The organism is Citrobacter sp. Colony219, assembly GCF_019382635.1.
Lineage (GTDB): Bacteria > Pseudomonadota > Gammaproteobacteria > Enterobacterales > Enterobacteriaceae > Citrobacter > Citrobacter youngae.
The window spans coordinates 2,628,460-2,686,130 of the sequence record NZ_CP080033.1 but is presented as its reverse complement, the minus strand read 5'-3'; the positions used below and the strand labels follow the sequence as shown (position 1 = coordinate 2,686,130).

50 protein-coding genes and 1 pseudogene (1 of these 51 running past the window's edge) are annotated in these 57,671 nt (G+C 52.3%); 24 read left to right on the top strand and 27 right to left on the bottom strand.

What is annotated here, in order from left to right:
- Positions 1 to 1,336, top strand: the 3' portion of a protein-coding gene (gene patD / locus JTI85_RS11970) for an aminobutyraldehyde dehydrogenase (RefSeq protein ID WP_219351546.1). Its footprint begins 92 nt before the window's first position; 1,336 of the gene's 1,428 nt are visible here — the last part of the coding sequence; the start codon falls outside the window, past its left edge; the stop codon is at positions 1,334 to 1,336.
- A 189-nt stretch (positions 1,337 to 1,525) separates the two neighbouring features.
- On the opposite strand, the gene JTI85_RS11965 is transcribed toward patD, so the two are convergent.
- Complete coding sequence (locus JTI85_RS11965) at positions 1,526 to 2,653, bottom strand: multidrug effflux MFS transporter (RefSeq protein ID WP_219351544.1); 1,128 nt, start codon at positions 2,651 to 2,653, stop codon at positions 1,526 to 1,528.
- Between the two features lie 100 nt (positions 2,654 to 2,753).
- Here JTI85_RS11965 and JTI85_RS11960 point away from each other — a divergent pair, with 100 nt between their 5' ends.
- The gene (locus JTI85_RS11960) at positions 2,754 to 3,536 is read left to right on the top strand and encodes a helix-turn-helix domain-containing protein (protein WP_219352580.1); all 783 of its coding nucleotides are present in this window, start codon (positions 2,754 to 2,756) and stop codon (positions 3,534 to 3,536) included.
- A gap of 121 nt (positions 3,537 to 3,657) precedes the next feature.
- Here the strand turns inward: JTI85_RS11960 and yncL are convergent, their stop codons facing one another.
- Complete coding sequence (gene yncL, locus JTI85_RS11955) at positions 3,658 to 3,753, bottom strand: stress response membrane protein YncL (protein ID WP_071828932.1); 96 nt, start codon at positions 3,751 to 3,753, stop codon at positions 3,658 to 3,660.
- A gap of 192 nt (positions 3,754 to 3,945) precedes the next feature.
- On the opposite strand from yncL, the gene JTI85_RS11950 reads away from it, so the two are divergent.
- Entirely contained in the window at positions 3,946 to 4,119 is a 174-nt protein-coding gene (locus JTI85_RS11950; protein ID WP_075551376.1) for a GhoT/OrtT family toxin, read from the top strand.
- Positions 4,120 to 4,138: 19 nt separating this feature from the next.
- Here the strand turns inward: JTI85_RS11950 and JTI85_RS11945 are convergent, their stop codons facing one another.
- From JTI85_RS11945 to JTI85_RS11935, 3 genes are read right to left on the bottom strand one after another with little or no spacing between them, the layout of a single operon-like run.
- Positions 4,139 to 6,298 (bottom strand): virulence factor SrfC family protein, encoded by a 2,160-nt coding sequence (locus JTI85_RS11945; RefSeq protein WP_048211608.1) that lies wholly within the window; start codon positions 6,296 to 6,298, stop codon positions 4,139 to 4,141.
- Positions 6,295 to 9,273, bottom strand: coding sequence for a virulence factor SrfB (locus tag JTI85_RS11940; protein WP_219351543.1), 2,979 nt, complete (start codon positions 9,271 to 9,273; stop codon positions 6,295 to 6,297). Before JTI85_RS11940 ends, JTI85_RS11945 begins: the two co-directional genes overlap by 4 nt.
- A 4-nt stretch (positions 9,274 to 9,277) precedes the next feature.
- Positions 9,278 to 10,588 (bottom strand): SrfA family protein, encoded by a 1,311-nt coding sequence (locus JTI85_RS11935; protein WP_124021195.1) that lies wholly within the window; start codon positions 10,586 to 10,588, stop codon positions 9,278 to 9,280.
- Between the two features lie 282 nt (positions 10,589 to 10,870).
- Here JTI85_RS11935 and JTI85_RS11930 point away from each other — a divergent pair, with 282 nt between their 5' ends.
- Together JTI85_RS11930 and JTI85_RS11925 are read left to right on the top strand one after the other, a co-directional pair.
- Positions 10,871 to 12,469 (top strand): ABC transporter substrate-binding protein, encoded by a 1,599-nt coding sequence (locus JTI85_RS11930; protein ID WP_115602022.1) that lies wholly within the window; start codon positions 10,871 to 10,873, stop codon positions 12,467 to 12,469.
- 17 nt (positions 12,470 to 12,486) lie between these two features.
- Positions 12,487 to 12,720: a YdcY family protein gene (locus tag JTI85_RS11925; protein WP_048211611.1), complete on the top strand. Its 234-nt coding sequence runs from the start codon at positions 12,487 to 12,489 to the stop codon at positions 12,718 to 12,720.
- A gap of 77 nt (positions 12,721 to 12,797) precedes the next feature.
- Here the strand turns inward: JTI85_RS11925 and JTI85_RS11920 are convergent, their stop codons facing one another.
- Entirely contained in the window at positions 12,798 to 13,247 is a 450-nt protein-coding gene (locus JTI85_RS11920) for a DMT family transporter (RefSeq protein WP_048211612.1), read from the bottom strand.
- On the bottom strand, positions 13,244 to 13,762 hold the full coding sequence (mddA, locus tag JTI85_RS11915) for an L-methionine sulfoximine/L-methionine sulfone acetyltransferase (RefSeq protein WP_219351541.1): 519 nt from the start codon (positions 13,760 to 13,762) through the stop codon (positions 13,244 to 13,246). The genes JTI85_RS11920 and mddA overlap by 4 nt, the downstream gene beginning before the upstream one ends.
- 37 nt (positions 13,763 to 13,799) lie before the next feature.
- Here mddA and JTI85_RS11910 point away from each other — a divergent pair, with 37 nt between their 5' ends.
- From JTI85_RS11910 to JTI85_RS11895, 4 genes are all read left to right on the top strand, one after another.
- A complete protein-coding gene (locus tag JTI85_RS11910; RefSeq protein WP_048211614.1) occupies positions 13,800 to 14,375 on the top strand; it encodes an XRE family transcriptional regulator in 576 nt (191 codons plus the stop codon).
- Between the two features lie 69 nt (positions 14,376 to 14,444).
- Positions 14,445 to 15,479, top strand: coding sequence for an NADP-dependent oxidoreductase (locus tag JTI85_RS11905; protein WP_101742165.1), 1,035 nt, complete (start codon positions 14,445 to 14,447; stop codon positions 15,477 to 15,479).
- A 265-nt stretch (positions 15,480 to 15,744) separates the two neighbouring features.
- Positions 15,745 to 16,806, top strand: a complete 1,062-nt coding sequence (locus JTI85_RS11900) for a YncE family protein (protein WP_061067933.1) — start codon at positions 15,745 to 15,747, stop codon at positions 16,804 to 16,806.
- 136 nt (positions 16,807 to 16,942) lie between these two features.
- Complete coding sequence (locus JTI85_RS11895; protein ID WP_043016274.1) at positions 16,943 to 17,164, top strand: YgdI/YgdR family lipoprotein; 222 nt, start codon at positions 16,943 to 16,945, stop codon at positions 17,162 to 17,164.
- A 44-nt stretch (positions 17,165 to 17,208) separates the two neighbouring features.
- On the opposite strand, the gene ansP is transcribed toward JTI85_RS11895, so the two are convergent.
- Both ansP and JTI85_RS11885 read right to left on the bottom strand, forming a co-directional pair.
- Positions 17,209 to 18,651 (bottom strand): L-asparagine permease, encoded by a 1,443-nt coding sequence (gene ansP, locus JTI85_RS11890; RefSeq protein WP_219351539.1) that lies wholly within the window; start codon positions 18,649 to 18,651, stop codon positions 17,209 to 17,211.
- Positions 18,652 to 18,934: 283 nt separating this feature from the next.
- Positions 18,935 to 20,476: a PAS domain-containing methyl-accepting chemotaxis protein gene (locus tag JTI85_RS11885; protein WP_219351538.1), complete on the bottom strand. Its 1,542-nt coding sequence runs from the start codon at positions 20,474 to 20,476 to the stop codon at positions 18,935 to 18,937.
- A 530-nt stretch (positions 20,477 to 21,006) separates the two neighbouring features.
- On the opposite strand from JTI85_RS11885, the gene JTI85_RS11880 reads away from it, so the two are divergent.
- From JTI85_RS11880 to JTI85_RS11855, 6 genes and pseudogenes are all read left to right on the top strand, one after another.
- Positions 21,007 to 22,005 carry an MsnO8 family LLM class oxidoreductase gene (locus JTI85_RS11880; protein ID WP_219351537.1) on the top strand — a complete coding sequence of 333 codons (999 nt, stop codon included), beginning with the start codon at positions 21,007 to 21,009 and terminating at the stop codon, positions 22,003 to 22,005.
- On the top strand, positions 22,005 to 23,126 hold the full coding sequence (locus JTI85_RS11875) for an amidohydrolase (protein WP_124021198.1): 1,122 nt from the start codon (positions 22,005 to 22,007) through the stop codon (positions 23,124 to 23,126). The genes JTI85_RS11880 and JTI85_RS11875 overlap by 1 nt, the downstream gene beginning before the upstream one ends.
- A 24-nt stretch (positions 23,127 to 23,150) precedes the next feature.
- Positions 23,151 to 25,409, top strand: a pseudogene (locus JTI85_RS11870) (NtaA/DmoA family FMN-dependent monooxygenase).
- Positions 25,410 to 25,419: 10 nt separating this feature from the next.
- Positions 25,420 to 25,929 carry a GNAT family N-acetyltransferase gene (locus tag JTI85_RS11865; RefSeq protein ID WP_061067926.1) on the top strand — a complete coding sequence of 170 codons (510 nt, stop codon included), beginning with the start codon at positions 25,420 to 25,422 and terminating at the stop codon, positions 25,927 to 25,929.
- A gap of 9 nt (positions 25,930 to 25,938) precedes the next feature.
- Entirely contained in the window at positions 25,939 to 26,865 is a 927-nt protein-coding gene (locus JTI85_RS11860; RefSeq protein ID WP_219351535.1) for an amino acid ABC transporter permease, read from the top strand.
- The gene (locus JTI85_RS11855) at positions 26,849 to 27,622 is read left to right on the top strand and encodes an amino acid ABC transporter ATP-binding protein (protein WP_199973995.1); all 774 of its coding nucleotides are present in this window, start codon (positions 26,849 to 26,851) and stop codon (positions 27,620 to 27,622) included. Before JTI85_RS11860 ends, JTI85_RS11855 begins: the two co-directional genes overlap by 17 nt.
- Before the next feature lie 45 nt (positions 27,623 to 27,667).
- Here JTI85_RS11855 and JTI85_RS11850 read toward each other — a convergent pair whose 3' ends face one another.
- Together JTI85_RS11850 and JTI85_RS11845 are read right to left on the bottom strand one after the other, a co-directional pair.
- Positions 27,668 to 28,657, bottom strand: coding sequence for a zinc-dependent alcohol dehydrogenase family protein (locus JTI85_RS11850; protein ID WP_048211626.1), 990 nt, complete (start codon positions 28,655 to 28,657; stop codon positions 27,668 to 27,670).
- An 89-nt stretch (positions 28,658 to 28,746) separates the two neighbouring features.
- Positions 28,747 to 29,433 (bottom strand): LysR family transcriptional regulator, encoded by a 687-nt coding sequence (locus JTI85_RS11845; RefSeq protein WP_219351534.1) that lies wholly within the window; start codon positions 29,431 to 29,433, stop codon positions 28,747 to 28,749.
- A 120-nt stretch (positions 29,434 to 29,553) separates the two neighbouring features.
- Here JTI85_RS11845 and JTI85_RS11840 point away from each other — a divergent pair, with 120 nt between their 5' ends.
- Entirely contained in the window at positions 29,554 to 30,171 is a 618-nt protein-coding gene (locus tag JTI85_RS11840) for a glutathione S-transferase family protein (protein WP_219351532.1), read from the top strand.
- Between the two features lie 72 nt (positions 30,172 to 30,243).
- Here the strand turns inward: JTI85_RS11840 and JTI85_RS11835 are convergent, their stop codons facing one another.
- Positions 30,244 to 31,554, bottom strand: a complete 1,311-nt coding sequence (locus JTI85_RS11835) for an MFS transporter (RefSeq protein ID WP_079937283.1) — start codon at positions 31,552 to 31,554, stop codon at positions 30,244 to 30,246.
- Positions 31,555 to 31,627: 73 nt separating this feature from the next.
- Positions 31,628 to 32,824, bottom strand: coding sequence for an L-talarate/galactarate dehydratase (locus JTI85_RS11830; protein ID WP_199946032.1), 1,197 nt, complete (start codon positions 32,822 to 32,824; stop codon positions 31,628 to 31,630).
- Between the two features lie 272 nt (positions 32,825 to 33,096).
- Here JTI85_RS11830 and JTI85_RS11825 point away from each other — a divergent pair, with 272 nt between their 5' ends.
- Complete coding sequence (locus JTI85_RS11825; protein ID WP_370529025.1) at positions 33,097 to 34,149, top strand: LacI family DNA-binding transcriptional regulator; 1,053 nt, start codon at positions 33,097 to 33,099, stop codon at positions 34,147 to 34,149.
- Positions 34,150 to 34,183: 34 nt separating this feature from the next.
- Positions 34,184 to 34,411 (top strand): tautomerase PptA, encoded by a 228-nt coding sequence (gene pptA / locus JTI85_RS11820; RefSeq protein WP_137376633.1) that lies wholly within the window; start codon positions 34,184 to 34,186, stop codon positions 34,409 to 34,411.
- Positions 34,412 to 34,439: 28 nt separating this feature from the next.
- Here the strand turns inward: pptA and JTI85_RS11815 are convergent, their stop codons facing one another.
- Complete coding sequence (locus tag JTI85_RS11815) at positions 34,440 to 35,012, bottom strand: flavin reductase family protein (protein ID WP_121584657.1); 573 nt, start codon at positions 35,010 to 35,012, stop codon at positions 34,440 to 34,442.
- Positions 35,013 to 35,170: 158 nt separating this feature from the next.
- Here JTI85_RS11815 and nhoA point away from each other — a divergent pair, with 158 nt between their 5' ends.
- Entirely contained in the window at positions 35,171 to 36,016 is an 846-nt protein-coding gene (nhoA, locus tag JTI85_RS11810; protein ID WP_061067917.1) for an N-hydroxyarylamine O-acetyltransferase, read from the top strand.
- A 58-nt stretch (positions 36,017 to 36,074) separates the two neighbouring features.
- Here nhoA and JTI85_RS11805 read toward each other — a convergent pair whose 3' ends face one another.
- The 7 genes from JTI85_RS11805 to JTI85_RS11775 form a co-directional block, all read right to left on the bottom strand.
- The gene (locus JTI85_RS11805) at positions 36,075 to 36,968 is read right to left on the bottom strand and encodes a PhzF family isomerase (protein ID WP_219351531.1); all 894 of its coding nucleotides are present in this window, start codon (positions 36,966 to 36,968) and stop codon (positions 36,075 to 36,077) included.
- A gap of 96 nt (positions 36,969 to 37,064) precedes the next feature.
- Positions 37,065 to 37,745 (bottom strand): respiratory nitrate reductase subunit gamma, encoded by a 681-nt coding sequence (gene narI / locus JTI85_RS11800; protein WP_003020109.1) that lies wholly within the window; start codon positions 37,743 to 37,745, stop codon positions 37,065 to 37,067.
- Entirely contained in the window at positions 37,742 to 38,437 is a 696-nt protein-coding gene (narW, locus tag JTI85_RS11795) for a nitrate reductase molybdenum cofactor assembly chaperone (RefSeq protein WP_116360079.1), read from the bottom strand. Before narW ends, narI begins: the two co-directional genes overlap by 4 nt.
- Positions 38,437 to 39,981, bottom strand: a complete 1,545-nt coding sequence (gene narH / locus JTI85_RS11790; protein ID WP_219351530.1) for a nitrate reductase subunit beta — start codon at positions 39,979 to 39,981, stop codon at positions 38,437 to 38,439. Before narH ends, narW begins: the two co-directional genes overlap by 1 nt.
- Complete coding sequence (locus JTI85_RS11785) at positions 39,978 to 43,718, bottom strand: nitrate reductase subunit alpha (RefSeq protein ID WP_219351529.1); 3,741 nt, start codon at positions 43,716 to 43,718, stop codon at positions 39,978 to 39,980. The genes narH and JTI85_RS11785 overlap by 4 nt, the downstream gene beginning before the upstream one ends.
- Positions 43,719 to 43,767: 49 nt before the next feature.
- Positions 43,768 to 45,153: a NarK family nitrate/nitrite MFS transporter gene (locus JTI85_RS11780; protein WP_115643395.1), complete on the bottom strand. Its 1,386-nt coding sequence runs from the start codon at positions 45,151 to 45,153 to the stop codon at positions 43,768 to 43,770.
- Positions 45,154 to 45,364: 211 nt separating this feature from the next.
- Positions 45,365 to 45,943, bottom strand: coding sequence for a TetR family transcriptional regulator (locus JTI85_RS11775; RefSeq protein ID WP_048211640.1), 579 nt, complete (start codon positions 45,941 to 45,943; stop codon positions 45,365 to 45,367).
- A 117-nt stretch (positions 45,944 to 46,060) separates the two neighbouring features.
- On the opposite strand from JTI85_RS11775, the gene JTI85_RS11770 reads away from it, so the two are divergent.
- The gene (locus JTI85_RS11770; protein ID WP_124021208.1) at positions 46,061 to 47,548 is read left to right on the top strand and encodes an MFS transporter; all 1,488 of its coding nucleotides are present in this window, start codon (positions 46,061 to 46,063) and stop codon (positions 47,546 to 47,548) included.
- Here JTI85_RS11770 and JTI85_RS11765 read toward each other — a convergent pair whose 3' ends face one another.
- The 3 genes from JTI85_RS11765 to yddG all read right to left on the bottom strand — a co-directional run bounded on the left by JTI85_RS11765 (position 47,549) and on the right by yddG (position 50,492).
- Positions 47,549 to 47,929 (bottom strand): GFA family protein, encoded by a 381-nt coding sequence (locus JTI85_RS11765; protein WP_086523677.1) that lies wholly within the window; start codon positions 47,927 to 47,929, stop codon positions 47,549 to 47,551.
- Positions 47,930 to 48,072: 143 nt separating this feature from the next.
- Positions 48,073 to 49,152 (bottom strand): porin OmpD, encoded by a 1,080-nt coding sequence (gene ompD, locus JTI85_RS11760; protein WP_219351528.1) that lies wholly within the window; start codon positions 49,150 to 49,152, stop codon positions 48,073 to 48,075.
- Positions 49,153 to 49,610: 458 nt separating this feature from the next.
- Positions 49,611 to 50,492 carry an aromatic amino acid efflux DMT transporter YddG gene (yddG, locus tag JTI85_RS11755; RefSeq protein WP_219351527.1) on the bottom strand — a complete coding sequence of 294 codons (882 nt, stop codon included), beginning with the start codon at positions 50,490 to 50,492 and terminating at the stop codon, positions 49,611 to 49,613.
- A 286-nt stretch (positions 50,493 to 50,778) separates the two neighbouring features.
- On the opposite strand from yddG, the gene fdnG reads away from it, so the two are divergent.
- From fdnG to JTI85_RS11735, 4 genes are all read left to right on the top strand, one after another.
- Complete coding sequence (gene fdnG, locus JTI85_RS11750) at positions 50,779 to 53,826, top strand: formate dehydrogenase-N subunit alpha (protein ID WP_105242173.1); 3,048 nt, start codon at positions 50,779 to 50,781, stop codon at positions 53,824 to 53,826.
- Positions 53,827 to 53,838: 12 nt separating this feature from the next.
- Complete coding sequence (gene fdxH, locus JTI85_RS11745) at positions 53,839 to 54,723, top strand: formate dehydrogenase subunit beta (protein WP_219351526.1); 885 nt, start codon at positions 53,839 to 53,841, stop codon at positions 54,721 to 54,723.
- Positions 54,716 to 55,372 (top strand): formate dehydrogenase-N subunit gamma, encoded by a 657-nt coding sequence (gene fdnI, locus JTI85_RS11740; protein ID WP_219351525.1) that lies wholly within the window; start codon positions 54,716 to 54,718, stop codon positions 55,370 to 55,372. Before fdxH ends, fdnI begins: the two co-directional genes overlap by 8 nt.
- Positions 55,373 to 55,500: 128 nt before the next feature.
- Positions 55,501 to 56,103 carry an inorganic diphosphatase gene (locus JTI85_RS11735; RefSeq protein WP_101742186.1) on the top strand — a complete coding sequence of 201 codons (603 nt, stop codon included), beginning with the start codon at positions 55,501 to 55,503 and terminating at the stop codon, positions 56,101 to 56,103.
- Positions 56,104 to 56,146: 43 nt separating this feature from the next.
- On the opposite strand, the gene JTI85_RS11730 is transcribed toward JTI85_RS11735, so the two are convergent.
- From JTI85_RS11730 to JTI85_RS21410, 3 genes are all read right to left on the bottom strand, one after another.
- A complete protein-coding gene (locus JTI85_RS11730) occupies positions 56,147 to 56,431 on the bottom strand; it encodes a HigA family addiction module antitoxin (protein ID WP_219351524.1) in 285 nt (94 codons plus the stop codon).
- Entirely contained in the window at positions 56,431 to 56,709 is a 279-nt protein-coding gene (locus JTI85_RS11725) for a type II toxin-antitoxin system RelE/ParE family toxin (protein ID WP_048212587.1), read from the bottom strand. Before JTI85_RS11725 ends, JTI85_RS11730 begins: the two co-directional genes overlap by 1 nt.
- A gap of 181 nt (positions 56,710 to 56,890) precedes the next feature.
- Positions 56,891 to 57,671, bottom strand: a 781-nt coding sequence (locus JTI85_RS21410; protein WP_255574750.1) for an ATP-binding cassette domain-containing protein, incomplete at its 5' end; no start/stop codon positions are given.

Sequence of the window (57,671 nt, the reverse complement as noted above, 5' to 3'; positions counted from 1 at the left end):
GGAGATTGCTGAGGCGTCAGCCGCGCAGGTTGATGCCGCAGTGCGCGCGGCAGACAATGCGTTTGCCTCCTGGGGCCAAACCACGCCGAAAGTGCGTTCGGAGCTGTTGTTAAAGCTGGCGGACACCATTGCAGATAATGCACAGACCTTCGCTGAGCTGGAATCGCTTAACTGCGGTAAACCACTACATTGTGTGCTTAATGATGAAATTCCGGCCATCGTGGACGTTTTCCGTTTCTTCGCGGGGGCTGCGCGCACCCTGCAAGGACAGGCCGCCGGGGAGTATCTGGAAGGGCATACCTCCATGATTCGTCGCGATCCGCTGGGTGTGGTGGCCTCCATCGCGCCGTGGAACTACCCGCTGATGATGGCGGCATGGAAGCTGGCTCCAGCGTTGGCTGCGGGAAACTGTGTGGTGATAAAACCTTCAGAAATTACCCCGCTGACGGCGCTTAAACTGGCCGAATATGCGAAAGATATTTACCCGGCAGGCGTGATCAACGTCCTGTTTGGTCGTGGTAAAACAGTGGGCGATCCGCTGACCGGCCATGAAAAAGTACGTATGGTTTCACTGACCGGCTCCATTGTGACCGGGGAACATATTATCCAGCATACTGCGCCTTCGATTAAACGCACGCATATGGAACTGGGCGGGAAAGCCCCGGTGATTATTTTTGATGATGCGGACCTTGATGCGGTGGTCAGTGGTGTACGGACCTTTGGGTATTACAACGCCGGACAGGATTGCACTGCTGCCTGTCGAATCTACGCGCAAAAAGGCATCTATGATGCGTTGGTCGAAAAACTCGGCGCTGCAGTTGCCAGCCTGAAAATCGGCGCACCGAATGATGAAACGACAGAACTGGGACCGTTAAGCTCACAGGCGCATCTTGACAGGGTAGCTAAAGCAGTCGATGACGCGAAAGCGCTCGGACACATTAAGGTCATCACCGGCGGCAAAAAAGTGGAGGGTTCAGGCTATTATTTTGCGCCAACGTTGCTGGCGGGCGCGAAACAGGAAGATGCTATCGTGCAGCGTGAGGTCTTTGGTCCGGTGGTCAGTGTTACCATCTTTGAAGATGAAGATCAGGTCCTGGCGTGGGCCAATGATTCGAAGTATGGACTGGCCTCGTCAGTCTGGACGCGGGATGTTGGTCGCGCGCACCGACTGAGCGCCCGCCTGCAGTATGGTTGCACCTGGGTCAATACGCACTTCACGCTGGTTAGCGAGATGCCCCACGGCGGGCAAAAACAGTCTGGGTATGGCAAGGATATGTCGGTTTACGGGCTGGAAGATTACACGATTGTTCGCCATGTCATGATCAAGCATGAGTAATATCTTAAGCGCGAGCGGTAAATGGGGCACAGATAGCTAAATATTGGTAAACGTGTGTCTATACTATTCGCGCCACTGGCCTCGTCGCCATCGGACGGCGGTAAGTTGGAAATATCCGCGAGGTCAGGCTAATTTGCACACCATCAGGCCCCGGCACAATGTCGGGGCCTGATTATTTAGGTGATTGTTCTAACGACGGCACAGGCTACATAGCCAGGCGATGAACGCACAGATAGTCAGAACCAATCCCAGTTGCTGCACGATACCCGCTAACCCTAACATCATTCCCAGTAACAGGTAGTAGCATAATCCGAACAGAGCACCTGCGGCCCCGGCCTGTTCACGATAGTGATGCAGAGCCTGACTCAACACATTGGGGATCGCGATGCCATAGGCAACAACAACCCCAACCACTGGCAACAGAATCCAGACTGAATGCTGTAGCCACCATGCCGCGAGACCAGACAGCAGAGCTAAAGCACAGGCATGGCACACCAGATATCCCGATGACAAGCCGATCGTTAACAGCTTGCGATTCAGCAGGCTGCCTGACAGTGACGCGAGGGCAAGCAAGGATCCCGTCCAGCCAAATGCCCTGGAACTCCATCCTAACTGTCCGAAAAGAAACGGGGCCAGACTGTAGTAGCTGAATAGCATAGTATTCAACAGAGCAACCAGCATGGCATTTTTCCACAGTGTACTGTCCCTCACCATCCGGGAGACCAGTCCCGTTAATTGTGGTCTGCGCGTAGTCTCCGGCCGTGTTTCCGGCAATAAGGCTGCGGTTAACATCAGTAGCAGTATCGCCAGCAATACCAGCGCAGTAAAAACGCCCCTATGGCCGTAAAGACTGACTAACCAACCTCCGCTCACCAGACCAAAAACCGGGCTGATTGCCAGTGCTGCGCCCATAATGGAAAAAATGCGGGACAGTGTTGTTGATTCATAACTGTCCCTCAACATAGTCTGCACCACAACAGACCCGGAGGCCGCGCCAATGGCTGATACCATACGGGCCAGCAGCAAGACGCTGAAATCAGTGGCAATAACCGCCATTACGGAACCCGCTCCGTAACAGAGAAGTCCAACTACCATTGCCCACCGTCGTCCAATGCAGTCGCTAAGCCAGCCCCATAGCGCAACCCCCACGGCAAAGGCGACAAAATAAACGGAAAGTGTTTGAGCAGCACGTTCACTGCTTATTTGAAAAAACGTGGCGATATTTGGCAACGCCGGGCTGTAAATGGTTTCCACCAGTTGCGGAAACATAATCAGTAATGTGAGAAGCCACAAGGGCGGTCGATGAGTCATATTCATGGCAATATCCAAGAAGCAAAAAACTTGGGGGGATTATTGCTGAATAGAAAATGTCTTATTACCATTATCAGGACTTTATATATCAAATATCGGACAGATGATGAAAATTGCGCCTGATGATGTCTTCGACCCGGATGGTTTTAAGGAAACAGTAGTGGGTATTGCCTCTGATATGGGCGTACATGATTCAGGTCGGCACAGTCATCTTCGCCATCAGTTACTCTTTTCGGCGGCGGGGTGTATCACCATTGAACTGGAAAATACCCTGTGTCTGCTTCCGCCTCGCCGTGCGGTCTGGATCCCTGCGGGTACGGTTCACCGGGCCATCATGCGCGGGGTGATGGCTTATCGGTCATTATATTTTTCAACCATTCTGCCGCCGTTATCCGCATTGCCGCTACAGGTTGTCGAAGTGAACCCGCTCTTTTTTGAAGTCATAGAACGGATGGCATTCTGGCCCTGGCAAATGACAGAAACGCAGCAGGCCAGCCTCATCACTGTTTTTTGTGAGGAAATCAGGGCCGCACGCCGTGAAAACTGGACGTTGCAGTTTCCCTCTGATGTCCGCCTGAATCTGTGGCTGGAAGGGGTTCGAATGGGGACGTTACCGCCCCGACTGAATCAGTTGTCCCGCCTGGTCGGTGCCTGCGAACGGACAATCAGCCGCATCTTTATCGGAGATACAGGGATGAATTATCAGACCTGGCGGCAGCAATTCAGGCTGTTAAAAGCGATGGAGATGTTGGCGGAGGGTGACTCAATCAGCCAGGTGGCGCAACAGCTGGAATTTGTTAGCGACAGTGCTTTTATCGTGTTTTTTCGGCAGCTTACAGGTACGACACCGACCCGCTATCACGGGGGAATAATGCCGCAGAAGGATTAGGGGTGTTACATATTAAGGATAATTTACCGGGCAGTGACGGAGTGCGAAGATCGTTTACTAATGGCAGAGAGAAGATTTTCTCTCTGCCAGCAGGCGCTGCAATTCATCAAAAAGAGTCACATCAAGCAAACCAGCCGAACCTTACGGAGATCAGGCTGAAAAGTCCTACAGCAGCAAATATATTTATCAGCACCACGGTCTTACTGGAAACATTCATTTTTGCCACCTTTCGTTTTTACCCCTTTGGGTATAGTACGGCTTATAGCTATCCGCAATAGTACGAAATCTGAACATATTGAAAGTGGGCTGTTATTTAGGCGGTTTTCTTAAATAAATGAATAAAACTTGATGTGGGTCATAAAAGAGAGCATATTGCGCGCGATTTTCTCTTCTGGCCTGGATGCCCTAAATGTCTCTGTACCAAAAAATGTTGTTTTTTTATGCGGTAATGGCTGCAATTGCGGCCATTACCACCTGGTTTCTGTCACGTGATAAAAAACGTATTCGCTTTCTGAGCGCGGTATTAGTCGGGGCGACATGGCCGATGAGCTTTCCCGTCGCACTCCTGTTTTCTCTTTTCTGATGGCGTTGTCAATGCCGTTTCAGGGGGCCAGCAGAGCGACTAATCGCAGTCTGTCGTCTTTGGTTACGTCCAGAGGATGCTGGTATCCCACGTTTTCATTCGCACGGGTGTACAACGCAACCAGCCAGTCGTAAACGTGTCGGCTTGCACCGTGCTGCGGCTGCTCATCCAATTGAGTCAGGCGCGACATCGGTTGTTGTACTGGCGCACTGAAAATAGCCGCACCCTTGAGGATCCTGCTGGCAGGGCGTTGATCCTCTGCAACGTTGGCGTAGCCGAGCCAGGTAATAAAATCACCGATATCGGCGTGTAACTGCGCCCCGCAGACATTCTCTCGCTGCATAATCTGCTGAAGGCGTTGAGGCATCTCCAGTCGATAGCTGGTAGTGATAAGAATGTCGGCTACCTGTCTAAGCGTTCGCGGATCAAGCCGCAATCGGCGCGCATTATTGTCATCACGACACCACTGACGCACATGGTTGATCCACATTTTGTGTGCCTGGTATCCGGTCTCTTTGCTTTCGGAAGCATGCGACGGTTCCCGGACGTCGGCAAACAGGTCAATCTCTTCATTAAAGAGTCCACTGACTTGTTCTTCACGTGGCTGCTGGATACGCAGCAACGACTCAAAGCAGCGCATCGGTGGTAGTAACCCCTCCAGGAGTTCACCATGCTTTGCTGCCTGGGCCTGAAGCTGGCGGATCACTGTCTCGCTGGAGTCTGGCACGCTTTCGCTGTCGTTAAGCCAGCTCATCAGCGCCTCACGAACACGCTGTTGATGCTGTTCATGCAGGGACGTTAATCGCGACTGGCGTTGTTGAGCGGATGTCGCTTGCGACAGCCATTCAGCAAGGCGCAACAGGCTGTGTTTATCCAGTGCCTGCAATGTTCCCCAGCGCAACCCGGGCTTGCCCATTAATTGCTGCACGGCCTCATCAAGGTTTTGCTGTGTGCTAAAACGAGCATCTTGTGGCGTAATGGCCCACACAACCCCCGGTAATGCCGCATCATGTACGGGTTGGGTATCGTTGGCCCAGCTCATCAGCTTACGCGTGATGGCCGGTGTCTGCGAGCGTGAAGACACTGCGTTGCAGATCAGCAGGACATCGGGTTGCAGATGCTGGCGGTAATGTTCCAACATCCAGCCTAATTTGGCCCGCCACAGCGGGTTGGGGTGGGCATCCGGTGCGAGGGGAATATCGAGCAGGTCGACGTTTTCCAACACCGAGTCTTCGACAGTCAGCACCAGTTCACGCGTCAGCAGCGCCAGCGATTCCAGCGACAGACTGACCGCGTTAAGCAACTGATGGTTTGCAACAGGATGAACCACCACATCGCTTTGCGCGTCATTCCCGGTTAATGCGACCTGGGTCAGGAAGCTTTCGGCGGGCAAGCCAAAATGATCGACCAACAAACTCAGCGGTGCGGCTAGCTCGTGCGCCTGTCCGGTTTGTTGCAAAGTATGCGCTAATGCCAGCCATTGCTGCGTTAACTCTGGTTGTTCTCCCCACAACAGCGCCCAGGCGTGAGCGCGGGTGGTTAGATCCAGCGCCGGCAGCAATGTAGCAAATTGATGCCATAGCGCATCATCAATTTGCTGCTGGTTTGCAGGAACACAAGAGCGCCAAAAACGGCCGATGGCGGCTACGTCATGTGCCGTGATGCCCTGAACCGGATGACGTTGACGCAGCGTTTGCCATTTTTCTAACCGGGCTTCAATAATCGATTTTTCAACCTGGCGGCTGTCAGGCATTGCGCAAAACTGCGTGATAAACAGCTGTACCAGTTCCGCTTCACTCAGTAGGCGCAGACGCAGAGGCCACTCGCTATCAACGGGATTGTCTTCACGCGTAAAGCGGATCGCCATATTGGTCGGCGCATGGCCCGGATTGATATGCGAAAAATAATCAAAACTGCGATCCGGTGTAGCAATATTCAATTTCCCACTGGTGTTGCTGCACAGTGCGGACAACAGATGTGCTTTTGCTGGCTGTGAATGACCGTACAGACCCACACAGCCACGCGCTGAAAACGCCGTATTCAGCGCAGACTCAGTAACCGCGGCGATGGTGAGTTGAGCGAGCAGGGAATCCGCTTCATCATCAAGACGCGCTGCGCGCTGGCGTGTGTCATTCACCCATTCGATGGCGGCTTGTGCTGTGTTAAACATCTTACTCATTTCAGGTACACACTCCCGCTATCAATCCAGTAATGGCTGCCGCTATGGCGACGATCTGCCAGTGTATTCAGTTTTAACGTTAGGGCATTGGCGGCAACGGGCGTGCCATCCTGTAGCCAGGCATCACTGAGAACGAAATATTCCGGCCCTGTCTCTTTGCTGCCGCCGCGCAGTTGCAGCCGCACATTTAATACGCCGTCACCGGCAATCGTTTTTGCCAGCTCAGCAGAATTGATACTCAGCGTATACAGCGGGGTGGCTGGCCAGCGGCTGTTTGCTAACTGGCGAAAGCCCAGCGTCACGTTGCCGCGCAGCGGGAAGTGCAGACGGGTATCCAGTTTTGCTCCAGGTTTATCCAGATCAATGTCGTGATACCAGATATTCTCATCGCGCAACGTATTGACCGTATTATCCAGTACGCCAAGGTAGCGGACCGTCGAGTACGCGCCGATATCCGCAGCTTTAAAATTAAATCGCGGCAGGCGTAAATCCAGCGCCAGGCTACACAGCATCGCGCCAACGGCAGCGGTAGATTTTGGATTGCCGATACGCCCTTGCTGGCTGAACGGATACCACTCATGTACGCGATAGCTGTCCATCCAGATCATGCGGTTGACCGGAACGGGTTGCAGATGGCGGATTAGCGCCTGAACCCCCGGCAAACAGGCGGGTCTGCCAGTGACTAACAAAATATCGCAACGATAGTGGGAAATCGCTTCGCAAACGGCGTGCAGAGGGGATGTCAGGGTAAATTGCCCTGCCAGCAGCGCTTCGTGCAACTGCCTGAACTGTACCTGCAACGGAACGCTCAGCACATCAAAAGCCGGTGAACCAGACGGTAAAGCATGATCGATAGCCTGCTGGATATAGTTCATCACATTGCGTGTCGGGCGCTGAGAAAGCAGTTCGCCAAAGGTGGCGTGCAACCCCGCTACGGGATCGTTAATATCGCTTTGCTCCCAGGCACTGAGCACCGCATGACCCAGTGGCATAAAGAGTTGCAACGCGGTTTGTTGTCGCAAAATAGCCTGAGTATCGATTCTCCCGGAATCACCAAACAGTGTGGCCAGCAGCGCGGCGGCATCGGTCACGCCAGCTTGTTGTAAGCGGGTTTGCAGGGCGGGCAGTATGCAGCGTTGTATGACATCCAACAACATGTCGTCCCCGGCGACTTTGAAGCCTTCACGGAACAGCAGATGCGGGGTGATTTTGACATTCGCCCCAACGCCGTCATCCAGTTGATAATGGACCACGGCCATATCCGTCGTGCCGCCGCCAATATCGATGGAGGCGACGCGCAGTGCACGACCTTTAACTTCACCGGGTTCTGGCTGGCGGTCCGGACGGGCGAGGGCGTTAAAGAACGATTCTGTGTGCCCGTCATAGTGTGAAATCGCTTCGTTATACAGCCAAACCAACTGTCCGCAGCTGGCCTCATCCCACTCCATCTGGATCTCAGGTACGGGAACAACGCTCTTTTCTTGCTGTTTGCGGGTGGTGAAATCTTCGTCCTGCGGGTGCCAGCCCATTGCTTTCCAGACCAGCGCAATGGCTTCAAACATACGCAGACGGAAGATCTCTCGCTCCTGTTTTGGCATGGCTGACGGCAGAGTGAGGATCAGCGTGCGCAACTGGCGTGGAGAGGCCGGGAACCCGAGGCGCAGCCGCGTCGCTACGCTGTTAATTTGTCCCAGCGCCTGGGCCAGAATCTCGCACAACATATGCGTCATCAGCGTGCTGCGGCTGTATTGTGGTGAGAACACCGGCAGCCGGTCATCTTGCGGCAGGCTGAACAGCGGCTGACCGTCATCGTTCATCAGATTCATCAGTGGGAAGGCGGTAGCCAGCGGCTCGCGCTGCGTTTTACTGTTCATCTGGCTAAAGCGCCAGTCGTGTAAAACGGGGGTTTCATCCCATAAATACCGGCGTGGGCTGGAGATCCCACTACTGCCTTCCGTTCCCATACGCTGCATCGCCAGCTTACGGGCTTCATCCCCAACGCGGACAATCGACGGCCAGATAAAGGCATCATCGCGGCCACTCTCAACGGAGAAATGTTGCTTACCAAAGCGCGCCTCGGAAAACTCCAGTCGGCTGGTGAACAGGGGATCGTTGAGGAACTGTGGTTCACTTAATGAACGCACCTGCAATTCAGCCGTCTGACGCAAACCGTCATTGGCATCGCCATGATCTTCAATCAACACGCCGCAGGTATGGGTATTGCCAATATCCAGAATCAGATCGACAGGAATCGCGGGCGTGCTGAGCGTATGGGTCACCAGCTTCACTTCCGGGACGGAAAGTTGTTCGCCTAACAGGGTCAACAAATTCAGCCAGTGCGCCTGGTATTCAAAGTTGCGTAGAGCTTGTTGGATCTCCTGCTCTGAACGGTTTTCTTGCTGTGTGACGTGCTGCAAAAAGGACTCGCGTAGCCAGCCATCAATCCACGTCTGGTCGAGGAAATCTGCGATCTCATTATCGTGCCAGGCCAGCGCAAATCGCGTGCCATTCAGCAGATCGTTCTCATTGGGCGTCAATGCTGCCGGGGCTTCAGTCAACTGACTGTCCAGCGCCACCGTGACACGGTGAGTATTGCCGGCACTGTCCGGCTGTGCGAGTTTTCGCACCTGGACGCGCGCCCAGTTATCCGGGCCTTCAACAAATGTGCGGGGCGGGTTAAAACGCAGGAACGGCAGCGGCAACCAGACACCGTCAAGTACGTCCAGAGAATAATGCAGCGTCTGTGTGCTTTCCGGTTTCACTACTTCGGGTTGGCCACCGGTATTACCCGGCAGGGTATAGCGTCCCGACGCCAGATCAAAATCCAGACGCAGTAGCGGACCGTTTGCCGTTTTGCGAACAAAACGACCGTGGTGCGCAGATTCCTGTGGTGTCAGCCCAAAATCCAGAAATTGCACACCGCTATTGGCGATGAGCGTTACGCTCTGTTTGTAATCACACAGATTCACCAACATAAAATCAGGCACCTATCTTTTTGATCGTCAAAGGGATTTCCGCGTGTTCGTCATAACGTGCGGTACAAGCTGCGACGTCGTTTGTTCCTGCTTTGCAGGTGATTTCAGGCATTGGGTAACGCGAACCGTCCGTGCAACGGGCATTCCCGCGACTCTTAATCATTAATTCGCCCGATTGATGCAGACCAGAGAAAATTTCGGCGCGGCAAACGATATTGTCGCCATGCACGACGCGCGCAGTGCCCTTATTGGCCTGGATCTGATAGCGCAGCGATGGGGCTTTACCGCTGACCGGATCTTTTATATCGACCAGCACACGCCAGTTGCCATTAAGAAAACGTGTTGTACCTGCCTTCATCTGGTTGGCATCCATTACCAGCGCATCTTTCGGGATGGCGGCTATCACCACCGGTCCTTCTACGGGCTTCTCTTTTTTCACTGGTGGAATAACGTCAGCCCGATGCAGCGGCAGCGAAGGTGTTAGTTCAGGCAGCGGATTACTGTCTACCTTTGCAACGTCAATGGAGGCAACCGCAGGTGCGGGAGATTCCGTGTGTTGTTTCCACAATAGCGGCCCTGCAATGGCAGCAATCACTGCAGCAGCAACGGGCAGGCTCCACAGCGGCAGGCGTCGCGTAGGCTTACGCTGTACTGGCGGCGGCGCAATCTCTGGCTCACTTGCAATGACCAGGGGTTGTGGTTCGGGGTCAGCGGGTTTCGGTAGCTCAATAGCTGTTGTCAGCAGCGGGGTATCGGCCTCGGCGAAAGTGATTTCCGCCGGGATTTCTTCGACTTCCGGCTCCGGTTCAGGTGCCAATACAACCGGGGGAACGTCGGTATGACGCAGGCAATCGAGTACATCGTCACGGGTGTTTTCATTCAGATTGACGAAGCCCCAGAACGTAATGACGGGCTTGCCATCAACCAGGAACACGTGGTTCTCACCTGGAAACTGGATGGCTTTGTCGAGAAGTGAACCAAACAGTTGCAGAGAAGTTTTACCCGATTGCAGGCTTTTCCGGCTCAGTGCCGCGGCATTCTCCAGCGTACTGGACAGATAGCGCAGAGCCCGAAAACGCGCATCTTCATCAGCGGCTTTCCACGCGACAGCCTTTCCTTCAACCGGGGAATACCAGTCCACCCGATCGCCACTGTCGTTAACTTGTGGTATTGCCAGACAGTCCGCCATCGCCTGTTGTTTACGCAGACGAAGCGTTTCACGAATTTGTAGCGCTGAATCAAACACGGCCTGACCACCGCCACCCACGGCCTGATAGTCATCCAAATTGCCGCTGCGCAAGAGAGTTTTTGCCACGTAATTGCCCCTTAGACTTCTTCACACATCTACTTTACGGGGAATAAAAGTAAGCAAACGTTGGAAGAGAGGCAAAAAGGGGCGAATTTTCATGGCATAGAGTATTGGGAAAAATCTTGACGTTTTGAAAAAGACTTAAGGTAAATTATTTCACCTGCGATGATGAATTAATCAGCGAAACCTGCCAGATTAGAATAACCTGATAGAGATTTGTTATTAGTGTGTATTTGCCAGCTATGCTCTGATAGACGAGTAAATAATAAAAGAAGAAGGCTTATAACCATGATTGCAAGGAAAACGCTGCTCGCGCTGGCACTCAGCGCCGTCTTACCAACAGGCGCTGCATATGCCGCCAGTACTGATACCATCGTTTACTGTTCTGAAGCATCCCCGGAATCATTTAACCCCCAAATAGCCAGTTCAGGTCCGTCGTTTGTCGCCAGTTCACAGGTGTTGTACAACCGATTGATCAACTTCGATCCGGTCAAAAATACTCCGGTCCCGTCTCTGGCAACGGAGTGGACAATTTCCCCCGACGGCAAGACCTACACATTTACCCTGCGTCAGGGCGTGAAGTTCAATAGTAATAAGTTCTTTAAACCTACCCGTGATTTCAATGCTGATGACGTCGTTTTCTCAGTATTACGCCAGAAAGATGCCGATCATCCGTACCATAAGGTTTCACAGGGTAGCTATGAATATTTCAACGATGTTGGCCTGGACAAACTGATCAAAGAGGTTAAAAAGGTTGATGATTATCACGTTCAGTTTGTTCTGAACGAACCCAACGCTGCATTTCTTGCTGACTGGGGGATGGATTTTGCCTCTATTCTTTCGGCTGAATATGCCGACGAGATGCTGAAAAAAGGCACACCGGAAAACGTCGATAACTGGCCGATTGGTACTGGGCCTTATGTCTTGCAACAGTACAAGCAGGATTCACAAATCCGCTATCTGGCCAACCCGAACTACTGGGATGGTGAAGTTCCAACGAAACATCTGATTTTCTCCATCACACCAAACGTACAGACGCGACTGGCGAAACTGCAAACCAACGAATGCCAGATTATTCCCGCGCCAGCACCGGTGCAGTTTGATGAAATTAAAAAGAACAAAGATCTGACGCTGCATTCGGTTGAAGCGCTGAACGTCGGTTATCTGGCGTTTAATACGGAGAAAAAACCGTTTGATAACGTACTTGTGCGCCAGGCGCTGAACTATGCGACAGATAAAAAAGCCATTATTAACGCGGTCTTTTTAGGTTCCGGAACGGTGGCGAAATCGCCAATCCCGCCGAATATGATGGGCTTCAATAAAGACCTGAAAGATTACGCTTACGACCCGCAGAAAGCGAAAGAGCTGCTGAAGAAAGCGGGGCTGGAAAACGGTTTTGAAGCGACACTGTGGTCTATGCCGGTGCAGCGCCCCTATAACCCGAACTCTCGTCGTATTGCTGAGATGATTCAAAGCGACTGGGCAAAAGTTGGTGTGAAGGCGAAAATCGTCTCCTGGGAATGGGGGGAATATCTCTCCGGGATGCGTAAAGGCGAGCACGATACTGCGTTGTTTGGCTGGATGTCAGATAACGGTGACCCGGATAACTTTGCCGATGTTCTGCTGGGTTGTGACAGCATTAAAACCGGATCAAACGCCGCGCGCTGGTGTGATAAAGAGTATAATTCGCTGGTTCAAAAGGCGAAACTGGTGAGCAAACCGCAAGAGCGCGCCGCACTTTACCAGCAGTCGCAGGAAATTTTCTATCAGCAGGCCCCGTGGATTGCGCTGGCGAATGGCAAAACCTTCTATGCCACACGCAGCAATGTCAGCGGATACAGCGTTAGCCTGATGGGCAGTGATTTTTCAAAGGCGAAATTAAATTAATGAGTTAAGGAGGGAGTATGTCGCATCTGGATGAGGTCAGCGCACGTGTTGATGCCGCCATTGAAGAGAGCGTCATTACGCATATGAATGAATTGCTGATTGAGTTGAGCGATGATGTTGCGTTGAGCCGGGAAGATCGTTACACCCAGCAACAACGTTTGCGTACGGCAATTGCACATCATGGGCGCCAGCATAAAGAAGATATGGAAGCGCGTCGTGAGCAGTTGACCAAAGGCGGCTCTATTCTTTGATATTTCCTTGCCGGATGGCGGTGTTCACACCTTATCCGGCGTTCTGTAGGCCTGATAAGCGAAGCGCCATCAGGCAATTAAAACGAACGTCTTGCCACCAGCCAGGCACCCACAACCAGCAATATCGCACCGCATACCGGACCCACCAGCGCGCGAAGCGGTACACCCTGGCTACGCAGAATATCCAGCACCAGACCGCCAATAAGCTGGCTGGCGACCAGCACCGCGATGGTGGTGGCAGCGCCTACGTTTTGGTATCCGCTGATACTGGCAAAAACAAAGAACGATCCCAGTAAACCCGGGATTAATGTCCACCAGCGCACGCTGGAAACCAGTTCGCCAAATCCCGCCGCACCTTGTTTAAACCATAGTATGCTGACAAACAAGACGATCCCGACCAGTGAGTTAAGCAACATAGCAATAAGGATTGTCGAGGACGTCTGGGTAATGCGTACCATCAAAGTGTTTTGCACCACCAGACCAATACCTGCGGCAATCAGAAAGGAGAGGGTCAGCGTCTGGTTCATCCACGCGCATCCGGTTCGCTGCGGTCGTCTAACTGTAGCTGCATAAAAGTCAGATCCAGCCAACGACCAAATTTAGTCCCGACCTGGGGCATCTGCGCGGTAATATTGAAACCCAGCGTGCTATGCAGGTGGAGCGATGCCTGATTGTGCGACTCAATTCCTGCCACCATGACATGCTTGCCACACGCGCGCGCTTCTTCAATGAGTCTTCTGAGCAGCCTGCGCCCCAGTCCTTTTCCCTGATGTTCCGGGTGCACGTACACTGAATGTTCGACGGTATGACGGAAACCATCAAAGTTGCGCCAGTCGCCAAAAGAGGCGTACCCCGTGACGACGCCATTCTCTTCACTTACCAGTACCGGATACCCCATCAGTTGGCGAGCCTCATACCAGGAGATGCGGTTTTCGGCATCGACCGTTTGATCGTTCCAGATAGCGGCCGTATGCAGTACGGCGTGATTGTAGATTTCTGCGATGGCGGCGCAGTCGTCTTTGCTGGCAAATCGAATTGACATGTTGAACCTCAGGGGTTGTTCACTATAGTATTACAATATGAATACTATTGAAGACAGCATAAATCAACGGATCAGTGCAAGAATTCGCATTGAGCGGGAATCTCGCGGCTGGTCGCTGACGGAACTTGCCGAACGAGCAGGGGTCTCGCGGGCGATGATCCATAAAATAGAACGTGGAGAGAGCAGTCCAACGGCGACGCTACTGGGACGGCTTTCCGGTGCGTTTGGTATCAGCATGTCGACGCTGATTGCCCGAGCCGAAATGCAGGAGGGTAAACTGCTGCGTTTCGCCGACCAGCCGGTCTGGCACGATCCGCAAAGCCATTATTTGCGCCGCCACGTATCTCCGCGCAGCGATCTGCCTATCGATCTGGTGCAAATCGAATTACCGGCCGGCAGTGATATCCCGATGCCCGCCTCTTCCTACGTGCAGGCCCGACAGCTTCTCTGGTTGCAGCAGGGCGAATTGGTGTTTGTGGAAGGTGATACACGCCATGAAATGAAAGCCGGGGACTGCCTGGAGCTGGGGCCGCCAAATGACTGTCGGTTTATCAATGAAACCGCGCAGTCCTGCGTTTATCTGGTTGTGCGGTTAAACCACGCTGGCAATTAATGTGAAAGCATCACAGAGATAGCGCGTCTACTATTGATGGATTCATGCCAAAAGCTGAGGAGAACATCAATGGGTCAACAAATGCAACGCAATCGTCGCTGGGTTCTGGCGTCACGCCCGCATGGCGCACCGGTGCCCGGTAACTTCCGTCTGGAAGAAGAGGCCATCACCCCCCCCGGTGACGGAGAGGTGTTACTGCGTAACGTCTACCTCTCACTCGATCCCTATATGCGTGGGCGTATGAGTGACGAACCGTCTTATTCGCCCCCGGTTGAGATTGGCGCAGTGATGGTGGGCGGCACGGTCAGTCGGGTCGAGGCATCGAATCATTCGGATTTTAAACCCGGTGAATGGGTGTTGAGCTATAGCGGCTGGCAGGACTTCGCCATCTCAAAGGGTTCTGATTTGGTAAAGTTAGGCGATCATCCTGAGCATCCTTCCTGGGCGCTTGGTCTGCTGGGTATGCCGGGCTTTACGGCGTATATGGGGCTGCTGGATATTGGCCAGCCCAAAGCCGGTGAGACACTGGTTGTTGCTGCGGCAACCGGACCTGTTGGCGCAACCGTGGGCCAGATCGGTAAACTGAAGGGCTGTCGGGTCGTTGGGGTAGCTGGTGGGGCAGAGAAATGTCGCCATGCTACTGACGTGTTGGGCTTTGATATTTGCCTCGATCATCATGCCCCCGATTTCGCACTCCAACTGGCACAAGCCTGTCCGCAGGGTATCGATATCTATTATGAAAACGTCGGCGGTAAAGTTTTTGATGCCGTTTTGCCGTTACTCAACACCTCCGCGCGTATTCCGCTGTGTGGTCTGGTGAGTGGTTATAACGCGACATCACTGCCGACGGGCCCAGACCGTTTACCGTTGCTTATGGCCACGTTACTGAAAAAACGTATTCGCTTGCAGGGCTTTATCATTGGTCAGGATTATGGTCACCGCATTCATGAATTTCAGCGAGAAATGGGGCGCTGGGTCCAGGAAGGCAAGATCCACTATCGCGAGCAGGTCACTGAGGGGCTGGAAAATGCACCGGAGACCTTTATCGGTCTGCTGACCGGTAAAAACTTTGGCAAGGTCGTAATTCGGCTTGCTGAAGAGTGATACGGAGGGGTTAAAGGCGGTAACAACCGGATGGCGTCAACGCCGCCATCCGGCAAGCGTTGTAGAGCCAATCTGTCTGAATATTGATTTCGCCGCAAGCGAGTATTCATGGAGAAAATAAGCAGGTTTTCACCGAATGTGAATAAACACTCCACTTTGCGATAAATAATGATTACTATTCTCATTCTTAAAAAGGCAAAACCATGATTTTGCTCATTGAAGCTATGTGAAGCAGTAACAACTGAATTTATCAAAGGGAGTCGTCATGTCTTTACGTCATCTGTTTTCACCGCGCCTGCGTGGTTCTTTACTGTTAGGTTCACTGCTGGTTGCATCATCATTTAGCACGCAGGCTGCGGAAGAACTGCTGCGCAAAGGCGTAGGTAAAGGCGCCTACGAAATGGCGTACAGCCAGCAGGAAAACGCACTGTGGCTTGCCACCTCGCAGAGTCGTAAGCTGGATAAAGGTGGGATAGTTTACCGTCTTGATCCGGTGACGCTTGAAGTGACTCAGGTTATTCATAACGATCTCAAACCGTTTGGCGCAACCATCAATAACGCGACGCAAACGCTGTGGTTTGGTAATACCGTGAATAGCGCGGTGACGGCGATTGATGCGAAAACCGGTGAGGTGAAAGGACGTCTGGTACTGGATGCGCGTAAACGTTCTGAAGATGTCCGTCCGCTGCAGCCTCGTGAACTGGTCGCCGATGACGCCACCAACAAGGTATACATCAGCGGAATTGGTAAGGAGAGCGTGATTTGGGTCGTGGACGGTGAGACTGTCAAACTTCAGGACACGATTCAAAATACCGGTAAAATGAGCACTGCACTGGCCGTCGACAGCAAGGCTAAACGCCTGTATACCGCCAATGCCGATGGCGAATTCATTACCATCGATACCGCCACCAACAAAATTCTCAGCCGCAAAAAACTGCTGGACGATGGCAAAGAGCACTTCTTCATTAACCTGAGCCTGGATACGGCAGGTCATCGTGCGTTTGTCACTGACTCTAAAGCAGCGGAAGTGCTGGTTATCGATACCCGTAACGGCAACGTGCTGGCAAAAGTTGCCGCGCCGGAATCCCTGGCCGTACTGTTCAACCCGGTGCGTAACGAAGCTTACGTGACCCACCGTCAGGCCGGTAAAGTCAGCGTGATCGACGCGAAAAGCTATAAAGTGGTTAAAACCTTCGATACCCCGACGTTCCCAAACAGCCTGGCGCTCTCCGCCGATGGTAAAACCCTGTACGTTAGCGTGAAACAGAAATCCACACGCGAGCAGGAAGCGACTCAACCGGACGATGTTATTCGTATCGCCCTGTAATTATTCGGAGGGGGCAACCCCTCCTGTCATTTCTCTATACTCCACGATACGCCTCGTTACACCCCATCGGTAGCCTGACAAACTTCAGAGACTTACACTACGCCCTCAACGGCTAACTGAATAACACGGGAATACCATGAAAAAGCCATTAATCTGTCTTTGTGCGGGCGTAATGCTGTTTACGCTGGCAGGGTGCACCACCGATTACGTCATGACGACGAAAAGCGGACAAACGATTACCACCCAGGGCAAACCAAAACTGGATAAAGATACGGGAATGACCAGCTATACCGATCAGGACGGGAATGCGCGGGAAATTAACAGCAATGATGTTGCTCAGCTAATTGAAGCAAACTAAGTCGCTCAAACGGGTAGGCCAGAAATCTGACCTACCTTAAAGCGTTATGGCGCGGTACGGTGGATTTCCGCGACGCGTTTACGTACACCAAACCAGCCAACGACCAGCAGAATGGCAATCAGCGGTAATGAGGCGATAGTGTAAGTCCCGTTCGGATAGTCAAATGCCATCAGCACCAGCACAGCCAGTAAAAACAACAGTGTTAACCAGGACGTAAACGGCGCACCGGGCAGTTTGAAGTGAACGTCTGCCGCTTTGCCATCTTTAATGGCCCGACGCAGACGCATCTGGCACACCATAATGAATGCCCACGATGCAATGATGCCCAGCGAGGCAAAGTTAAGCACGATCTCGAATACCTGCGAAGGCACCAGATAGTTGAGGAAAACCCCGACGACATACACGACAAGCGTGGCAAGTATGCCAGCATAAGGTACGTGTTGACGGCTCATTTTGGCCATAAATTTGGGCGCGGAACCGCCCATCGACATTGAGCGTAAAATACGACCGGTGCAATACAAACCCGAGTTGAGGCTGGAAAGCGCAGCGGTAAGCACCACGATATTCATAATACTGCCAATATAGGGAACGCCGAGTTTGGAAAAGAAGGTAACAAACGGGCTTTGACCTGCCTGATAGGCATTCCACGGCAGCAGCATGACCAGTAACACCACTGAACCCACATAGAACAGGCCAATTCGCCAGATAACGCTGTTAATCGCTTTTGGCACCATCGTTTGCGGATCTTTGCACTCACCCGCCGCAGTGCCTACCAGTTCAATGGAAGCAAATGCAAAGACGACGCCCTGTACCAGTACCAGCGCTGGCAGCAGGCCATGCGGGAAAAAACCACCGTTGTCGGTGATCAGATGAAAACCCGTGGCGTTACCATCGAGCGGTTTTCCCGTGCCTAAAAAGACAGTCCCGACGACCAGGAAGATAACGATAGCCAGCACTTTGACCAGTGCAAACCAGAACTCCATCTCCGCAAACCACTTTACGCCGATCATGTTCATGGTGCCGACAATGGCCAATGCGCTGAGGGCAAACACCCATTGCGGTACGTCACCAAATGCGCCCCAGTAGTGCATATACAAGGCCACGGCCGTGATATCCACGATTCCGGTCATCGCCCAGTTGATGAAGTACATCCAGCCAGCCACGTAGGCCGCTTTCTCACCTAAAAATTCGCGGGCATAAGAGACAAAGCTGCCGCTGGAAGGGCGGTGTAAAACCAGTTCACCGAGTGCCCGCAGAATGAAGAATGAAAAAATACCGCAGACCAGATAGACCAGTGCTAAAGCGGGGCCGGCCATTTGCAAACGTGCGCCAGCCCCTAAAAATAACCCGGTACCAATAGCACCGCCAATGGCGATCATTTGTACCTGCCGGTTACCCATCGCTTTGTGATACCCCTCTTCGTGAGCATTCAACCAGCGTCGTTTCGCCGCGTGTTGTTCCGCGGCTTGCGTGTTGTGTGTGTTCATTACGTTTCCTGTTAACCTGACTAATTTACAAAATCCTTTTTGCCGCAGCAGTTGCGGCGAAAACAGCGTTTACGAAACCCTTCATTGTGTTACCGCGGGAAACTGTCGGCCGAGCATCCTACATTCAATTGAGAAGTGACGCAAAGCCTGGACACGGGGAAGTGGGGTTTTTCTGTGGCCTGAATCGACGGGATGTGGACTCGATTCAGTAAAAACAGAGGCGGTGGGAAAATGCGAAGGAATGCGCTCATCCTGATCGTCAGCAGAATGAGCGCTGTTTGCCTTATACCGACACGCCAAAGACCTGCACGGCCTGCTGCAATCGCGATGAGCGCTGCGTTAAATCGGCAGTTGCGTCAGTGACACGCTCCACCATCTCGGCATTATTGTGCGTCATGGTACCAACACGCGAAATGGAATCATTAATCAGATCCAACGCCTGGGTTTGCTCCCGCGTTGCCAGACTAATGTCTTTAATCATCATCGACATCTGTAACACATCGCTGATCATTCCGGTGAGATGCGTTTCTGTTTGTTCAACCATTTTTACGCCGGTATTGACGTTAGCGACGTTCTTCTCGATAAGCTGTTTAATCTCTTTTGCCGCTGATGCAGAGTGTTGCGCAAGATTGCGCACCTCCGCGGCCACGACGGCAAAACCGCGCCCGGATTCTCCGGCACGCGCCGCCTCAACGGCCGCGTTGAGCGCCAGAATATTAGTCTGGAAGGCAATGCTATCAATTACGCCAATGATATCGACAATCTGACCATTATCACGAGAGATCGCCTGCATCATGGCGATAGTTTGTTTCATAATATCGCCGCCTTCAGCGGCATTGGTGCTGGTTTGGTCTGCCATCGTCATGGTATGTGCCGCCGTTTCTGCAGTTTGCTGCACTGCACTACCAATTTCTTCAATGGCGGCAGCGGTTTGCTGAAGGTCTGCGGATGTTTCTTCAGAACGCGTATGCAGCGCGGTACTTTCTTTAGAAACGCGTTGGCTGATGGCCTGAATTCCGGATATTTGCGTACTAACGTCATCAACCAGTGAATTTAGATTAAGTCCGGATTGATTAACCAGTCGCATTAACATGCCGATTTCATCTACGCGATTTAAATGACAGTTATCGGGTTTTCGTCCGGATACGACTTTCTTCATTTGAGTCAATAGTGTATTAACTGGCTGAGAAATTTGGCACTTAAGGTAAATGGCAAATAACAGAAATAACGCCAGTAAACCGCCGGATTGAATAAAATGATTTACGGGAGCGAAGATTAATAACAAAGAGAGCAGGGCAACGACTCCCAAAGCATAATTGACGCGTTGACTAATGCTCAACCATTTAAACATTGAAGTCCATGCCAATATGCCACGGCGAATGATAATACCCTTAAAAAGACGGAACCCGCTAAGTTGTTGATTATTTATTTTTTCATACAACTGCTCACTCTGAGATATTTCGTCTCGCGAAGGAACAGTACGCACTGAGATGTAACCTGTTAACTTTTCATTGTGCCAAACGGGCGTGACGTTGGCACGTACCCAGTAGTGGTCACCGTTTTGACGCCGGTTTTTCACCATTCCCGTCCAGCTGTCACCTTGCTGCAACGTGTACCACATGTCAGCAAACGCGGCTGGCGGCATATCCGGATGGCGAATAATATTATGTGGTTCACCCATTAATTGACTTTCGTTAAAACCACTGGCATCGATAAACGCGGAGTTTGCATAGGTAATATGACTCTCTTTATCTGTCGTCGATAGCAGCGTCGCTTTACCGTTAAGTGTGTGCTCAATTTGTGTAACGGGCATGTTACTTTTCATAAAGGCCCCATGATGGTATGTATAATTCATACAAAGATCCCCGTAATAATGACAGGGGATATTAAAAAGCTGTTTTAAACCATTTTAATAAGAAACGCTGCATTCTCTACTAATCATCAGTTCTGTGAAAGTATTTAAAATAAAAAATTAATGCGTGGAACCTATGTCTCTTTCATAAAAATGAAACAATCAATACAAGCGCATAACACAGACAGGTGTTTAGTCTGACTTAAATTAAATTCATTACTGAACGCATGCGTAAAAATAAATCAAACGGAAAAGGATGTTGCCGTCTTTCCAGTATCAATAAAAAACCTATTATATTTTGTAGTATGCAAATACAAGCCATTTTTTCTGCAGAGTGCCGCGTCCAAAACCGGAAGTTTGGTTCCTGTTGGTATGAACGTTATCCCTGATCGCTGCGGGGTTGGTTATCTGTTTTTTAGCTGAGCAAATGTGAATTAAATGTTTCTATATGGTTATTTTATAATTTAATAATACTGACATGTTAACAAATATAGGCCTGCAACATGTCATACCGCCTGAGTATTCTGGATAAAAGCCCCATCGGAGAAGGTGAAACTGCCGCAACCGCACTGACCCGTACGCTGCGCCTGGCACAACGCGCAGAAGAGTGGGGGTACCATCGTTTCTGGATCGCGGAACACCATAATACGCCGCAGCTTGCCAGCCCATCACCGGAGCTGGTGATCGCCTGGATACTGGGACAAACCCAGCGCATTCGCGTGGGTTCCGGTGGCGTCATGCTGCAACACTATAGCCCCTACAAAGTTGCGGAAAACTTTAATCTTCTGGCCTCACTGGCGCCTGGACGTGTCGATCTTGGGATTGGAAAAGCGCCAGGCGGCTTACCGCTGTCAACGCAGGCACTGCAGTTGGGTCTTCATCAGGAAGAAAAAGGCAGTTTTGCCGACCAGCTTGCTCAACTGCACGCCTGGCTGGCGCTGACCGGGACAGAAAGCGGGCAGACAGTATTCCCGACACCGCTCCCGCCTGCGCCGCCGCAAAGATTTGTGCTGGGCGCGAGCGTAGAAAGTGCACGCCTGGCGGCAGAGTCTGACTGGAACTTTATTTTCGCGGCGCACCTGAACGGCGATAAAGCGTTACTGCATGAGGTGCTGAGCTTCTGGCAGGCCAACAGTTCACGTCCAACGATTGTCGCCGTACAGGTTATTGTGGCTGACAGCAGTGATATGGCTGCGCAACTGGCGGAAGATGTACAAATCTGGGGCGTCGAGTTGGAGGATGGGCAACGTGTCACCGTCGCCAGCGAAGAGCAGGCGCTGGCTTTCGCCGCGCAGGCGGGCAGCGCACCGCGAACAATCGCCCGGCGTGAGCAGGCGTTACTGCACGGGAGTGCCCAGGAGGTGGTGGCAACACTGCGCTCATTGCAGGTGCAATGCGGTATTGATGAATTCATTATCGATACGCCGGTGGCCGAAGGTCAGGCGCGCCTGACATCGTTACGCCTGCTGGCGCAAGCCCATAGCACGATGGAGGTTGTCTGATGTCATTAGCCTCACAGCTTATCGACTGGCGTCGCGAGCTACATCAGCACCCGGAGCTGTCCCTCCAGGAAGTGGCGACAACCGCGCGTATTCGTGACTGGTTGCATGCTGCAGATGTCACTTTATTGCCATTCAATTTGAAAACCGGAGTGGTTGCCGAAATCGGTCAGGGAGAAGATGTCATCGCTCTGCGGGCGGATATCGATGCGCTACCGATAGAAGAAAGCGCCGACGTTCCGTTTCGCTCCCTCACACCGGGCGTGATGCATGCCTGCGGGCATGACGTCCATACCAGCGTCATGCTTGGTGCAGCACTGCTGCTTAAACAACAGGAAACAACCTTACCGGGGCGAGTACGTATTTTGTTTCAACCAGCTGAAGAGAGTTTCGGCGGCGCAAAAACGTTGATCCGCGCCGGTGCGCTGCAAAACGTAGCGGCTATTTTCGGTATGCACAATGAGCCCGGTTTGCCGGTGGGCGAATTTGCCACACGCGGCGGTGCGTTCTATGCCAATGTCGATCGCTTTGTGCTGCGTATTACCGGAAAAGGTGCGCATGCGGCACGCCCACACGAGGGAAAAGATGCCATCCTCCTCGCCAGTCAACTGGTGACGGTATTACAAAGTGTCGCCAGCCGTGAGGTCAATACGCTGGATTCGGTGGTGCTTAGCGTCACCCGAATCCAGGGGGGAAATACATGGAACGTACTACCGGAATCCGTTGAGCTGGAAGGGACGCTTCGGACACATCGCGCAGAGGTGCAACAACAGGTTAAATCGCGGGTCAGTGATATTGTCGCTGGGTTTGCCCACGCCTTTGGCGCACAGATCGATGTTATCTGGCACGCGGGGCCCACGGCCCTGGTCAATGACGCGCACTGGGCCGATATTGCGACCAAAGTAGCCAGACAATCCGGTTACACAACGCATCATGCCGACCTGCATATGGGCGGGGAGGATTTTGCCGTTTATTTGCAAAATACACCTGGTGCGTTTGTTAGCATCGGTAGTGCCAGTGAATACGGATTACATCATCCGGGATTTAATCCGGATGAACGGTTAATTGAACCTGCCGCACACTACTTTGCACATTTAGCAAAAACGGCATTCGCACACCTTTAATTTACCTGTTGGGTAGGGGTTACTATGGCTGAAAATCGGCAATTACGTCTGGGCACTATTTTGCATGGCGCCTCTGGGAATATGTCAGCATGGCGCCATCCGGCTGCTCAGGCCGATGCCAGTATTAATTTTGATTTTGTCAAAGAGACGGCGCTTATTGCGGAGAAAGGGAAGCTGGATTTTATTTTTGTCGCTGACGGTCTGTATATTAATGAAAAATCTATTCCACATTTCTTAAATCGCTTTGAGCCGCTGACGGTATTATCTGCGCTGGCAAGCATCACCCGTCATCTTGGTCTGGTGGGCACGGTTTCAACCTCTTATAGCGAGCCGTTTACTACTGCGCGACAGTTTGCCAGTCTGGACCATCTTAGTCAGGGCAGGGCCGGATGGAATGTGGTGACATCCCCGCTGGAAGGTTCGGCTAAAAACTATTCTCGCGCTCAGCATCCTGAGCATGCCCAGCGTTATCGTATTGCCGATGAATATTTACAGGTAGTGAAAGGACTGTGGGATTCCTGGGAAGACGATGCTTTTACCCGTGATAAAACAAGCGGGGAATTTTTTAATCCTCATAAACTGCACACGCTAAACCATCATGGAGATTATTTCCAGGTCGCCGGGCCATTAAATATTGGGCGTACGCCGCAAGGCCGTCCGATTATTTTTCAGGCCGGCGCATCACACGATGGGAAAAAATTAGCGGCGCAGCATGCGGACGCTATTTTCACCCATCAGGAATCGCTGTCTGAAGCCAAAGCATTTTATCAGGATGTCAAAAGTCGGCTTGAAGCTGTCGGACGTCATGTCGATGAGCTGCATATTTTCCAGGGCGTCAGCATTATTGTTGGCGACAGTGACGCTGACGTAGAGCAACAGTACCAGGCGACCGCTGCACTGGTGTCGATTACCGACGCGCTGAATTACCTGGGACGCTATTTTGAACATCACGATTTTAGCCAGTACCCGCTGGACGCACCGTTCCCGGATCTTGGCCCCCTCGGGGAAAACAGTTTTCGCAGTACCACTGACGAGATCAAGCGCAATGCGCGGGAACGGGGATTAACCCTGCGTCAGGTGGCGCTGGAAGCTGCCAGTCCACGTCCACGTTTTAGCGGAACGCCGGCACAGGTTGCTGATGGTCTGCAGCAGTGGTTCGAGGAGAAAGCCGCAGACGGTTTCATCATTCAGGGGGGAACGCCAGATACATTCCCACGGTTTGTCGAACAGGTTATTCCCGTGCTTCAGGCGCGCGGTTTATTTCGCCACGACTACCCCGGCACGACGCTGCGCGCAAGTCTGGGGCTGGCAACACCTGCAAATCAATTCACACAATAAGAGAAAAACGCTATGCAGAAAAAATCACTACTTCTTGCGCTGTCACTGGCTTTCAGCGCGACAGTCTGGGCAAATGACGTCACCATCAACGGTACTGGCGTAAGTCTGGAAGCTAATAAAACACCGATTAACACGGCCAAAAATCCACAGGCGATCGCGCAGTTACCCGCCAACCTGCATCTGGCTGTACCAGGTAAATTCACGGTCGCTATCGCCGGACTGAGCCAGCCGCCGCTGACTGTATTTGCCGATGATAATAAAACGCTCATCGGCAGTGAGGCAGATATCGCTCGCCTGGTTGCCGATAGCCTGGGGCTGGAGCTGAATGTCGTACCCACGTCATGGGAAGACTGGCCGCTGGGCGTAGTTTCCGGCAAATATGATGCCGCGATCAGCAATATTACCGTCACCAAAGCACGCAAAGAAAAATTCGATTTTGCGACGTATCGGAAAGATTCCCTTGGCTTTTACGTCAAAACCGGCAGCAAGCTGAAGAAAATAGAGCAGGCGGAAGATATTGCCGGTCTGCGTATCATCGTCGGCTCAGGGACGAACCAGGAAGCCATTCTGTTGGCGTGGAACGAAGAGAATCTGAAGAAAGGATTAAAACCGTTTACGCCGGTGTATACCAAAGATGATGCTGCTCAGACGTTAGCTCTACAGTCAGGTCGTGCAGATGCTTACTTTGGTCCGAATGTCATTGGGGCCTGGAAAGCTGCCCTCAACGGCAAAACGCAACTGGTGGGCAGCGTTGATGGCGGTTGGCCAAAAGCCGCACATATTGCCGTCACGCTGAAAAAAGATAGCGGTCTGGTGCTGCCGGTGCAAACAGCTCTCAACGGTGTGATCGGCAATGGCGACTATGACAAGGTGCTGAACCGCTGGGGGGAAGGGGTAGAACGTATCCCACAATCTGAAGTTAACCCGGCCGGTTTAGGCGACTAAGGAGGTCAATGTGAGCGATCAATTCCGCGTTGTCTCGCCCGAAGCCATTGAGCTACAGCCGATCCTCAGCGGACTGTTTGGTGAGTACGCCGCCCGCTATGGTGATTATTTTTCTCGTGATGCTGAAGTGGAGCTAACCGAATGGTATCTGGCTCCACAGGGGATCTTTGTGGTGCTGGAGCGCGACGGCGAAATTATCGCCACCGGGGCTTATAAACCCTATGACAAAGACACCGCTGAAATTAAGCGTATCTGGACTAAAAGCAGCCTGCGTAAGCAGGGGCTGGCAGCGTACGTGGTGCAGGAACTGGAGCGCCGGGCATTACTGGCGGGCTATAGCCGTATCTATCTGACCACGGGCTTTCGCCAGCCAGAGGCCGTCCGACTTTATTTGAGTCAGGGATACGATCCACAGTTCGATACCACTCGTAACCCAGAAGAGTACAGCCAGCCGCCCTTTGATGGGAGGCTGCGCTTCACCAAACTGTTGACTATCGCAGGTCAGGCCAAAATTGCCTGAGGAGAGAAGATGAAAACGACTGCAACCATCAAAGTCGTCCCGGCACGTTACCCGATGCGCACCGTAGGGGCGATTATTTCCCTGTTTGTGCTGGCGGCGATTATTCAGTCTGTCGCGTTTAATCCGCGCTGGGAATGGGGTGTGTTTGCCCGCTGGTTCTTCGACCCGGTTATCTTGTCTGGACTTGGGCAAACGCTGTTGTTGACGCTCATTGGGACATTACTGAGCGTGGTATTTGGTGGGTTGCTGGCGCTGGCCAGACTCTCATCATCCTGGCTGCTAAACAGCCTGGCGTGGGGATACATCTGGTTGTTTCGTTCACTCCCGTTGATTGTGGTGTTGATCATTTTGTACAACTTCTCCTATTTGTACGACACGCTGGCGATCGGCATACCCTTCACTGCTATCCAGTGGGGCAGCTTTGAGACTATTAATGTCCTTGGACAGTTTTCCACTGCAGTTGTTGGCCTGACGCTGGTGCAAAGTGCTTATACCGCAGAAATTATTCGCGGCGGGTTTCTTGGGGTTGATCATGGTCAGTACGAAGCCGCAGCCGCGCTGGGATTACCTGCCTGGCGCCGCACGCTGCGCATAATCCTGCCACAGGCGTTACGCACCATTTTGCCCGCCGGGTTCAATGAAATTATCAGCCTGGCGAAAGGTACGGCGATGGTTTATGTGCTGGCGATGCCGGAACTGTTCTACACCATCCAGATGATCTACAACCGCACCCAGGAAGTGATTCCGCTGCTGATGGTTGGAGCCGTGTGGTATCTGGTGATCACCAGCGTTTTGTCATTAATTCAGCATCTGGTTGAACGCGCGCTGGCACGCAGTGAAAGACGATCCGCTATTAACACCGCCAGGGTGAGTCGCTCGGCTAAACGTCGTCGCCTGGTTCCACAGCAGGAGGCTATCCATGTCCCACTCGCCTGAAGGTCATATTTCCATTACCGGCGTCAGCAAATATTTTGGTCGCCATAAGGCGCTGGATAACGTATCTCTGGAGATCCCACCCGGTACGGTCACGGTCATTCTCGGGCCTTCCGGTTCAGGTAAATCAACGCTATTGCGGGCGATTAATCATCTGGAGCGTGTCGATGAGGGGTTTATTCAGATTGACGGTGATTATATTGGCTATCGCCTTCTGGGAGACCGGTTGTATGAACTAAAAGAGGCAGAAATCCTGCGCCAGCGCATTAATGTGGGCTACGTATTTCAGAACTTTAACCTGTTCCCGCATTTAACGGTGCTGGAGAACCTGATTGAAGCGCCAATAGCCCACGGGCTGGCATCGCGTAAAGCCGCTACCGAACGGGCATTAACTCTGCTTGATGCGGTTGGGCTGCGAAATAAAGCCGATGCCTGGTCGCGTCACTTGTCCGGCGGACAGCAGCAGCGAATCGCCATTGCCCGCGCGCTGGCGTTAAATCCGCGCGTGATGCTGTTTGATGAGCCGACGTCCGCACTCGATCCTGAACTGGTGGGCGAAGTGCTGGATGTGATTAAGTCACTGGCACAGTCGGGAACCACGCTGGTGGTGGTGACGCATGAAATCGGTTTTGCCCGGGAGGTGGCCGATCAGGTGGTATTTATGGTTGACGGCAAAATCGTTGAGCAGGGTAGCAGCGAACAGGTGCTAAATTATCCGCGCCACACGCGCACGCAGCAGTTTTTGTCGAAAGTTCTGTAAATACGCGGAAAAAATGTTGCGGCACAATGCTGTGCCGCACAGCGATTACAGGGTAACGACGATTTTGCCTACCTGACCGTTGGCCTCCATATACTGGTGGGCCTTCGCGATGTCATCAAACGCAAAGGTTTTATCAATCAGTGGCTTGAGTTGTCCCGATTGCAATCCTTCAAAGATGAAACGTTTAGCTCGTGCCAGTTTTTCAGCATCAGTGGTGATTTCGAAAAGCTCATAGCCGCGGAAGGTCAGATGACGGCCAAGGATCTCAATCACCGGGATCGACAGATCGCGACCGTCCAGCGAACCGTACTGGAAAAATAACCCTCCGGCGGGCATTACCTGGGCTATTTTCGCCACACCGGGGCCGCCGACCGGGTCGAAGACCACGCGGGTACCTTTGCCATCGGTTATACGATTAATTTCCACGACCAGATCCTGCTCCTGACTGGCGATCACCTCTGCCGCGCCAAGTTGTAGAAGCTGGGCGCGCTTCTCACTGGTGCGCGTCATCGCAATCGGTTTTGCCCCGAGCATATTGGCAATCTGTATCGCTGCCAGCCCGACACTGCTGGACGCGGCATTGATCAGCACGTTATCGCCAGGCCCGATATTGGCATATTCGACCAGTGCGCCAAAAGCCGTCACATACATCATCCAACTGGCGGCGGCCTCGGCAAAGCTCAGGTTTTCAGGATGTTTGACGACCGCATGAACAGGCGCATTGACGATTTCGCCATACATACCGTACTCATGAAAGCTGAATGCCGGAATGACGCTCACGCTATCGCCTGGTGCGAACTCGTGCACATTGTCACCGACGGCTTCAACAATGCCGGAGGCTTCATAGCCCAGGCGAGCAGGAAAATTGGGTTGGTAAATATACTGTCCGGTACGGTACATAATTTCCGCCCGGTTAATACCTATTGCGCGAACGCGGATCTGAACATCGTTTGCAAGCGGAGCCGGGGTCTGAATATCCTGAATATTCAGCACATCAGCGCCACCTGTTTGATTGAAAACCACGACTTTAGACATAGCGGACCTCGGTAAATTGTTCTGACTTGAGTCCGCACAATGTATCTGTTCCGGTGGGGGCGAAAAACCGCCGTTATGGAACTTCACTATTACTCAGATTGTAATAATCCCTGCAGGCGCGGTTTTTGCTCGTTAAAAAGCGCACTCAGCCAGTCAATAAACACCCGCACGCGCGGGGCAAGATGACGTTCGCTAAAGAAGTTGAGTGCCTGATGCTGAGCCAAATCATCCGGTGTCTGTGGGATGCCCCGTATAGCCAGATAATCTGCGGACGCACAGGTCACCATTTTTACCTCGCCAAGTCGTCGGGATATCAGCGAGGAGTCCTGCAACTCGCCAATGCGGATCATGCAGTCGATCCCCTCCGCAAGCAGATCAATTTTGCGGTCAGTGGAGGTGAGTACAATCTCAATGTCCGGATAGCGTGACTGAAAGTTGCTTAGCGCAGGGACTATAATCGAGTGAGCCAACGACAGTGGAGCATTGATCCTGAGCTTTCCACGTGGAGGCCGTGTCGGTGAGAAAGAGGCCATGATGTCATCCACGTCACCAAGCAGTACTTTGGTTCGTTGGTAAAATGCGTCACCTTCTTCGGTCAGGGTAACCTTCCGCGTCGTTCGGTTCAGGAGTTTCGTCCCCAGATCGTCCTCAAGATGCTGGATTGCTTTCGTCACCGCGGGGCGGTGCAGGTGCAGCACCTCGGCAGCTTTGGCGAATCCCCCTTGCTCCACGACCTGCACAAAAATGCTCATGTATTCAAACATACTGGAACGCATCTCTTACTCTCCTGGTGTTCGCTCTGGCACGGATATTGTTATTATGAGAGTAATAATGATGACTGCATAGACACGCGAATGCTGCTCTACACTTAGGGTTTTAACATTGAGGGTTGCAGCATGATGAAAGTCTATGGGGTACCGGGCTGGGGATCGGCCATCAGTGAAGTGATGCTCACACTGGCGGAGATCCCTTACACGTTTATTAATGTGGGCGGCTTTGACAGTGACGGCCCTTCGCGGGAGTTACTTAAAAAAATGAATCCGCTGTGCCAGATTCCAACGCTCAGGATGGAAAATGGCGACATTATGACGGAAACGGCGGCTATTGCGCTGATGATTCTTGATCGCAGGCCCGATCTGGCCCCGCCTGTCGGACATGTGGAACGTCAACAATTTCAGCGCCTGCTGATATGGCTGGTGGCAAATGTCTATCCCACGTTTACCTATGCTGATTATCCCGAACGCTGGACGCCAGATGCTCCGGCTCAGTTGAAAAAGAACTGTATTGAGTACCGTAAATCGCTTTATATGTGGCTGAACGATCAGCTAAACGCCGAGCCGTACGCATTCGGGGATCAGCTAACACTACTGGACGTATATATTGCCGTTATGCGCACCTGGGGACCCGGGCATGACTGGTTTCAGGACAACACGCCGAATATTAGCGCTATCGCTGATGCAGTTTGTCAGCATCCGAGGCTGCGGACTGTACTGAAAAACAATAAGATTATTTGAATAAAAAAACGCTGTTCCGCAGGAGTGCAAATCCCGGAACAGCGGGCGAACTATCATCGCCATAAGGTTAAATTACGCGACAGAAGGGGTCAGCGTAATACGATCCAATGGACCCACGATAAACAGATAAGAAATCAGGCCAATCAGCCCCATCGAACCGACGTACAGAATGGCGTAATCAAAAGACTGGGTATTCGCCAGAATGACGCCGATCACCAGCGGCGTAATGATACTTGCCATATTGCCGCACATATTGAATACGCCGCCTGCAATGCCAAGCACTTCTTTTGGCGAGGTATCGCTGAGAACGCACCATCCCAGATTGCCAAAGCCTTTGGCGAAAAACGCCAGGCTCATCGCGGCGATAACCACAAATTCTGACGAGGTGTAATTCGCGATAACGATGACGCAGGAAAGTAGCATTCCGCAGATCACCGGCAGCTTACGGGCAATCGTCAAGCTGTAGCCGCGCTTTAGTAGCCAGTCGGAGAACACGCCGCCTAATAATCCACCGATAAAACCGGCAATGGCAGGGATACTGGCGACAAATCCCACTTTGAGGATCGACATTCCTTTAGCCTGATACAGATAGGTAGGAAACCAGGTCAGGAAGAACCAGGTAATTGACGTCACGCAGAACTGTCCGATATAAACGCCAATCATCATGCGATTGACGCAGACGCTCTTAATTTGCGTAAAGGTAATTTTCTGCGGCTCTTTTTTATTGCCCAGCGACGGTTCGCCACCGCCTTCCCGGATATAGTCAATTTCCTGTTGGTTTACCTTCGGATGATGCATGGGATCCCTGACTTTGACCAGCCAGAAGATGCCAAGAATAACGCCAATAGCCCCGATATAATAAAAAACAAAGTGCCAGCTCAGATTATGCAAAATAATCGTCATGAGCGGCGTAATAATCCCTAGCGAGATATATTGCGCGGCCTGATAAACTGAGGTGACAAAGCCTCGTTCGTTATTCGGAAACCACTGCACGCTTAATCGGCTGTTGGCCGGAAAGGCCGGAGCTTCAATGGCACCCATCAGTAATCGTAAGATAATCAATACGACAAGCGGGCTGGCGTACAGATAAATGGTGCCCTGGAACATGGTCACCAGCGACCAGCCAATCAGGGCGCAGCCGTATACCAGACGAGAACCATAGCGATCCAGTAGCCAGCCGCCGGGCAGTTGCATAATGACATAAGAAATACCGAAAGCAGAAAAGGCCAGCCCCATTGCTTCAGGATCAAAACCTAATTCTTTGCTCATTATTGGAGCCACCACGGATAACGTCGCGCGATCGGCGTAATTAAATACGGTAGCAAGAAACAGAAATATCAAAATGCCGTAACGCACTTTTGTGCGCTTTATTATTGTGTTCATCACCCACTCCTTTCATAAGGTTGAGAGCGTTTCTGTAGGGAAGAGGGCGGGTATTACTTACCCGCCAAATAAATTAAGGATGTTTACCAAACTCGCAGGTTAATTGTGTCCAGCGGCGCGCTTGTTCGCTGATGCTGAACCCCAGACCGTGACGGTCAGATATCCACATCCGCCCATCGCGCAGCTCAAGCTGTTCATTAAATAGCGGATTCAGCCATTCGAAATGTTCCAGCCATGGCTCAAGCGGATAAGCGGCGGACAAATGCAGGTGAACTTCCATGGCGAAGTGGGGTGCCAGTTTTCGTCCGTGTTTTGCCGCCAGATCCATAATTTTAAGGAACGGTGAAATCCCGCCCACACGCGGCGCATCGGGTTGGACAAAATCGCTGGCATTGCCGAGGATCAGCTGTTCATGTTCGCGGAAGCTGGTCAACATCTCACCGGTAGCAATCGGGGTATCCAGTGCGGCAGCCAGTTGGGCGTGACCTTCAACATCGTAGGCATCCAGCGGCTCTTCAATCCAGATCAGATTGAACTGCTCCATTTTACGTCCCATACGGATGGCGGTTTCCCGGTCCCACTGCTGATTGGCATCGACCATCAGCGGGAAATCATCACCCAGCGCTTCACGCACCGCGGTTAAGCGGCGAATATCTTCGGCGCAGTTTGGTTGACCGACCTTGAGTTTGATGCCGCCAATACCGTTTTCACGGGAAATAACCACGTTTTTAAGCACCTGATCCAGCGGCGTATGCAGGAATCCGCCGGAGGTGTTGTAGCACTGTACGGAGTCACGATGCGCGCCCAGCAGTTTTGCCAGCGGCAATCCTGCACGCTTGGCCTTCATATCCCACAAGGCGATATCGATAGGGGAGATGGCCTGAACCGCCATGCCGCTGCGCCCGACGGAAGCGCCAGCCCACAACAGCTTGGTATAGATCTTGTCAATATCGTTTGGATCTTCGCCTAACAGATTATCGGCAATTTCTTTGGCATGCGCGTAGATCCCCTGACCGCCAGCACGCTTGGAGTAACTAAATCCAACGCCTTCAAACCCGTCACGGCTGCGGATCTCGGCGATGACAATGGCGACTTCAGTGAGAGGTTTCTGACGACCAGTCAGCACTTTGGCATCGCTTACCGGTGTTGCCAGGGGAAGGAAAGCGAGGGATAGCTTAACCCATTCGATACGGTCGCCGGTTTCTGCCGCGGTTTTTGCATTGGCCGATTTGGCATAGGTTACGGCATCGGAATTAGCACTTAAAGACATCTTATTCTCTCCTGGTGATTAATAAGTGATTGCGCTATCATTTTTAATGTTAGCGCAATCACTTCACCAGCGAATTGATTGCGATTTGAACAATTGCTCACAAATACGAAGATAAAAGGGCGATAACTTGTATACAGCATCACATTCCAATACTTTATGGGGAAATGCACAAATCTTTATGATATCGCTATCATTTTGCTCAGGGATGACTATCTAAGCTGCTGTTTTCCCAGTGTTATCACAGAGCCATGCTAGCAATAGCCGAAATCATGATGAATAATGCCAGGATAAATCAGCGATTTTTGACAAGGGCATCGACAGTGAAAAACGCCAGACCTCCGCGAGCACCCACGCTGGAAGATGTGGCCCGTACCGCGGGATTGTCCCCCATGACGGTGAGCAGGGCGCTAAATACTCCGCAGTTGGTGCGCCCGAAAACGGTGGAAAAAGTGATGCAGGCGGTACGCGCCACCGGCTACATTCCCAACGCGCTGGCCGGGGGGCTGGCGTCGCGTCGCAGCAAGCTTATCGCCGTGGTTGTTCCGCAAATTAACAACAATATGTTTGTCGATACCATTCAGTCATTAAGCGATGAACTGGCCGAACGCGGATACCACATCTTGCTCTGCGTATCAGGTTACACGCCGCAAACAGAGGCTGAGCTGGTGGCGACGCTGCTTTCTCGCCGCCCGGATGGCGTCGTGCTCACCGGTATCCATCATACCGCCGGGATGAAAAAGGTGATTCTTAATGCGGCCATTCCGGTTGTGGAGATCTGGGATTTAACGCCAACCCCCATTGATATGCTGGTCGGGTTTTCGCACGAAAAAGTCGGTCAGGCGGTAGCAGACTACTTGCTGAAAAAAGGTTATCGCCGTCCTGGTTTGCTATGGACAGCCGATCGCCGGGCAGGCCAGCGTAAACAAGGGCTGTGCGATGCGCTGAGTCGTCATGGTATTGCGGCTGACGCACAGATAGATGTCCCGCTTCCGGCCTCTCTGGCATTGGGGCGCAGTGGATTAGCTCAGCTATTGGCTGAAGGTGCGTTCGATGTCATTGTCTGTAGCTCAGATACCTTAGCCCAGGGGGCGATTATGGAAGCCGAAAGCCGTGGTTTACGCGTGCCGCAGGAGCTAGCGGTAATCGGTTTTGGCGATCTTGATTTTGCCGCCAGTAACCGGCCTGCTATCACCACAATCAGCGTCGACCGACGGGCCATTGGACAACGCGCTGCCTCGCTGCTTGCCGATCGTATCGAACAAATTCCACGTGAAGACGATATTATTGATGTCGGATTTCGCCTGGTTGAACGAGAGTCCGCATAAGTTACCTGCATCCCAAAACAATAAGGAATCTGCTATGCCGCACGTCGATATCAAATGCTTTCCTCGCGCCCTTACCAACGAACAAAAAACCGCGCTGGCGGCGGATATTACCGAGGTCATTATTCGTCATTTGCAAAGCAAAGACAGCTCGGTCAGCGTGGCGCTGAATGAAATTGAGCCCGAGGCGTGGCAGGGCGTGTGGAATGCGGAAATCGCACCGCAGATGGACTCATTGATTAAAAAACCCGGCTACAGCATGTGAACGAGAACGGGCGATTATTGCGCCCGTATTATTCAGCCGCTGTTATACGTTTCCCGCTGGTGACAAACGTTCCGGCGCCAAGGTGGTGCAAGGTATTGAGTTTGCCATCATCAAACTGCCAGCGTCCTTGCACAAATACCCGCTCATCGGCAGCGGCAGAAACCACTTCGCCAAACAAGGTATCATATTTGTCCTGAGCCGCTGTGGCAGGAAGCAGGCGGCATTCCATCCAGGCGAGACACTTGGCTTCTATTAGCGGTAATCCCAGCACCGGACCTTTTACCACCGGAATACCGTAGCAGTTGAACTTATCTTCTATTCGACCGGAAACACTCCCCACGGCATAGGTCCAGTTGGTCGCGGCAACCCCTGGAATAACAATACCAAATTGCCCGCTACGCTCGATCAGTTCGCGTGACCAGGCGGTCTTGTCGACAACAATGGCCACCCTCGGCGGATCAAATTCCACGGGCATTGACCACGCGGCCGCCATCACATTACGCCGTTCTGTATTCGCGTCACGACTGGTTATCAAAATGGTGGGGCCGTGATTAAGCAGTCGGCTGGCGTGTTGTAATTCAACCGGACGAAAATGACTCATAGTGACTCCTCGGCAGAATAAAAATGACATCACAATAAACATAGATAGTAACGGGATTAGCGATTTTGTCGCCTCACCGGGGTGAACAGCGCACAAAAGCGACGGCGTAAAATTAAAAATGCGTTATAAGTACAACATTCAACAAACAGGAATCCCGTATGACGCCTTTTTTAAACGCTTATTTTGCCCGTATTGGCTGGTCAGATGCGCCCAACGCCGACATTGAAACGTTGAGAGCGCTACACTTACTGCATAACGGTGCCATACCCTTTGAAAATCTTGATGTGCTGCTGCCGCGTGAAATACAGCTTGACGATCTGTCCCTTGAAGAGAAGTTGGTCACTGCCCGCCGCGGTGGCTATTGCTTTGAACAAAATGGTGTATTTGAACGGGCGCTACGCGAAATCGGCTTTACCGTACGCAGTTTACTGGGACGCGTGGTATTGGCTAATCCGTCAAGTCTGCCGCCGCGTACACATCGCCTGTTACTGGTTGAATTACAGGGTGAACAGTGGATCGCTGACGTTGGCTTCGGCGGACAAACGCTGACGGCTCCCATTCGTCTGCAGGCTGATCTTGAACAGCAAACGCCGCACGGCGACTATCGGTTGATTCAGGAGGGGGAAGACTGGATCCTGCAGTTCCGCCATCACGATCACTGGCAATCAATGTACCGTTTTGACCTGGTCGTTCAACATCACAGCGATTATCTGATGGGTAACTTCTGGTCCGCGCACTGGCCGCAGTCGCATTTCCGCCACCATCTGCTGATGTGTCGTCATTTACCTGACGGCGGCAAGCTGACGTTGACCAATTTCCACTTTACCCATTATCAGGACGGTCACGCGATAGAGCAGATTAATCTGCCTGACGTCGCCAGCCTGTATACGCTGTTGCAGGAACGGTTTGGACTGGGCGTGGATGACGCGAAGCATGGGTTTACCCTGGATGAGCTGGCGACAGTCATGGCGGCGTTTGATACACATCCGGAGGCGGGAAAATAGGGGCATCAGAATTAATGCCGGATGCGGCGTAATCGCCTTATCCGGCCTACCTGAAGATTTAAAAATCGATCGCCCATTCGGCGTGAAACAGGATCACAGCAGAGCCGGAAATCGTTACTTTCTCAGGCTGGTTATCACGGATAGTCACCGTCACATCAACAATACCGTCACGCCCGAGCGCGCGACCCTGGTGGCCCTGAACATGCAATGTTTTGCCATCATGAGCCATCAGGTTATGGTGTACCAGCCACGCGCCCATTGGACCATTCGCGTTGCCGGTGACCGGATCTTCCACAATACCAATAGCAGGCGAGAACATGCGGCCATCGGTGGCGTTTTCGTCCTTGCGAATTTGAAAAGGGAAGAACCCGTTACAGCCAATTTGCTGGCTGATAGCGGTCAGGGCAGGCAAATCAGGGGAAAGGGCGTCGAGGTCCACCTCAGGCTTCAGCGCAATCATCACTTTAGAGTGTCCGGTGGTGGCAACCTGAATGGGTAATCCGGGCAACATATCGTCTTCGCTCAGGTGCAGCGCATCGATTATCGCGGCACGTATAGCACCTTCCAGCGGAGCTTCGAATCCAGGTACGCCTTGTTCAAGACTGATGCGATAGTCATTGTCGCTCAATTCAATATCGACCCGATGACGACCGGCAAGCGAGGTTTGCCAGACGGTGCTGTTGCCCAGACCCAGCACGTTGGCGCGCACATAATGTGCGGCGACGGTAGCGTGTCCACAGATAGGAACTTCGACCGTCGGCGTGAAATAACGAATGCGAACATCGCTGTCGTCACTGGTCAGTAGAAAAGCCGTTTCCGAATGGCGCAGCTCGCGAGCAATGAGCTGCATCTGCGCTTCGCTCAGTCCGTCAGCATGCAACACCACTCCCGCTGAATTGCCGCGAAAGGGTACCGAGGTAAAGGCATCAACGTGATAAACCTGTGGTTTCATTAGCGTTCTCCTGGGATGGAGAAGCATCATAACGTACAAAAAGCGGGATAGCGATGTTGCCCGGTAAGCGCAAGCGCTACCGGGCAGCAGAGGAAATTAGCGGCGCGAACGCACTATCTGATAACGGCGGGTAAAGTACTCAAACGGCGCACTCCACACGTGGACCAGTCGGGTGAACGGGAACAGCAGGAAAATGGTCATCCCCAGCACCAGATGCACACGGAAAATCCACGCCACGCCATCCAGATGCGCAGACGCACCGCCCTGGAAGGTCACCACCGACTGCGCCCAACCCACCAGTTTCAGCATTTCACTGCCGTCTGGATGTTGCGCAGAGAACGGGATGGTGGTTAAGCCGAGGATACACTGAATCAACAGAACGCAGAGGATCAGAATATCGGCGGTAGAAGATGTCGCACGAATACGCGGGTTGGTCAGACGGCGCACCAGCAGGCCCGCGCCACCTACCAGTGTCAGCACGCCACAAAGTCCGCCGGCAATCATCGCCATCTGCTGTTTTACCGCAATCGGCAGAAACCAGGCATACATCCAGTGCGGCGTTAACATGCCAAACAGGTGCCCGAAAAAGATCCCCAGAATGCCGATGTGGAACAGATTGGACCATAACACCATACCGCGTTTGTCCAGCATCTGGCTGGAAGAGGCGCGCCATGTGTATTGCCCGTAGTCGTAGCGTAGCCAACTGCCGAGGATAAACACCGTACCGCACAGGTACGGATAGATATCGTAAAAAAAGACGTTCAGGTACTGTATCATTTCGGGCCTCCCGCGCTGACGTCGACATACTGAGGTGCCACGTCCTGGCTAAAGCGTCGTTGATAGTTTTGTAACGGTGAACTGTCACAGGTGGTGGCGTTATCCTCGATAAACTTCACCTGTTCCTCCTCCCAGACCGCATCCAGCGCCTGACGGGTATCGTCGCGGGTTTCCGCGCCAACCTGTTTAGTGACACTGTCACTCGAAAGAGGACTTCCGGCAAGCTGCAACAGGGCATCAAACAGTTGATACCACGGCGTATCGCGCTGTTTTAAGCGCCCGCCAAGCAACGCCAGAATCGGTGCGACGTTCTGCAGTCCTTCTTTGGCCTCCGCTTCCGGTAACACGCTTAAGTACTCAAGATATAAAGGCAGGTGATCCGGCAGTTCGCGACAGTTTAGCTGCAGCCCGACCTTTTCATACTGCGCCAACAGATCGACCATCGCCTGACCACGGTCGCGGGACTCGGCGTGCACGTGTTCAAACAACAGCAGAGAGGTGGCCCGGCCCCGGTCAAAGATTTCGCACCATTCAGCTTGTTTATCCAGTAACGGCGCATTGAGCAGTTCCTGGCTAAAATCGCTCAGCATTGGAGCATCGCTGGCCACAAGCGCCAGCGCGTCGTCTTTGCACTCCCATAGCAGCTCGTCGGGGTATTCCATCAGCAGGCCGATAACCTTGAGGATTTGCATTATTGACCCTCCGCTTTATCGTGTACTTCGGTGATATCGATAGCGTCAATGCGGCTACTGTTAAACAGATTGAACTTAGTGTCCGAGCCGTGACAGCCGTCGCCGAAGGTAAAGCCGCAGCCGTTTTTCTCCGGGAAGGCATCACGCGCCATTTCACGATGGCTGGTTGGGATCACAAAGCGGTCTTCATAGTTGGCGATGGCCAGATAGCGGTACATCTCCTCAACCTGTTCAACGCTCAGACCCACTTCCTCAATCGCGCGAGTATCCGTAACACCTTCTACGGTTTGCGAACGCATATAGTGGCGCATCGCCATCATCCGTTTCAGGGCGCGCAGTACCGGGCCGGTATCGCCCGCGCTAAGCATATTGGCGAGGTACTGAACCGGAATGCGCAGTGACTCAACCGCGGGCAGAATGTTGCCATTGTGCGGCAGACCACCCGCGTCAGCGACTGACTGAATCGGTGACAACGGCGGCACGTACCAGACCATCGGCAGGGTGCGGTATTCCGGATGCAGTGGTAGCGCCAGCTTCCAGTCCATCGCCATTTTGTAAACCGGTGAACGTTGGGCCGCTTCGATGACGTTGTGCGGAATACCCTGTTTAAGCGCTTCTTCAATCACCGCCGGATCGTGCGGGTTAAGGAACACATCGCACTGACGCTCGTAGAGATCGGTTTCATGCTCGGTGCTCGCTGCTTCCTCGATACGGTCGGCGTCGTACAGCAATACCCCGAGATAACGGATACGCCCAACGCAGGTTTCTGAACACACCGTCGGCTGGCCGGACTCAATACGCGGGTAGCAGAAAATACACTTCTCTGACTTACCGCTCTTCCAGTTAAAGTAGATTTTTTTGTACGGACAGCCACTGATGCACAAGCGCCAACCGCGACATTTGTCCTGGTCGATCAGCACAATGCCGTCTTCTTCACGCTTATAAATAGCACCGCTCGGGCAGGTGGCGACACAGCTTGGGTTCAGGCAGTGTTCGCACAGGCGCGGTAAATACATCATGAAGGTGTTTTCGAACTGTCCGTACATCTCCTTTTGCATCTTCTCGAAGTTACGGTCGCGGGCCCGTTTTGAGAATTCACCGCCAAGCAGTTCTTCCCAGTTTGGACCCCAGATAATCTTGTCCATCCGTTTCCCATCAATCAGCGAGCGCGGGCGCGCGGTGGGCTGATTCTTGCTCTCCGGCGCGCTATGCAGATGCTGATAATCGTAGGTAAACGGCTCATAGTAGTCATTGATTTGCGGGATCACCGGGTTGGCGAAAATTTTGGTGATCACCCCCATCTTGCCACCCAGACGCGGTCTGATCTTGCCGTTGACATCGCGAACCCAGCCGCCTTGCCACTCTTCCTGATCTTCCCAGTTTTTCGGGTAACCAATGCCCGGCTTGGTCTCGACATTGTTAAACCACGCATATTCCATCCCTTCACGCCCGGTCCAGACGTTTTTACAGGTGACGGAGCAGGTGTGGCAGCCGATGCACTTATCCAGATTCAGAACCATGCCTACCTGTGAGCGTATTTTCATTTTTTCGCCTCCTGTACCTGATCGCGACCTTCATCATCCAGCCAGTTAATGTTTTTCATTTTTCTAATCATGATGAACTCATCGCGGTTAGAGCCGACCGTCCCGTAATAGTTGAAGCTGTATGCCAGTTGCGCATAGCCGCCGATCATGTGCGTGGGTTTCGGGCAGACGCGGGTGACCGAGTTGTGGATCCCGCCACGCATCCCGGTGACTTCGGAGCCGGGGATGTTCATGATTCGCTCCTGAGCGTGATACATCATGGTCATTCCCGGCGGCACGCGTTGACTCACCACTGCACGCGCGGTGAGCGCGCCGTTGGCATTGAAAGCTTCGATCCAGTCGTTGTCTTCAATACCTAACTCCTTAGCATCAGTTTCACTGATCCAGACAATCGGCCCGCCACGCGACAACGTCAGCATCAGCAGGTTTTCACTGTAGGTAGAGTGGATGCCCCATTTCTGGTGCGGCGTCAGGAAGTTGAGTGCTTTCTCCGGGAAGCCGTTAGGCGGAACCTCGCGCATTTCACTGACGCTGCGGGTATCGATAGGCGGACGATACGCCACCAGGCTTTCACCGAACGCTCGCATCCACGCGTGATCCTGATACAGCTGCTGGCGACCGGACAGGGTACGCCATGGGATCAACTCGTGGACGTTGGTATAGCCTGCGTTATAGGAGACATGTTCGCTTTCAAGGCCGGACCAGGTCGGACTGGAGATGATTTTGCGCGGCTGCGCCTGGATATCGCGAAAACGAATCTTTTCGTCTTCTTTGTTCAACGCCAGATGCGTATGGTCGCGACCGGTCATCGCACCCAGCGCTTCCCAGGCTTTCACCGCCACCTGACCGTTGGTTTCCGGCGCCAGGGCGAGGATCACCTCAGAAGCATCCAGTGCGGTGTCAATCAGCGGTCGGCCTTTCGCCGGGCCTTCGCGTTTGGTGTAGTTCAGCTTGCCGAGGAAATCGACCTCCGCCTGGGTATTCCACGCAATGCCTTTCCCGCCGTTGCCGAGTTTGTCCATGAGTGGACCGAGCGAAGTGAAACGTTCCCAGGTGGCGGGGTAGTCACGTTCCACAACGGCAATATTCGGCGCCGTTTTCCCCGGGAGGAGATCGCATTCGCCTTTGCGCCAGTCCAGAATGTCAAACGGCTGCGCCAGCTCTGCCGGAGAGTCGTGTTGCAGTGGTTGCAACACCACATCCGTCTCTTGCCCAAGATGTCCCACACATACCTCAGAGAACACTTTGGCGATGCCTTTATAAATTTCCCAGTCGCTTTTTGACTCCCAGGCAGGATCGACTGCAGCCGACAGCGGGTGAATAAACGGATGCATATCCGAGGTGTTCATATCGTCTTTTTCATACCAGGTAGCCGTTGGCAAAACGATATCGGAGAACAAACAGGTGCTGGACATACGGAAATCGAGCGTCACCAGCAGATCGAGCTTGCCCTCAATCGCCGCCGACTGCCATTCAACCTCTTCAGGTTTAATACCGTCGCTTGAACCGAGCGCTTCTCCCTGGATCCCGCTTTCGGTACCCAGAAGATATTTGAGCATGTATTCATGCCCTTTACCTGAGGAACCGAGCAGGTTAGAGCGCCAGACGAAGAGGTTGCGTGGGTGGTTTTTGCCGCTATCCGGCTGCTCGCAGGCAAAACGAATATCACCCGACTTCAGCGCTTCGGCAGTGTATTGCGCAGGAGATAACCCAGCCTGTTCTGCCTTTGCCTTGACAGTCAGTGGGTTGAGATTTAGCTGCGGCGCGGACGGCAGCCAGCCCATCCTTTCTGCACGCACGTTAAAATCAATTAAATGCCCGCTAAACTTCGACGCATCGGCCAGCGGAGAGAGGAGTTCTTGCGCGGTGAGTTTTTCATAGCGCCACTGGCTGGAGTGGTTGTAGAAAAACGAGGTACTGTTCATCTGGCGCGGTGGGCGGTTCCAGTCCAGCGCAAAGGCCAGTGGCAGCCAGCCGGTTTGCGGACGCAGTTTCTCCTGACCCACATAGTGCGCCCAGCCGCCGCCGCTTTGCCCCACACAACCACAGAACACCAGGATGTTAATCATCCCACGGTAGTTCATGTCCATGTGGTACCAGTGGTTCACACCAGCACCAAGGATGATCATCGAACGCCCGTGGGTTTTGTGCGCGGTATCGGCAAACTCACGGGCGATTTGTTCGATATGACGGCGTGGCACGCCGGTAATTTGCTCACCCCAGGCCGGGGTGTAGGCTTTTACTTCGCTGTAATCTTGTGCGCTATGAACATCATCCAGACCACGGTCGAGGCCGTAATTCGCCAGCACCAGATCATAGACGCTGACCACCGGACAAACGCTGCCATCCGCGAGGGTGAGACGTTTTACCGGCAATTGTCGAATCAGCACCGGCTCCTGCTTCACGCTGCGAAAATGTGGGTTTTCGTTGCCGCCGAAATAGGGGAATGCCACGCCGGTCACGTCATCATGCTGACCGAGCAGCGAAAGTGAAAGTTCAGTTTCAGCACCAGCCGCCAGCGATTCGAGATTCCATTTGCCTTTTTCGCCCCAGCGAAAACCAATCGAACCGTTCGGGACAACCAGTTCGCCTGCGCGGTTGAAAGCCACCGTTTTCCACTCCGGATTGTTGCTTTCGCCCAGGCCATCAACCAGGTCTGAAGCGCGCATCATGCGTCCAGGTACGTAGCTGCCATCTTCGCGGGCATCCAGCAGCACCAGCATTGGCATGTCGGTATAGCGGCGACAGTAATTGAGGAAGTAATCGCTGGGATTGTCGAGGTGGAACTCTTTCAGGATGACGTGGCCCATTGCCATCGCCAGCGCGCTGTCAGTACCTTGTTTGGGTGCCAGCCACTGGTCACAGAGTTTGGCGACTTCCGAGTAATCCGGCGTAATGGCAATCGTCTTGGTGCCTTTGTAGCGTACTTCCGTGAAGAAGTGGGCGTCCGGGGTACGGGTCTGTGGCACGTTAGACCCCCAGGCGATGATATAGCTGGAGTTATACCAGTCGGCTGACTCCGGAACGTCGGTCTGCTCACCCCAGGTCATGGGTGACGCAGGCGGTAAATCGCAGTACCAGTCATAGAAGCTCAGGCAGGTTCCGCCCAGAAGTGAGAGATAGCGCGTACCCGCCGCATAGGAGACCATCGACATTGCGGGGATGGGCGAGAATCCGGCCACACGATCCGGGCCGTAGGTTTTCACCGTCCAGACGTTGGCAGCAGCAATCAGTTGATTAAGTTCTTTCCAGTTGGAACGGATAAACCCACCGCGCCCGCGTACCTGCTTGTAGCTCTGGCATTTTTGCGGGTCGTTCATAATGGATTCCCAGGCCAGCACCGGATCGGGCTGGCGGGACAGGGCGTCGCGCCACAATTCGATTAAGCGTTTACGCACCAGTGGATATTTCAGGCGGTTAGCGCTGTAGAGATACCACGAGTAACTTGCGCCGCGTGGGCAGCCACGGGGCTCATGATTTGGCAGGTCAGGGCGGGTACGCGGGTAGTCGGTTTGCTGAGTTTCCCAGGTTACCAGCCCGTTTTTGACGTAGATTTTCCAGCTGCATGAGCCGGTACAGTTAACGCCGTGGGTAGAACGCACAATTTTATCGAACTGCCAGCGCTGACGATAGCTGTCTTCCCAGTCCCGATTGGTGTGCATTACTTGCCCATGCCCCTCGGCAAACGTATCGCCCTTTTGTTTAAAGTAGCGAAAGCGATCTAACAGTTTACTCATGACATAACTCCTGCTTCGAATAACGTTGCCTGCACAGGCCAAAAGATGACTATTTTTTTTGTGATTTCCGGCCGTATACCAGCCAGGTCACCAGCACGCAGACGATGTAGAACACAAGGAATATTTTCATGGCGCCTACCGGAGACCCGGTCAGCGCCAGCGATGAACCAAACGCTTTCGGGATAAAGAAGCCCCCGACAGCGCCAATTGCGGAGATAAAACCCAGTGCGGCTGCGGTATCGGTTACCGCCTCACGCTGGGCCTGTTCTTCAGTACCACCGTGCAGCTTCACCCGGTAAATGGTGATTTTGCGAAAGATCACCGCAATCATCTGGAAGGTCGAACCGCTGCCCAGTCCTGCGGTCAGGAACAAGCCCATAAACACCAGATAGAAGGCAACAAAACTTCCTTCTCCGGAGCCGGGAAGGGTAAGAAACAGCAGGGCACTAAACAGCGCCATAAAGATGAAGTTGATTAACGTGACGCGCACGCCGCCGAACTTGTCAGAGATCACGCCGCCAGCCGAACGCGCAAGCGCGCCGATGAACGGGCCGAAGAACGCCAGTTGCAGAATATTCACGTCAGGGAATTGTGTTTTCGCCAGCATGGCAAAGCCGGCCGAGAAACCGATAAATGAACCGAAGGTGGCGAGATACAGCAGGCTTAGCAGCCACAGATGAAAGCGTTTGAGGACCGGTAGTTGAGAGGCGATTGAGGCCTTCGAACTGGCGATGTCATTCATTCCCACGCCCGCAGCCAGCGTTGAGAGCAGCAGCAGCGGAACCCAAATCCATGCGGCGTTTGCCAGTGACAGTAAAGAACCGTCAGGCTGCGGCACGCCTTGTACCCCTAAAAAGGTAAATAGGGGCAGGAAAATGACTAACGGCGCGATTAACTGCATCACGCTGACACCAAGGTTACCGAGCCCGCCGTTAACACCTAGCGCACTGCCTTGCTTCGCTTTCGGGAAGAAAAAGCTGATATTACCCATGCTGGAGGCAAAGTTAGCGCCAGCAAAACCACACATCAGCGCAATAATAATAAATACGCCAAACGGAGTAGCGGTATTTTGCACGGCAAATCCGAGCCAAAGGCAGGGAATGACCAGAATAATGGTGCTAAAAATGGTCCAACGGCGTCCACCAAATATAGGTACCATAAAGGAGTAGGGGACTCGCAATATTGCGCCTGAAAGAGAAGGCAATGCGGTTAATAAAAACAGTTGGTCGGTGGTGAAATTAAAGCCAATTTTATTCAAATTGACGGCCACAGCACTGAACAACATCCAGACACAGAACGCCAGCAACAGACAACTCACTGATATCCATAGGTTTCTTCGGGCAATGTGCTTACCTTTATTTTCCCAAAAGGCGGGGTTCTCCGGTTTCCAGTCAGTTAAAAGATAACGATTATTTTTCTCATTTGATGCTGACATATTATTCTCCATGCACATGCCGTTCATGAAAAAGAAATAAACGCATACAGCGCCGCGCGAGTTCTTTTAGAAACTATTGAAAAGTTTTGGGAATATTGACTGAAAGAATAGATAAAAAAGCGCAATAACGCGGCGCGTCAGAGGAATAACACGTTGCTTAAGTGTTACTAATTGTAAATTTAAAAGGTGTATTGTTAATTCATGTATAACATCAAATAAATAACTCCAGTGTTATCATGCGATCCAGGTGGCGCTCGAACGCTGGATCGGCCATTTCCTCAATGCCTAATACATAGATACCATCCAGACCGCATACCAACGCAATTAAACGCCAGGCCACATCGGCGGCATCTGGGGTGGATGAAAACTCACCGGCCTTCTGTCCCTGAGTGATAATATTCGCGGTTTCCTCGTGCCACATCCGCATGGTCAGCAGGTAAGCGCTTTTGATTTCCGGATCTTTATCCGCCAGAACCTGTGCTTCACGCCACAGTTTTATATAGGGTTCGAACCCACCGTCTTCACTTCCCAACATGGCATGGAGTCGTTCACGGTAAGTTGCGTTTTCACTGACCAGTTCGGCATCGAGAAGGGTGCGAATCAGGCGGACAAAGGCCTGGGATTTAAGCTCACCGGCAGACGTAAAATGATGATGCAGTTGCCCGGTCGCTACCTGAGCCTCTGTGGCAATACGTCTAACCGTCATGGCGGAAAATCCTTCTTCAAGCGCCACGCGCATTGCCGCCTGCAGGATCACTTCCCGACGTTCATCCCGATTCATATAGCTCATGCTTCCTCCCTATATTCACATTATTGCCAGTTTAACAAAAAGTTGGACATACGTTCAATTTTCCGTAGGATCGCTAAAGCTGGACATGTGTCCAGTTTCAGTTTTGTAGGGAGTTTTATGTTTCGTCAGTGGTTAACGTTAGTGATTATTGTGCTGGTCTACATCCCTGTTGCGATTGATGCAACGGTGCTGCACGTTGCCGCGCCCACGCTGAGTATGACGCTGGGTGCCAGTGGTAACGAGCTGCTGTGGATCATTGATATCTATTCTCTGGTAATGGCCGGTATGGTGTTACCGATGGGGGCGTTGGGCGATCGCATCGGTTTTAAGCGCTTGCTGATACTGGGGGGTGGGCTATTTGGTCTGGCTTCGCTGGCTGCCGCGTTTGCTCACAGTGCCGGCTGGCTAATCGCAACCCGGGCCGTGTTGGCTATTGGTGCGGCGATGATCGTTCCGGCGACGCTGGCAGGTATTCGCGCCACCTTTGCCGAACAACGTCATCGTAATATGGCGCTCGGCGTTTGGGCTGCCGTCGGTTCAGGCGGTGCAGCATTTGGTCCCTTAGTCGGTGGTATGTTGCTGGAGCATTTCTACTGGGGCTCAGTGTTCTTAATCAATGTGCCCATTGTTCTGGTGGTGATGACATTGACCGCACGTTACGTGCCGCGCCAGACTGGACGCCGCGATCAGTCGTTAAATTTTGGCCATGCGATTATGTTGATCGTGGCGATTTTACTGCTGGTTTACAGTGCTAAAACGGCGCTAAAAGGGCATATGGCGACCGGGGTTATCGTATTGACACTGTTAACAGGAGCAGTGCTGCTGTGGAAATTTGTTCGTATTCAGCTCGCGGCCTCACGTCCGATGATTGATATGCGGTTGTTCACCCATCGCATTATCTTAAGCGGCGTGGTAATGGCGATGACTGCGATGATCACCCTGGTGGGATTTGAGCTGTTGATGGCCCAGGAATTACAGTTTGTTCACGGTTTAACGCCGTATCAGGCGGGACTGTTTATGCTACCCGTCATGCTGGCGAGTGGCTTCAGCGGCCCGATTGCCGGTATGTTGGTTTCACGGCTTGGATTGCGCTGCGTGGCAACGGCAGGTATGGCGTTGAGTGCGGTCAGTTTCTACGGTCTGGCAATGACGGATTTCAGCACTCAGCAGATCCAGGCCTGGATATTAATGGCGTTACTGGGGTTCAGTGCCGCCAGTGCGCTACTGGCCTCAACGGCGGCCATTATGGCGGCAGCCCCGGCTGAAAAAGCCGCTGCGGCGGGGGCTATCGAAACCATGGCCTATGAATTGGGGGCCGGTCTTGGGATCGCGATTTTTGGTCTCTTGCTAAGCCGTAGTTTTTCCGCATCGATTCTACCGCCTGACGGCCTCAGTGCGCAGGATCTGGAACGTGCTTCATCGTCAATGGGTGAAGCGGTGCAATTAGCACATTCTCTTTCGCCGTCTCTTAGCGACGCGTTGCTTGCAGCTGCCAGAGAAGCATTTACCTGGTCGCACAGCGTGGCATTGAGCAGCGCTGGCAGCATGCTTATCGTATTAGCGGTAGGGATGTGGTTCAGCCTGGCAAAAGTGAACCATCAATAACTAGTGAGCTAAATGACAGGGGTAATCCATCGCTTCGACTTCTTTTCCACTCAGGCGAGCGTATTGCCCCGTCAACCGCCAGAACGCAGGCTGTGTTTCGGTATAGATTTCAGCCGCCAGAATCAGACGGCGGCGATCCACCTCATTCAGCTCCAGCAATGTCCACGGAATAAAGTAGCGGTCGCTATCGGTCAGCGTAAACCACAAGGGGCATCCACAGCCGGAACAGAAGAAACGTTCTCCGCGCGTTGATGAGGGAAAGTGCGAAGGTTCTGCTGAATCAGGGGAAAGTAGTGGATGACCGCTGGCTTCCAGATACATGGCGACACCACCGGACCATTTCTGGCACAGCGTGCAGTGGCAGGCATAGACATCAAGCATTTCGACGTTTACGGTAAAATGACTCTGTCCGCAAAGACAACGACCAGTGAACGTCTGCACGGCATACTCCTTATGACCGAGTCTACATCAAGAGAAAAAGCCAGCCCTGGATGGACTGGCTTTGTATTCAACTTACAACAAAATTAGAACTGGTAGTTCAGACCAACTGCCACGATGTTGTCAGTGCTAACACGTGCGTCAGAAGTGAATTTGTTGTCGTCCAGCAGGTTAATTTTGTAATCAACGAAGGTAGACATGTTTTTGTTGAAGTAGTAGGTCGCACCCAGATCAACGTATTCAACCAGATCCTGGTCGCCGTAAACACCCAGATCTTTACCTTTGGATTTCAGGTAAGCGATGGACGGACGCAGACCRWARTCGAACTGGTAYTGAGCWACAACTTCAAAGTTYTGCGYTTTGTTAGCAATACCGTCTACTTTACCGAACGTGGTCATGTTGCGGGTTTCAGAGTAGGTAGTTGCCAGGTAGATGTTGTTCGCATCATATTTCAGGCCAGCAGCCCATACTTCTGCGTTTTTACCGGAAGCATAGAATTCGTTGTTGCCATTACGCATCTGGTCATCAGTACGGTCAGATTTCGCATAGGTTGCACCGATGCCGAAGCCTTCGTATTCATAAGTAGAAGACAGACCGAAACCGTCACCGTTCGCTTCAACGTCGCTGCTACGGTCGTTTTTGCCCTGATACTGAGCAGCAAAGTTCAGACCTTCAACCAGACCGAAGAAGTCAGTGTTACGGTAAGTTGCAACGCCGGTAGCACGCTGAGTCATGAAGACGTCAGTCTGGGTCCAGGTATCACCGCCGAATTCCGGCAGGACGTCAGTCCATGCGCCGATGTCGTAGGCTACGCCGTAGTTACGACCGTAGTCGAAAGAACCGTATTCAGCGAATTTCAGGCCAGCGAATGCCAGACGGGTTTTGTCTGCTTCGGAACCTTGATCTTCAGAACGGTTGCCTTTGAATTCATATTCCCACTGGCCGAAACCAACCAGTTGGTCGTTGATCTGAGTTTCGCCTTTGAAGCCCAGACGCGCGTAAGTTTTGTCACCATCGCTGCTGGTATCGTCAGAGAAGTAATGCTGAGCGTGAACTTTACCGTACAGATCCAGTTTGTTACCGTCTTTGTTATAAATCTCAGCTGCGTTTACCGCACCCGCTGCCAACAGGGTAGTCACTGCCACTGCAACTAATTTAAGTTTCATTCGAAATAATCCTTATAATTTTTTCTTGGTGTGTTTCCTAAACCATTGCTAAACGAGGCCGTTCATCAATGACGAACTATTTTTAAATGACGATGTGGTATTAGTTCAATAATAAGTTTCATAATATTGCGGAATATTTGAATTTGTGTGATCTAGATCTACATAATACAGCTGATTATATTAATATTAATATGTGACCTTTTGTTGGGATATATTTTCGGCGGGGACTATTGTGCTGGTTATGGTTTACTAATCGTTAGTAACCTATGTAAAATATATACAACCGGAGGGTTATAGGTAAACATATAATATTTTCGGCTGTTGATTAATTACCAGTTACTTAACATTTAATTAAACAAATAAAAACATAATACACAAGCGAAATGTACAATTATTATCCGTTAACTGACCAGAGTGTAGCCGGGTTCTATCTCTATGCCAGAAACCCGGCCTGACTTCTATATCCGACGTGTTGCCAGCCAGCACAGTAGTGAGCCAGCACAGACCATCAGTGCGCCTTGCCAGAACGAGAACGACAGCGGGGCGCTGAGCAATACAGCAGCCAGGGCAGAAGAAAGCACTGGGGTGAAATAAGACCCTACTGCCATGACAGTGACATTTCCGTGTAAAATTCCGATATTCCAGGCCGCATAGGCAAATCCTAGTGCTAATGCAGCCGTGAACATCTTAATGGTCACCGGTGTGCTGAAAACCATTTCTGGTTGTGGCGTCATAAAATAGTAGGCCCACAAACTTGCCGCCGTCAGTAAAACAAAAACGGTGATACCGTTAAACCCTTTCGCAAATTTATTAGTGACAGTGCAATACGTTGCCCAGATAAAAGCGCCCAAGAATGCGAGAAAATAACTCAGCGGGCTACTGGCAATGTTGCTGATAATTTCACCTGGATTTAGACCGTTCTCGCCACCTAAAACCCAGCAGACTCCGGTCAATGCGAGAATTAATCCTGGAATAATCATCCAGTTTGTTTTTTGACCATTAAATAATATAGCAAACAAAATCGTCAGACTTGGCCAGAGATAATTGACCATTCCTACTTCTATTGCCTGGTGTCGGGTAGCGGCATAGCCTAATGCCAACGCCAGGCAAATTTCATAGCTGACAAAAAGCACGCTACCGGCGATTAAATAACGAACAGGTATTTTTCTAATATTTGGAAATCCGACGGTAAATATCAGCAGCAGGCCGCTTAGCGAGAAGATCATCGCTGCGCCGCCCGCTGGCCCGAGACCTTCGCTTACCCCACGAATCAACCCCACCATCGTGCTCCACAGCACAATGGCGATGAGCCCGATTAACGTTGCTTTTTGTTTTGTCATGCTGTTTGTCTGTCCGTCGTCCTGGCAAAAATGAAGCTGAAATTTATAGCACTTTTACGTCAGCACGGGCTAACTAATTAGCTTTTAGCTAACCCCTTGTGGGTATACAGGTTACACAAACTGCACTATTTAGTAGCGGAACCGTTTCGTTATTGATTTGACGCAAAAAAAATATGGATATAGCTGTTAGTTTCGTCGCGAAGTTGTACATGTCATCTTTCAGACTGCCGCGCTGGCGCAAGGTGAAAGATGTCTTGTACGAACCCCTGTAAAAAAGAGGAAAGCAATGGACGTCAGCCGCAGACAATTCTTTAAAATCTGCGCGGGCGGTATGGCGGGAACAACAGTGGCCGCACTGGGTTTTGCACCCAAAATGGCACTGGCTCAGGCGCGAAACTACAAACTGTTACGCGCAAAAGAGATCCGAAACACCTGCACATACTGTTCCGTAGGTTGCGGGCTATTAATGTATAGCCTTGGTGATGGAGCAAAAAACGCCAAAGAGTCGATTTATCATATCGAAGGGGATCCGGATCATCCGGTGAGCCGTGGGGCACTTTGTCCTAAGGGCGCAGGATTACTGGATTACGTGCACAGCGAAAGCCGTTTACGCTACCCGGAATATCGCGCTCCCGGTTCCGACAAATGGCAACGCATCAGTTGGGATGAAGCTTTCTCCCGCATAGCAAAACTGATGAAAGCAGACCGTGACGCCAACTTTATTGAGAAGAATGAGCAGGGCGTGACGGTAAACCGCTGGCTTTCAACCGGGATGCTGTGTGCATCTGCGGCGAGTAATGAAACCGGCATGCTGACGCAAAAATTCGTGCGCTCACTCGGCATGCTGGCGGTAGACAACCAGGCACGCGTCTGACACGGACCAACGGTAGCAAGTCTTGCTCCAACATTTGGTCGCGGTGCGATGACCAACCACTGGGTTGATATCAAAAACGCTAACGTCGTAATGGTGATGGGCGGTAACGCCGCTGAAGCACATCCGGTGGGATTCCGCTGGGCGATGGAAGCTAAAAACAACAATGATGCTACGCTGATTGTTGTCGATCCCCGTTTTACCCGTACAGCGTCGGTGGCGGATATCTATGCGCCGATTCGCTCCGGCACGGACATTACGTTCCTTTCCGGCGTATTGCTGTATCTGATTGAAAATAACAAAATCAATGCTGAATACGTTAAGCACTACACCAACGCCAGCCTGCTGGTACGGGATGATTTTGCTTTTGAAGACGGTTTGTTCAGCGGTTACGACGCCAAAAAACGTCAATATGATAAGTCGTCCTGGAACTACCAGTTCGATGAAAATGGCTACGCAAAACGCGATGAAACCTTAAGCCATCCCCGTTGCGTGTGGAACCTGCTCAAACAGCACGTTTCCCGTTATACGCCGGATGTGGTGGAAAACATCTGCGGTACGCCGAAAGCCGACTTCCTGAAAGTGTGTGAAGTTCTGGCCTCCACCAGTGCTGCCGATCGTACCACGACCTTCCTGTACGCACTGGGCTGGACACAACATACCGTTGGGGCGCAGAACATCCGCACCATGGCGATGATCCAGTTGCTGCTCGGTAACATGGGGATGGCCGGTGGCGGCGTAAACGCATTACGCGGTCACTCCAACATTCAGGGCTTAACCGACTTGGGTCTGTTATCAACCAGCCTGCCCGGTTATCTGACGCTGCCGTCAGAAAAGCAGACTGATCTGCAAACCTATCTGGCCGCCAATACACCCAAAGCGACGCTGGCCTCCCAAGTGAACTACTGGGGCAACTATCCGAAGTTCTTCGTCAGTTTGATGAAATCTTTCTACGGCGATGCGGCACAGAAAGAAAACGACTGGGGCTTTGAATGGCTGCCGAAGTGGGATCAGTCCTACGACGTCATCAAATATTTCAACATGATGGATAGCGGGAAAGTTACCGGCTACATCTGTCAGGGCTTTAACCCGGTTGCGTCCTTCCCGGACAAAAACAAAGTAGTACAGAGCCTCAGCAAACTGAAGTATCTGGTGGTTATTGATCCGCTGGTCACAGAAACGTCCACATTCTGGCAAAACCACGGCGAATCCAACGATGTCGATCCGGCGTCGATTCAGACTGAAGTTTTCCGTCTGCCATCCACCTGCTTTGCAGAAGAAGACGGCTCGATTGCTAACTCTGGCCGTTGGCTGCAGTGGCACTGGAAAGGTCAGGATGCACCAGGTGAAGCGCGTAATGACGGCGAAATTCTGGCCGGTATTTACCATCGTCTGCGCGACATGTATCGCACCGAAGGCGGTAAAGCTGTAGAGCCTGTGCTGAAAATGAGCTGGAACTATAAGGTACCGGACGAACCGCATTCCGAGGAAGTGGCCAAAGAGAACAACGGCTATGCGCTGGAAGATCTCTATGATGCCAATGGCGTGCTGGTGGCGAAAAAAGGTCAGTTGCTCAACAGCTTTGCGCTCCTGCGTGACGACGGTACAACGTCATCCTCCTGCTGGATTTATACCGGTAGCTGGACCGAGCAGGGCAACCAGATGGCTAACCGCGATAACGCCGACCCATCAGGTCTGGGTAATACGCTGGGTTGGGCATGGGCATGGCCACTGAACCGTCGAGTACTGTACAACCGCGCTTCGGCAGACCCGCAGGGTAAACCGTGGGATCCGAAACGGATGTTGATCCAGTGGAACGGTACTAAGTGGACCGGAAACGATATCCCTGACTTCAACAACGCCGCACCGGGTAGTGGCACCAATCCGTTTATCATGCAGCCGGAAGGGCTGGGGCGTCTGTTTGCTATCGATAAGCTGGCGGAAGGGCCGTTCCCGGAACACTACGAGCCGATGGAAACGCCGCTGGGTACGAACCCGCTGCACCCGAACGTGATCTCCAACCCGGCAGCGCGTCTGTACGAAGCGGATGCCTTGCGTATGGGGACGAAGCAGGACTTCCCATACGTCGGAACCACCTATCGTCTGACCGAGCATTTCCACACCTGGACCAAACACGCACTGTTAAATGCGATTGCCCAGCCAGAGCAGTTTGTGGAAATCAGCGAAACGCTGGCGTCAGCAAAAGGTATCGGCAACGGCGACTACGTGAAAGTCAGCAGCAAGCGTGGATTTATTCGCGCAGTTGCGGTGGTCACCCGTCGTCTGCAAACCCTGAACGTCAACGGTCAGAAGGTTGAAACCGTAGGGATCCCGATCCACTGGGGCTTTGAAGGAGTCGCGCGTAAAGGATTTATTGCCAACACCCTGACGCCGAACGTCGGTGATGCAAACTCGCAAACGCCGGAATACAAAGCGTTTTTAGTTAACATCGAGAAGGCGTAAGGGGGCGAATATATGTCTATGGAAACGCAGGACATCATCAAAAGGTCCGCAACAAACTCCATCACGCCGCCACCTCAGGCCCGTGATTACAAAGCCGAAGTCGCAAAGTTGATCGACGTTTCCACCTGTATWGGCTGTAAAGSCTGTCAGGTSGCCTGCTCAGAGTGGAACGATATYCGCGATGAAGTGGGTYAYTGCRTCGGSGTSTAYGACAACCCCRCCGATCTCAGCGCYAAGTCCTGGACGGTGATGCGSTTTASCGAAACCRMMCAGAACGRCAAGCTGGAATGGYTGATYCGYAAAGACGGCTGTATGCACTGTGAAGATCCGGGCTGCCTGAAGGCATGCCCGTCTGCCGGAGCAATCATCCAGTACGCGAACGGGATTGTTGATTTCCAGTCAGAGCATTGCATTGGTTGCGGGTACTGTATTGCCGGGTGTCCATTTAATATTCCGCGCCTCAATAAAGAGGATAACCGCGTGTATAAATGTACGCTGTGTGTGGATCGCGTCAGCGTCGGGCAGGAACCTGCCTGCGTGAAGACCTGTCCGACCGGGGCAATACATTTCGGCACCAAGCAGGAAATGCTGGAAATGGGCGAGCAGCGTGTGGCAAAACTGAAAGCACGTGGTTATGAACATGCCGGTCTCTACAACCCGGAAGGTGTGGGAGGCACGCACGTCATGTACGTTCTGCATCATGCCAACCAGCCGGAGCTGTATCACGGTCTGCCGAAAGAGCCTAAGATCGATACCTCTATCAATCTGTGGAAAGGGGCTCTGAAACCGCTGGCTGCTGCCGGATTTATCGCYACCTTYGCCGGGCTGATTTACCACTACATTGGCATCGGCCCGAATAAGGAAGTGGACGACGACGAGGAGGATCATCATGAGTAAGTCGAAAATGATTGTGCGCACGAAATTTATCGATCGCGCCTGTCACTGGACGGTGGTGATCTGCTTTTTCCTGGTGGCGCTGTCGGGGATTTCGTTTTTCTTCCCGACCCTACAATGGCTGACGCAAACCTTCGGTACGCCGCAGATGGGGCGTATTCTGCACCCGTTCTTCGGCATACTGATCTTCGTCGCGCTAATGTTCATGTTTGTGCGCTTTGTGCACCACAACATCCCGGATAAAAAAGATATTCCGTGGCTGAAAAACATTGTGGAAGTGCTGAAAGGCAATGAACACAAAGTAGCGGATGTGGGCAAGTACAACGCCGGGCAGAAAATGATGTTCTGGTCGATCATGAGCATGATTTTCGTGCTGCTGATTACCGGTATTATTATCTGGCGTCCATACTTTGCACAGTATTTCCCGATGCAGGTAGTGCGTTACAGCCTGCTGATCCACGCTGCGGCGGGCATTATTCTGATGCACGCTATCCTCATCCATATGTATATGGCATTTTGGGTGAAAGGATCAATTAAAGGCATGGTTGAAGGGAAAGTGAGCCGTCGCTGGGCGAAGAAGCATCACCCGCGCTGGTATCGCGATGTTGAAAAGCTGGAAGCAAAGAAAGAGAGTGAAGAAGGGGTTAAGTAAACCTGATGCTTTCTGACAACAATGGCGCTGCGGATGTAGCGCCATTTTTTTGCCAAAAAAACGTCATGTTTCTGTCATCTGGTAAACGTAAGGTGTTGTCTTTCCAATAAGAGAAGAGTTAAAAGACAATGCTTCTGGTGAAAAAATTACTCGCAGTCAGCGTATTTCTCTGTGCGTCCGCTCAGGCGCAGAATATCCTCGAATTTCCGCAACCGGAGAATAACCCGGAAGAGTTTTATGCCGTGACTGAAATCCCGGCAGGCGGGATCATAAAATATGAAACCGACGCCAAAACCGGCTTTATCATTGCCGATCGTTTCCAGTCGATGCCGGTTGCCTATCCGGCAAACTATGGCTCATTGACCCAGTCCCTGGCAGGTGACGGTGACCCGCTGGATGTGATTTTCTATACCCGGGCACCGCTGGCCCCGGGAACGCTGATCAAGTTGCGCGCGATTGGCGTGCTGAAGATGATTGATGGCGGGGAAAAGGACGATAAAATTGTCGCCGTGCCGGCCAGCAAAATTGACCCCACCTATGACGACATCAAAGAGTTGAGCGATTTGCCAAAGATCGAAGTGCAACGACTGGAGTCGTTTTTCCGCGTGTACAAAGAGTTGCCGGAAGGGCGTAAGAAGGTCGAATTAAACGGTTTCAACGACGCAGCTACGGCAAAACAAGAGATCAAACAGGCCTGGGATGCCTGGAAAGAAAAACAGCCGAAACAGTAAATGAAATGCCGGATGGCGTTAGCGTATCCGGCATTCACTTTTATCACTGCGCTGCCAGCTTACGCAGGCGTGAAATATCCACGTTTTTTTTGGCCTCTGCCAGGCTCCAGGCATTTTGCAGGTTTAACCACATTTCGGGTGAACTGCCAATCACCACGGAGAGTTTAATCGCCATCTCAGGCGTTAGTGCCGCTTTCCCGGTTAATATCCGACTTGCCGTTGAAGGTGCAATCTCCATCGCTCTGGCAAACTCGCGCAGGCTGACAGTGAGTTCGTCCAGCGCTTCCTGAATGATATCCCCAGGACGGGGATGATTTGCCATCTTCATCAATGATAGTCCTCGTAGTCCAGTATGTACGCGTCGCCATTGACGAATTCAAACGTAATACGCCAGTTACCTGAAACAGAAATTGCCCATCTGCCGTCACGCTCGCCCACCAAAGGATGTAGCTGATAACCGGGCATATTGATATCTGTAACCTTGTTTGCTGCATCAATAACGGCAAGTCTATGTCGTAATCGTCGGACATGTTTTGCCATAACGCCTGATGTTCGTCCATGAAGAAACAAATCGCGCAATCCCTTGTGTCTGAAGTTCATGATCATCCGTATCATCCTTGTTCCTTCAAGAGGAACACTACCATTAATGTTCCTTTAAGCGCAACACCAGGATTGCGATATTTAAAATTGTGCGGCGAATGCGCAGAAAGAGAAAGGGAGAAGGGGCATATCTGGAAAGCGCCACGCAAGAATTGCCGGATAGGCTTGCGCCATCCGGCAATAGAGATTACTCCAGTTGTGAGTTCAGGCGCTCAATCTCTTTACGCCATTGCGCTTGCAACAGCGGCTTTTGATGTTTCGGCTTGCGGGCGAGATCGTCGGCCAGACGTTGCTCCAGCTCGAGGAGTTGTTCCAGCAATTCATCGCTGTCACCGCGTATTTCAGCCCTCGCTTCGACCACCGTTTTGGGAACGCTCATCTCCTCAGACGTTTCCCGAATACGATCGTTGATCGCGTCCAGATCGTGCCATTCGCTAAGTTCTCCATTATCGATAAACCAGAACCTATTACAGCTTTGGCTGATAAGCTGACGGTCATGGCTGACCAGCAGCACGCCGCCGCTGAAACTTTGTAGCGTCTGCGCCAGCGCTTCTTTACCTTCCATATCCAGATGGTTGGTTGGTTCATCGAGCATCAGCAGGCTGTAGCGCGCAAGCGTAAGCCCGACAAACAGTAGCCTCGAACGCTCTCCACCGCTTAAGGTATTGATCCGCTGCTGATGGCGGACCCACGGGAAGCCCGCGCTAATCAGCGCCATCTTGCGAACATCAGGCTGCGGAGCAAACGGTTCGAGCGCATCAAACAACGTGTCGTCATCTGTGAGCTGGTGTAGCGTCTGATCGTAATACCCCAGTGTGGCGCGAGAGTGCAACATCAGTGAGCACGATGCCATTTGCGACTGATATTGCTGCCAGATAAGCCGTAGCAGCGATGATTTCCCGCAACCGTTACGCCCGACAATCGCCACGCGATCGCCGCTTTTTAACCGGATACCGGCAATGGAAAAT

Coding starts and splice junctions, on each gene's coding strand:
- JTI85_RS11965 (WP_219351544.1), bottom strand. CDS start 2,653: ATGAATATGACTCATCGACCGCCCTTGTGGCTTCTCACATTACTGATT.
- JTI85_RS11960 (WP_219352580.1), top strand. CDS start 2,754: ATGAAAATTGCGCCTGATGATGTCTTCGACCCGGATGGTTTTAAGGAA.
- yncL (WP_071828932.1), bottom strand. CDS start 3,753: ATGAATGTTTCCAGTAAGACCGTGGTGCTGATAAATATATTTGCTGCT.
- JTI85_RS11950 (WP_075551376.1), top strand. CDS start 3,946: ATGTCTCTGTACCAAAAAATGTTGTTTTTTTATGCGGTAATGGCTGCA.
- JTI85_RS11945 (WP_048211608.1), bottom strand. CDS start 6,298: ATGAGTAAGATGTTTAACACAGCACAAGCCGCCATCGAATGGGTGAAT.
- JTI85_RS11940 (WP_219351543.1), bottom strand. CDS start 9,273: ATGTTGGTGAATCTGTGTGATTACAAACAGAGCGTAACGCTCATCGCC.
- JTI85_RS11930 (WP_115602022.1), top strand. CDS start 10,871: ATGATTGCAAGGAAAACGCTGCTCGCGCTGGCACTCAGCGCCGTCTTA.
- JTI85_RS11925 (WP_048211611.1), top strand. CDS start 12,487: ATGTCGCATCTGGATGAGGTCAGCGCACGTGTTGATGCCGCCATTGAA.
- JTI85_RS11920 (WP_048211612.1), bottom strand. CDS start 13,247: ATGAACCAGACGCTGACCCTCTCCTTTCTGATTGCCGCAGGTATTGGT.
- mddA (WP_219351541.1), bottom strand. CDS start 13,762: ATGTCAATTCGATTTGCCAGCAAAGACGACTGCGCCGCCATCGCAGAA.
- JTI85_RS11910 (WP_048211614.1), top strand. CDS start 13,800: ATGAATACTATTGAAGACAGCATAAATCAACGGATCAGTGCAAGAATT.
- JTI85_RS11905 (WP_101742165.1), top strand. CDS start 14,445: ATGGGTCAACAAATGCAACGCAATCGTCGCTGGGTTCTGGCGTCACGC.
- JTI85_RS11900 (WP_061067933.1), top strand. CDS start 15,745: ATGTCTTTACGTCATCTGTTTTCACCGCGCCTGCGTGGTTCTTTACTG.
- JTI85_RS11895 (WP_043016274.1), top strand. CDS start 16,943: ATGAAAAAGCCATTAATCTGTCTTTGTGCGGGCGTAATGCTGTTTACG.
- ansP (WP_219351539.1), bottom strand. CDS start 18,651: ATGAACACACACAACACGCAAGCCGCGGAACAACACGCGGCGAAACGA.
- JTI85_RS11885 (WP_219351538.1), bottom strand. CDS start 20,476: ATGAAAAGTAACATGCCCGTTACACAAATTGAGCACACACTTAACGGT.
- JTI85_RS11880 (WP_219351537.1), top strand. CDS start 21,007: ATGTCATACCGCCTGAGTATTCTGGATAAAAGCCCCATCGGAGAAGGT.
- JTI85_RS11875 (WP_124021198.1), top strand. CDS start 22,005: ATGTCATTAGCCTCACAGCTTATCGACTGGCGTCGCGAGCTACATCAG.
- JTI85_RS11860 (WP_219351535.1), top strand. CDS start 25,939: ATGAAAACGACTGCAACCATCAAAGTCGTCCCGGCACGTTACCCGATG.
- JTI85_RS11855 (WP_199973995.1), top strand. CDS start 26,849: ATGTCCCACTCGCCTGAAGGTCATATTTCCATTACCGGCGTCAGCAAA.
- JTI85_RS11850 (WP_048211626.1), bottom strand. CDS start 28,657: ATGTCTAAAGTCGTGGTTTTCAATCAAACAGGTGGCGCTGATGTGCTG.
- JTI85_RS11845 (WP_219351534.1), bottom strand. CDS start 29,433: ATGCGTTCCAGTATGTTTGAATACATGAGCATTTTTGTGCAGGTCGTG.
- JTI85_RS11840 (WP_219351532.1), top strand. CDS start 29,554: ATGATGAAAGTCTATGGGGTACCGGGCTGGGGATCGGCCATCAGTGAA.
- JTI85_RS11835 (WP_079937283.1), bottom strand. CDS start 31,554: ATGAACACAATAATAAAGCGCACAAAAGTGCGTTACGGCATTTTGATA.
- JTI85_RS11830 (WP_199946032.1), bottom strand. CDS start 32,824: ATGTCTTTAAGTGCTAATTCCGATGCCGTAACCTATGCCAAATCGGCC.
- JTI85_RS11825 (WP_370529025.1), top strand. CDS start 33,097: ATGAATAATGCCAGGATAAATCAGCGATTTTTGACAAGGGCATCGACA.
- pptA (WP_137376633.1), top strand. CDS start 34,184: ATGCCGCACGTCGATATCAAATGCTTTCCTCGCGCCCTTACCAACGAA.
- JTI85_RS11815 (WP_121584657.1), bottom strand. CDS start 35,012: ATGAGTCATTTTCGTCCGGTTGAATTACAACACGCCAGCCGACTGCTT.
- nhoA (WP_061067917.1), top strand. CDS start 35,171: ATGACGCCTTTTTTAAACGCTTATTTTGCCCGTATTGGCTGGTCAGAT.
- JTI85_RS11805 (WP_219351531.1), bottom strand. CDS start 36,968: ATGAAACCACAGGTTTATCACGTTGATGCCTTTACCTCGGTACCCTTT.
- narI (WP_003020109.1), bottom strand. CDS start 37,745: ATGATACAGTACCTGAACGTCTTTTTTTACGATATCTATCCGTACCTG.
- narW (WP_116360079.1), bottom strand. CDS start 38,437: ATGCAAATCCTCAAGGTTATCGGCCTGCTGATGGAATACCCCGACGAG.
- narH (WP_219351530.1), bottom strand. CDS start 39,981: ATGAAAATACGCTCACAGGTAGGCATGGTTCTGAATCTGGATAAGTGC.
- JTI85_RS11785 (WP_219351529.1), bottom strand. CDS start 43,718: ATGAGTAAACTGTTAGATCGCTTTCGCTACTTTAAACAAAAGGGCGAT.
- JTI85_RS11780 (WP_115643395.1), bottom strand. CDS start 45,153: ATGTCAGCATCAAATGAGAAAAATAATCGTTATCTTTTAACTGACTGG.
- JTI85_RS11775 (WP_048211640.1), bottom strand. CDS start 45,943: ATGAGCTATATGAATCGGGATGAACGTCGGGAAGTGATCCTGCAGGCG.
- JTI85_RS11770 (WP_124021208.1), top strand. CDS start 46,061: ATGTTTCGTCAGTGGTTAACGTTAGTGATTATTGTGCTGGTCTACATC.
- JTI85_RS11765 (WP_086523677.1), bottom strand. CDS start 47,929: ATGCTTGATGTCTATGCCTGCCACTGCACGCTGTGCCAGAAATGGTCC.
- yddG (WP_219351527.1), bottom strand. CDS start 50,492: ATGACAAAACAAAAAGCAACGTTAATCGGGCTCATCGCCATTGTGCTG.
- fdnI (WP_219351525.1), top strand. CDS start 54,716: ATGAGTAAGTCGAAAATGATTGTGCGCACGAAATTTATCGATCGCGCC.
- JTI85_RS11735 (WP_101742186.1), top strand. CDS start 55,501: ATGCTTCTGGTGAAAAAATTACTCGCAGTCAGCGTATTTCTCTGTGCG.
- JTI85_RS11730 (WP_219351524.1), bottom strand. CDS start 56,431: ATGAAGATGGCAAATCATCCCCGTCCTGGGGATATCATTCAGGAAGCG.
- JTI85_RS11725 (WP_048212587.1), bottom strand. CDS start 56,709: ATGATCATGAACTTCAGACACAAGGGATTGCGCGATTTGTTTCTTCAT.